This is a genomic window from Kitasatospora sp. NPDC043949, from assembly GCF_056435365.1.
Genome location: NZ_JBWKEQ010000015.1, coordinates 114668 through 159159, shown reverse-complemented (window position 1 = coordinate 159159; position 44492 = coordinate 114668). Strand labels below are relative to the sequence as shown.

Here is a 44492-nt window from a genome sequence, read left to right as displayed (position 1 = left end):
CATACCCACCCCCACCACCCCCCCCCCCACCCCCCCCCCCCCCCCCCCCCCCCCCCCCCCCCCCCCCCCCCCCCCCCCCCCCCTCGTCGTTGCGCCTGGTGAGGCGATCGAGGGAGGACACGTGGGGTTCGGCACCGGGATAGCGGGTCTGCTGCGGCGTCGGGGCGGGCTGCTGAAGGTCCGGTTTCGGCGGCGGTCCGTGCAGCGCAGGGCCTTCCAGACGGCGACGGTGCTCTGCTCGCTGGCGCTGGTGCCGAGCGCGTGGCTGTGGTGCTCGGCCGGGGACCGGGTCGGCACGGTGGCCGGCGTGCCGTCCGCGCCGGTCGCGGTGGTCTTCGGCGCCGGGCTGGACCAGGGCAAGCCGTCGCCGTACCTGGAGCACCGGCTGAGCGCGGCGCTGGACCTGTACCGGGCGGGGAAGGTGCAGGCGATCCTGGTGACCGGCGACAACGGCCGGGACAGCTACGACGAGCCGGACGCGATGCGGACGTACCTGATCGAGCACGGGGTGCCGGCGGTCCGGGTGGTGGGCGACTACGCGGGCTTCGACACCTGGAACTCCTGCACCCGGGCCCGGCGGGTCTTCGGGGTGGAGCGGGCGGTGCTGGTCAGCCAGGACTTCCACGTCCGCCGGGCGCTGGCCCTGTGCGAGGCGGCGGGCATCGACGCGTACGCGGTCGGGGTGCCGGAACCGCACGACGGCACTTGGCTGTACGGCGGGCTGCGGGAGATCCCCGGGGCGGGCAAGGCGGCGGTCAACGCCTGGCTGCGGCCGGACCCGCTGTTCCTCGGCCCCCGGGAGGACGGCATCCCGAAGGCGCTGGCGGACGCCGCGCAGCGCTAGGGCCTGCCCGGGTTCGTACGCATTGTCGGACCCCTGCGGGATGATCGGCGGGTGCGATCACTGCCGAGCATCATCCACCTCGACATGGACGCCTTCTTCGCGGCGGTGGAGCAGGCGGCCAAGCCGAGCCTGCGCGGCAAACCGGTGGTCGTCGGCGGGCTCGGCGGGCGCGGGGTGGTCTCCACCGCCTCGTACGAGGCGCGGAGGTTCGGGGTGCACTCGGCGATGCCGATGGCGCAGGCGCGCCGGCTCTGCCCCAACGCGGCCTTTCTGAGCGGCCGGTTCGAGGCCTACAGGCAGGTCAGCGAGCTCGTGATGGGTCTGCTGCGCGAGCTGTCGCCGCTGGTGCAGCCGCTCAGCCTGGACGAGGCCTTCGTCGACCTGGAGGCCGGCCCCTACGGTCCGGTGCTGGCGGAGTCCGACCACGAGACCGGGGAGCGGCTGGTGCTCGCCCTGGCGGAGGACCTGCGGGCGGACATCCAGCGGCGCACCGGGCTGACCGGGTCGGTTGGGGCGGCCGGATCCAAGCTGATGGCGAAGATCGCCTCCGAGCAGGCCAAACCGGACGGGCTGGTGCTGATCGAACCCGGGCAGGAACGGGCCGTGCTCGGCCCGATGCCGGTCCGGGCGCTGCCCGGGATCGGGCCGGCCACCGAACAGGTGCTGCGGCGGGCCGGACTGAACACCGTGGCGGACCTCGCCGAGGCGGGGGAGGGCGAACTGGTGCAGCTGCTCGGGCGGGCGCACGGCGCGGGTGTGCACCAGATGTCGATAGGGCTGGACGACCGGCCGGTGGTGGCCGACCAGGACGCCAAGTCGGTCTCGGTGGAGGACACCTTCGAGGTGGACCTCGCCGACCGGGAGCGGGTGCTGCGCGAGGTGGAGGTGCTGGCCGCCCGGTGCGTGCGGCGGCTGCGCGCGGCCGGGCGCTCGGGGCGGACGGTGGTGCTCAAGGTCCGGAGGTTCGACTTCTCGACGCTGACCCGTTCGGAGACGCTGCGCGGGCCCACCGACGACGAGGCGGTGGTCATCGAGACGGCGCGTCGGCTGGCCTCCCAGGTGGACATCACCGGCGGGGTGCGGCTGCTCGGGGTGGGGGTCGCCCAGCTGGCCGACTACACCCAGGAGGACTTGTTCGCGCAGGCCCTGCGGGAGGAGGCGGCCGAGCACGCGGAGGCGGAGGTCGAGACGGCCGAGGAGGAACCGGAGGCGGTCGCGCCGCGCCGCTGGATGCCCGGGCAGGACGTCCGCCATACCGAGCTGGGGCCCGGGTGGGTGCAGGGCAGCGGTGTCGGGCGGGTCACCGTGCGGTTCGAGACGCCGTGGAGCGGGCCGGGGCGCATCCGGACCTTCGCGGTGGACGATCCGGCGCTGGAACCGGCCCGTCCGCTGCCGCTGTGGGGGGCCGAGGGGCCGGAGGAGATGGGGGCGCCCGGGGAGAGGGAGGCGCCGGAGGAGACGGGGGCGCCCGGGGAGAGGGAGACGCCGGGGGAGACGGGGGCGCCGGGGGAGACGGGGGCGCCGGGGGTGTGAAACGCGAAGCGGCCCCGACCGGTGGGGGGGGGAGTACCGGTCGGGGCCGCATACCGTGCCGGACTTCGTGCGGTCGTGATGCCCTCGCGACCGTCCGAAGGCCGGGCCGCCGCGCCCTGTCCCGGAGCGCGGCGGCCGGACGCCTGGTCAGGCGTCGGTCTTGGCCAGCTCGGGGCTGGAGTTCCGCTCGGCCGTCCCGCCCGAGGCGACGACGGTGGCGGCCGGCTTGACGCCGCGGATCAGGAACGGGACGACGCCGGCGACGGCGCAGACGACGGCCGCGGCCCAGAACGCGTGCTTGTAGGCGTCCAGCGTGGGCAGCAGCAGCGGGATCTGCGGCGGCAGCTTCATGGTGTCGCCGGTCAGGATGGCGGCCATCACGGCGGTGCCGATCGCGCCACCGACGGTGCGCAGCACGGCGTTCATGCCGTTGGCGATGCCGCTCTGCTCCACCGGGACGGCGCCGTTGATGTAGGCCGGCATCGCGGAGAACGCCAGGCCGATGCCGAGGCCGAAGATCGCCGAGGAGGTGTAGATGTCGCCCTCGTGGCTGTGCCGCACGGCCAGGTAGGCCATCGCGACGGCACCCAGGACGCCACCGAGGACCAGCGGCAGGCGCGGGCCGCGGCGGGCGATCAGCATCGCGCCGACCGGAGCCGCCACCATCGAGCCGATCGCGGACGGCAGCAGCAGCAGACCGGCGTGCAGGACGGTCGCGGTGAAGCCGTAGTGGGTGAGCTTCTCCGGGGTCTGGGCGAAGTTGCTGATCACCATGAACGAGCCGTACATGCCGAAGCCGATCAGCAGGCCGGCCAGGTTGGTGAAGGCGACGGCCGGACGGGACATCATCTTCATGTCCACCAGGGGGTGCGCGACCTTGGTCTCGATGACCCCCCAGATCAGGGCGACGACGGCGGCCACGGCGAACAGGCCGAGGGTCTTGGTCGAGGTCCAGCCCCAGTGGTTGCCCTGGCTGACCGCGACGAGCAGCGCGGAGAGCCAGCCGGCCAGGGTGAGGGCGCCGAGCGGGTCGGCGCCGCCCTCCTTGTCGGTGACCGGGTCGGACGGGACGCGGAACGCGACCAGGGCGACCGCGATCAGGCCGAAGACCAGGCCCATCCAGAAGATCGACTTGTAGCTCCAGTGCTCCAGCAGGAGACCGGTCGCGACCAGGCCGAGGCCGGAGCCGACACCCATCGAGGCACTGATGGCGGCGACGCCGCCGGTCACCTTCTGCTTGGGCAGCTCGTCGCGGACGATGCTGATCGCCAGCGGGAGCACGCCACCGCCGGCGCCCTGAAGGACGCGGGCGACGACCAGCCAGGTGAAGGAGTGGGTGCTGACCGCCAGTGCCGAGCCGGCGACCAGACCGGCCAGCGAGATCAGCAGCATCGGCTTACGGCCCCGGAGGTCGCCGAAGCGGCCCAGCAGGGGAGTCAGCACGGCGGCGGAGAGCAGGTTGGCGGTCATGAGCCAGGTGACGCTGGACGCGGAGACGCTCAGTTCCTTGGCCAGCGAGGGCAGGATCGGGACGACCGCGGTCTGCACCACGCTGAACGACAGCATCGCCAGGATGAGGGCCGGCAGGACCCGGGCGCTGCTCTGCTTCTCGGCCGCGGTGGTGGGCTGTGGTGCCTCACTCACGGTTGCTTCCTCCCGTACATAGTGAATGAACTGAAGTAACCATGCCGGGAGATACTTCAGAGTGTCAAATATCCATTGGTGACGCTTTGGCAAAATCGAAGGATTCCGGCCGGGCGGCGACCGGGACGAGGCATGCCGAGGGCCCCGGACCGATGGGTCCGGGGCCCTGGGGCGAGGGGTCAGGCGAACGGGCGCAGCACGGCCGGGCGGGGGGCCTCGGCCGCCGGCGTGGCCACCGGGGTCGCCGGGGCGGCGGCGGTGTTGTCGTGGATCTCGACGTGCTCGCGGCGCAGCTCGTCCCGGATCACCTCCTCGGCGGTGTAGCGCTCCACCACCAGGCGGACCCGCTCGATCGGGGTGAGGTACTTGCGGACCACCGGGCGCTCCTCGCGCAGGGTGACCTCCTCCACCGCCTCGGCGATCTCCTTCTCGGTGAGCGAGGCGCGCTCGGCCTCGCTCACCGGCATCCGCTCCACCCGGACGCGCTCGCGGACCACCGGGACGCGGCGCTCGACCTGCTCGCTGGTCACGTACTTGCGCAGCTTCGCGGTGCCCACGATGTGCCAGTCCGTGGTGATGTCCAGGCGCTCCTCGCGGCAGGTGATCTCCACCGGGCCGTTGGGGGACGACGGGGCCGGACCGGTCGAGCGCTCCGAGGCCGGCGGGGCCACGGCCGAGTTCGTGGTCGCGGTGGTCGTCACGATCGGGGCGGGTTGCGGCTTGGGCTCGGTCGTCGTGGGGGCGGCCGCGGGTGCGGGGGTGTTGAGGGTCCGCACGCTGACCTCCGTCGCGGTGCCGGTGGGGTCGGCAGGGGTGGTGGTCGGGGCGGGGTCGAGGGAGTGGAAGGCGATGGGCTTCACGGGCTCGGGCGCCGAGGTGGTGCCGAAGTCGAGGTCGGGGCGCGCGGGTCGGTCGCCGTCCCGGCCGACCGGGCGGTCACTCTCGCGGCCGGCCGGCCGGTCACCCTCACGACTGACGGGCCGGTCACCGTCCCGACCGACCGGGCGGCCGTTCGCCGGGGTGTCCAGGCCGTAGTAGCGGTAGAGCTGGAGCTCCTGGGCGGGCGACAGGTGCTGGCCGACGCCGAAGTCCGGCGACTCCTTCACCAGCGACTTGTCGTACGGCACCCGGAGCTCGTCGCCGGAGAACTCGCTGGTGGTGAGCGGGACGAAGGCGTCCCGGCCGAAGATGCCGGTCCGGACGGCTGCCCACTCCGGCTGGCCGGTGGCGTCGTCCAGGTAGACCTCGTCGACCGTGCCGATCTTGTCTCCGTTGCGGTCGACCGCCTTGTGGCCGATGAGGTCCCGGGGATCGATATCGGTTTGCACTCTTTCCTCCAGTGCGCTGCGCCTGCGGAACTCCCGCAGGACCGTGGCCGGAGCACCCGTTCCGCCTGCCACTTCACACCAAAGGCCATGAATCGGACGGGCGCGACCGGGGTGCGCCGGACGGGCTCCGGGCTGGACCGTCCGGGGGACGCGCGTAGACCCCGAGCGACCCGACGCGACCGTGATCAGGGGGCCTGCCGCTGGTACCCTGGGCGGCGACCGCCGAGCCCGCTCGGGAGAGTCCCCGGCCACGGAAAGCGCTGGTCGGGGCGCCGAAGGAGCAACTCCTCCCCGGAATCTCTCAGGCATCCGTACCGTGTGGGGTAGGTCACTCTGGAAAGCAGGGCAGGACCGTCGGCAGGGAGCCGACGGGCACCACCCTCACCGACGGTGCAAGCCGGCGGCGTGCCCACAGCGCGCCGTGCGGGTGAAGCTCTCAGGTCCCGATGACAGAGGGGGAGGCCTGTCGGGTTCGCCCGCCCGGGTCGAGCCGCTGTCCGCAGCGGCTCCGGCCGGTCGGCGTGCGCACCCCCGCCGGTCCGTGACCAGGAGGCCTCGACCACCATGAACGCCCAGCCGAACGCGGGACGCCCCACCGGCGCCTCGACCCTCACCGAGCTTGAGCTGGCCAGCCCCTTCGAGAACCGCCACATCGGCCCCGACGACGCCGCGCAGCAGAAGATGCTGGCGTCCATCGGCTACGGCTCGCTGGACGAACTCGCCGCCACCGCCGTTCCCGAGGCGATCCGCTCCATCACCGGCCTGGACCTGCCCGGCGGCCGCAGCGAGGCGCAGGTGCTCGCCGAACTGCGCGAGCTGGCGAGCCGCAACCAGGTGCTCCAGCCGATGATCGGCCTGGGCTACTACGGCACCTTCACCCCGCCGGTGATCCTGCGCAACGTCATGGAGAACCCGGCCTGGTACACCGCCTACACGCCGTACCAGCCGGAGATCTCCCAGGGCCGCCTGGAGGCGCTGCTCAACTTCCAGACCCTGGTCTCCGACCTGACCGGCCTGCCGACCTCCGGCTCCTCGCTGCTCGACGAGGGCACGGCGGCCGCCGAGGCGATGGCGCTCGCCCGCCGCGTCACCAAGGTCAAGGGCGGCGTCTTCCTAGTCGACGCCGAGACCCTGCCGCAGACCACCGCGGTGATCAACACCCGCGCGGTGCCGACCGGTGTCGAGGTCGTCGTCGCCGACCTGTCCGAGGGCATCCCGGCCGAGATCGCCGAGCGCGGCGTCTTCGGCGTGCTGCTCCAGTACCCGGGCGCCACCGGTGTGGTCCGCGACCTCACCCCGGTCATCGAGCAGGCGCACGGCCTCGGAGCGATCGTCGCGGTCGCCGCAGACCTGCTGGCGCTGACCCTGCTCGCCTCGCCGGGCTCGCTCGGCGCCGACATCGCCTGCGGCACCTCGCAGCGCTTCGGCGTGCCGATGGGCTTCGGCGGCCCGCACGCCGGCTACCTGTCGGTGCGCGCCGAGTACGCCCGCTCGCTGCCCGGCCGCCTGGTCGGCGTCTCGGTCGACGCCGACGGCAACCGCGCCTACCGCCTGGCGCTGCAGACGCGCGAGCAGCACATCCGCCGCGAGAAGGCCACCAGCAACATCTGCACCGCCCAGGTGCTGCTCGCCGTCATGGCCTCGATGTACGCCGTCTACCACGGTCCGGACGGCCTGGCCGACATCGCCCGCCGCACCCACCGCTACGCGGCCGCCCTCGCCGAGGGCCTGCGGGCCGGCGGCGTCGAGCTGCTGCACGGCGAGTTCTTCGACACCGTCACCGCCGTCGTCCCGGGCCGTGCCGCCGAGATCGCGGCCGCCGCCCGCGCCAACGGCGTCAACGTCCACCAGGACGGCGCGGACCGGATCTCGGTCTCCACCGACGAGACCACCACCCGCGAGCACCTCGCCGCCGTCTGGGCCGCGTTCGGCGTCCCCGCGGTCGAGGTCGCCGAGGGCGCCGACGCGCTGCCGGCCGCGCTGCTGCGCCAGGACGAGTACCTGACCCACCCGGTCTTCCACAGCCACCGCTCGGAGACCGCCATGCTGCGCTACCTGCGCCGCCTGTCGGACCGGGACTACGCGCTGGACCGCGGCATGATCCCGCTGGGCTCCTGCACCATGAAGCTCAACGCGACCACCGAGATGGAGGCCGTCACCTGGCCGGAGTTCGGCCAGCTGCACCCCTTCGCGCCGATCGAGCAGGCCCAGGGCTACCTCAGCCTGATCCGCGAGCTGGAGCGCCAGCTGGTCGAGGTGACCGGCTACGACGCCGTCTCGATCCAGCCGAACGCGGGCTCGCAGGGCGAGCTGGCCGGCCTGCTGGCCGTCCGCGCCTACCACCACGCCAACGGCGACACCCAGCGCGACGTCTGCCTGATCCCGTCCTCCGCGCACGGCACCAACGCGGCCTCCGCGGTGATGGCCGGCATGCGCGTGGTCGTGGTGAAGACCCTGGTCGACGGTGACGTGGACGTCGAGGACCTGAAGGCCAAGATCGAGCAGCACCGGGACAGCCTCTCCGTGCTGATGGTCACCTACCCGTCCACCCATGGCGTGTACGAGACCCAGATCACCGACATCTGCGCCCTGGTGCACGAGGCCGGCGGCCAGGTGTACGTGGACGGCGCCAACCTGAACGCCCTGGTCGGCCTCGCCAAGCCGGGCAAGTTCGGCGCGGACGTCTCGCACCTGAACCTGCACAAGACCTTCTGCATCCCGCACGGCGGCGGCGGCCCGGGCGTCGGCCCGGTCGCGGTGCGCGCCCACCTGGCGCCGTACCTGCCGAACCACCCGCTGCAGCCGGAGGCCGGTCCGGCCACCGGGGTCGGCCCGATCTCGGCGGCGCCGTGGGGCTCGGCGGCCATCCTGCCGATCTCCTGGGCGTACGTCCGGCTGATGGGCGGCGAGGGCCTCAAGCGCGCGACCCAGGTCGCGGTGCTGAACGCCAACTACATCGCCAAGCGGCTGGCACCGCACTTCCCGGTGCTCTACACCGGCCCCGGCGGGCTGGTCGCGCACGAGTGCATCATCGACCTGCGCCCGCTGACCAAGGAGACGGGCGTGACGGTGGACGACATCGCCAAGCGCCTGATCGACTACGGCTTCCACGCGCCGACGATGTCCTTCCCGGTGGCCGGCACGCTGATGATCGAGCCGACCGAGTCCGAGGACCTGCACGAGATCGACCGGTTCTGCGACGCGATGATCGAGATCCGGGCCGAGATCGACAAGGTCGGCTCGGGCGAGTGGGCGGCCGCGGACAACCCGCTGCGCAACGCCCCGCACACCGCCGCCGAGCTGGCCGGCGACTGGGCGCACGGCTACTCGCGGCAGGAGGCGGTCTTCCCGGCGGGCGTGAACCCGGCGGACAAGTACTGGCCGCCGGTCAGCCGGATCGACGGCGCGTACGGCGACCGCAACCTGGTCTGCTCCTGCCCGCCGCTGGAGGAGTACGGCGTCTGATCCGGACCGGACGTACGGCAGGGCCCCGACGGCACGTACCGTCGGGCCCCTGCCCGTTGTCGTCGTTCGGCGGCTGCCCCGCCGGTGCGGTCAGGCCGCGCGGGCGACGGGGCGGCGCGGCGCGATCACCCGGCCGTCGGGCAGCAGCTCTCCGGTGTCCTCGAACAGCACGACGCCGTTGCAGAGCAGGCTCCAGCCCTGCTCCGGGTGGCAGGCCACCGTGACGGCCGCCTCGCGGTCCTCGGACTCGGCCGACGGGCACTCAGGACGGTGCTGGCACATACGTACCCTCGCTTCGCTCTGCGATCCTCCCCCGTGGTGCGGCCGCCGGCGGAGCCGTCGGGAGCCGCCGCGGTAGCCGGATCCTGTCCGCGCGCCGACCAGGTGTGGACCGGCGCTCAAGTGGGTAGGACAGGTGGTCCTTCCACGCTGGTTCCCAGTGTCGGCATCTACGGTCGCGCGCGCAGGGATTTCGTGACATGCGCCACAACTCCCGGGTAGAGATCACCCGTTCAGGCGGGTCCGGCGGGAAACGGCGCACCGATGGGTCAGCTGCGGCATGGCCCGAGGAGGTCAGGGCGGATGGCCCGTCCGGGTGGTTCGGGCGGGCGAGGGCGACGCGCACGCTGCCGGGCCGCCGGGTGGTGGCCCGGCGGCCCGGCGGCGTGGGGTCGGCTCAGGAGGAGCCGAGCAGCAGTGGCTTGGCGAGCGGTGCCCGGGCGAGCAGCGGCAGCAGCTCGCCGGCCGGGTAGGCGCGGTGCGCGGTGACGCCGAGCGGGGCCGGGGCCAGCGGGATCAGCTGGTCGGCGGCCGGGTCGGCGTCGGGGCCGTGCAGCCACAGTGCCGTCGCGTACTGCCCGGGGAAGGTCAGCAGCCGGGGCTGCTGGCGGGACCGGGAGCCCTGGGCGAGCTGCCAGGCCTGGCGCAGCGCCCGGACCGTCGAGTCGAGGTAGGGGCCGGCGGTGAAGTGCGAGAAGGTGTGGCCCTCGACGGCCTGGACGACCTCCGCGGCGGCGGCGACCTCGGCGCCGTCCTTGATCAGGAATCGCCAGCCCGTCCGGCGGGCGGCGCGCAGCTCCGGGCGCGGCCCGTCCAGGACGTGGACGGCGAGCGGGTGCGCGGGGAGCAGCGGGCCGACCGGATGGCGCAGTGCTGCGGCGGCGGGTTGGCGCAGCGCGGTCTCCGAGTCGAGTGCGGCCAGGACGGCGCGCAGGGCGCTCGGCGGGGGCTGGGGGGTCTGCAGAGTCATGGCGGGGTCCGCCTCTCCGTGCGAGATCGGCGTGCGAGTGCGGCATACCGGCGTGGCGCGGCGTGTCATCGGTGACGGGACCTGGCCGTGTCCGGTTGTGCATGATCGCGGTGCCGGCGCGGTCGCCGCCGTCGACGAGGGTTTCGAGGCGGAGCGGGCCGGCCGGAGCGCAGTGCGAATTCTATCGAACAGGTGCGCAGGGTGACCTGTTTATCACAGGCGGTGGCGCCGGGCAAGTCGGCAGATCTGCTGAATATCCGTCAGTTTCCTTGCATTGCAAGCCAGTACGAGCATTCGGGTATCGATCTTCGAGGTGGGCATGATGCTTGCACGGTCGGGTCGGCCGGTGTCTCAGGAGGAGGGGACCGTGGGCGAGAAGGTCGTGGCGACTCGGGCTGATCTGGCGGACCGGCAGCTGTACCGGCGCAAGCTCCAGGCCTGCCTCGACGCGCTGGGGCGGATGCTGCGCGAGGACCGGTTCGACCGGCCGCGGGCGGTCATGGGCCTGGAGATCGAGCTCAACCTGGCCGACGAGGACGGCCTGCCGGCACTGCGCAACGCGCAGGTGCTGAGCGCGATCGGCTCCAGCGACTTCCAGACCGAACTGGGCCAGTTCAACGTCGAGGTGAACATCGTGCCGCACCGGCTGTGCGGGCACGTCTTCGAGGATCTGCGCGAGGAGCTCGAAACCGGGCTGCGCTACGCCGACCGGCGGGCCGCCGAGGCCGGTGCCCGGATCGTCATGGTGGGGATCCTGCCGACCCTGGAGCACGGTCACACCGGCCTGGACGCGATCTCCCACAACCCGCGCTACAGCCTGCTCAGCGACCAGATCCTGGCCGCCCGCGGCGAGGACATCGCGCTGGACATCGAGGGCGTCGAACACCTCCAGCTGGAGACCATCACCATGGTGGCCGAGGCCGCCGCGACCTCCCTGCAACTGCACCTTCAGGTGACCCCGGAACGCTTCTCCTCGGTGTGGAACGCGGCCCAGGCGATCTGCGGGGCGCAGCTCGCGCTCGGCGCCAACTCGCCGTTCCTGTTCGGGCGGGAGCTGTGGCGGGAGACCCGTCCGGTGCTGTTCCAGCAGGCCTGTGACACCCGTACGGCGGAACTCAAGGCGCAGGGCGTCCGGCCGATCACCTGGTTCGGCGAGCGCTGGGTGGACTCGGCGTACGACCTGTTCGAGGAGAACCTGCGGTACTTCCCCGCCCTGCTGCCGATCTGCGACGACGAGGACCCGCTGAAGGTGCTCGCCTCCGGCGGCGCGCCCCGGCTCGCCGAGATGCGGCTCCACAACGGCACGATCTACCGCTGGAACCGGCCGGTGTACGACATCGCGGGCGGGACCGCGCACCTGCGGGTGGAGAACCGGGCGCTGCCGGCCGGGCCGACGGTGGCCGACACGCTCGCGAACGCCGCCTTCTACTACGGGCTGGTCCGGGTGCTCGCCGAGCAGCCCCGGCCGGTCTGGACCCGGCTGCCGTTCGAGCGGGCCGACGAGAACTTCCGGCAGGGCGCCCGCTACGGCATCGACGCGGTGTTCCAGTGGCCGAGGGCGGGCCGGGCGGGCCGCGGCGGCGGGCTGACCACGGTGTCCGCCGTCGACCTGGTGCTCAACGAACTGTTGCCGATGGCCCACCAGGGCCTGGACGAGTGGGGCGTGGAGCCCGCCGACCGGGACCGCTACCTGGGGATCATCGAGCAGCGCTGCCTGCGCCGCACCAACGGCGCGGCCTGGCAGAGCGCGACCTTCCACCGGCTGCGCGAGCAGTACGGGATGGACCGCCCGGCCGCGCTCGCCGCGATGACCAGGCGCTACATCGAGCACATGCGCACCGGCGAGCCGGTGCACACCTGGCCGGTCGGGTAGCCGGACCGCTGTGTCAGGATGATCGCTCCGGCGGTCGGCCGACGGCCGGAGCGACGCCCGCCACGCTGGAGCCCCCGTGACCACCCTCCCGACCGCACCGGAGACCGCGAAGCCCACGCGCCGGCTGCTCGGCGTGGAACTGCTGATCGTCCTCGGACTCTCCCTCGGGGCCAGTGGCGTCAGCGCGCTGATCAGCTTCGCGGCCTCGCTCACCGAACCGATCCAACTCGGCCAGCAGGTCGCCACGTTGAACGGCTCGCGGGCGCCCGGCCGGCCCTGGCTGGACCTGGTGTGGCAGCTGTACTACATCGGGCGCGGGCTGATGCCGGTGGTGCTGGTCGGGTACCTGCTGGTGCGCGAGGGCGCCGCGCTGCGGGTGCTCGGCTTCGACCTCGGGCAGAAGCTGCGCGACCTCGGCCGGGGCGCCGCCGTGGCGGCCGCGATCGGCGGCTCCGGGCTGGTGCTGTACCTGGCCTCGCAGGCGGCGGGCTACAACCTGACGGTGGCGCCGTCCGGGCTGCCGGACGTGTGGTGGCGGATCCCGGTGCTGGTGCTCTCCGCGTGGCAGAACGCCGCCCTGGAGGAGGTCGTCGTCCTCGGCTACCTGCTGCGCCGGCTCGGGCAGCTGGGCTGGTCGTGGCCGGCGGCGGTGGTGGCGAGTTCGGTGCTGCGCGGCTCGTACCACCTGTACCAGGGGGTCGGCGGGCTGGTCGGCAACATGGTGATGGGGGCGGTGTTCTGCCTGCTCTACCGGCGCTGGGGGCGGGTGATGCCGCTGGTCGCGGCGCACGCGTTGATCGACACGGTGGCCTTCGTCGGGTACGCGCTGCTCGCCGGGCACGTCAGCTGGCTGCCGACCCCCTGAGCGGGAGGCGGCCGGCCGGGGTGCGCGGCGGCCGGGCGAGCAGGCGGTCGACGTGCCGGCGCTCCAGGCCCGGGCCCGGGTCGATCGGCAGCAGCAGGCGGTCGCGGCGCCAGAGGGAGTTGCGGACCAGCCGCGGCGGGATGACGTCGTCCACCCAGGCGAACGGGCGGCCTGCGGCGTAGCGCAGCAGCGGGGCCCACTTGCGGGCCGAGAGCAGCTCCATCAGCGGGACGCGCGGGTCACCGGGCTGCGGGACGTCGCCGGTGAAGCGGACCAGCGGGAGGGCGGGCAGGCCGATCGCCGGGGCGATGTGCGCATTGGCGTGCTCCTCCCAGGTGGTGGCCCACACGAGTTCGTAGGTGCCGGCCAGCTCGCGCAGCCAGGCGCCGTGCCGGGCGGAGAGGAGCACCGAGTAGCCGAGCAGGGTGTGGGTGTCGAACCCGGCGTCCGGGTGCGGGCAGACCGGGTTGAGCACCCCGTCGACGTCCAGGAACAGCAGCGGCTTCGGCACCAGTGGCCCCCAGAGACGGTGGTGTGACTTACCTGGTCGGACGAACCTGGCGTACCAGTGGTTGCGTACGGCCGGGCGCACGCGGGGCGCACGGGGCGCTCACGGCGCGGCCACCGGCTCGGCGGCGGCCACCGGTGCGTCGACGGTGCTCCTGCGGGCCAGCCGGCGGACCTGAGGCTCCAGCAGCACGACCGCGCTGAGCACCAGGCAGACGACGGCGCAGGCCCACAGCGCGCCCGAGAGGCCGAGCACCGTGGCCGCCGGGCCGGCCAGCGCGATGCCGATCGGGGACAGCGAGAAGGAGCCGAGCTCGTCGTACGCGGCGACCCGGGAGAACATCTCCTCGGGGATCTCCTGCTGGAGCGCGACCATCCAGTTGACGCCGAAGACGGTGACGCCGACCCCGGACAGGAACATCGCGAGGGCGAGCAGCGGCAGCGGCGCCTCCGCCGCCAGCGCCAGGGCGGGCACGCCGAACAGGAACACCCCCCAGTTGCCGACCAACAGGATCCGGCGGGGCCGCCAGCGGGCCATCAGCACGCCGGTCACCACCAGCCCGACGCCGTAGGCGGCCATCGCCAGGCCCCAGTCGGACGCCCCGCCGAGGCGCTCCTTGGCGACCGTCGGCCCGTACACCGACTCGACCGCGCCGATGCAGGCGACCAGGACGGAGAACTGCGCCACGACCACCCAGAGCCAGCGGCGGGAGGCGAACTCCCGCCAGCCCTCCCGCAGATCGCGCAGCATGCTGTGGCCCTGCGGGGCGGGCGCCTGCTCGGCCTCCAGGAAGAACCGGAGCGAGGCGGCGACCAGGAAGCAGGCGCCGTCCAGGGCGAGCACCCAGCCGGGGCCGACGGCGGCGGTGAGCGCGCCGCCGAGCGCGGCGCCGCCGATCTGGGAGGCGTTCTGGCCCATCCGGAACACCGAGAAGGCCCGGGCGGCGTGCTCCGGGGCGACGGCCTGCAGCATCATGCCGCCGGAGGCGGGGGAGTAGAGCGCGTACCCGGCGCCGCCGGCGGCGGAGAGCAGCATCAGCTGCCAGAGCCGGATGTCCCCGGCCAGCACCAGTGCCGCCAGGACGACCTGGGACAGGCCGCTGAACAGGTTGGCGGCGACCATGAGGTGGTGCCGGGGCATCCGGTCGGCGAGGGCACCGCCGACCACCAGGAGCAGGACGGTGGGCAGCAGCCGGGCGGCGGTGACGTAGCCGACCTCGGACGTGGTGCCGCCGTGGCCGAGCACGGCGAAGGCCGTGGCGATGGGGGCACCGGCGTTGCCGAGGCCGCTGACCACGGTGGCGGCGGTCTGGATGCGGAAGTTGCGGCTCGCCCAGGCGAGGCGGCGGGGGCGCGGAGGTCGGGTCGGCACCTGGAGACTATGGCCGCGGCTCGTACGGCTGTCCAACGGGTTTTCACGGCTGGGACGGGCTCAGCCCAGGTGGCCCCAGAGGAAGGTGAGGGTGCGGCGCCAGGCGGTCGCGGCCTGGAGCGGGTCGTAGGTGCCGAGCGGGTTCTCGTCGTTCATGAAGGCGTGGCCGGCCGGGTAGAAGTGGATCTCGGGGCGGACGTCGGTGGCCTCGCCGATCCGGATCGCGGCCTCGTCGACGGCGGCCATCGGGATCGAGCCGTCCAGTTCGCCGTAGTGCCCCAGGACGTGGGCGGTCAGGCCCCGGTAGTCGAAGTCCGGGTCGGGCGGGAGGCCGTAGAAGGGCACCACCGCGGCGACCCGGTCGCCCTCCCGGGCGGCCAGCAGCAGGGCGAAGCCGCCGCCCATGCAGAAGCCGACCACGCCGACCGCGTCGCCGACCACGCCCTCCAGGGCGAGCAGGTGGTCGACGGCCCCGGAGAGGTCCTCGACGGCCCGCTCGACCGGGAGCTCGCGGGTGAGCCGGGCCGCCTCGGTGCGGTCGTGGGTGGTGGCGCCGCCGAACAGGTCGGGGGCCAGCACGGTGAAGCCCTCGGCGGCGAACCGGTCGGCCATCGTCGCGACGTGCGTGGTGAGGCCCCACCACTCCTGCACCACCACCAGGCCCGGCCCGACGCCCTGGGGCGGGCGGGCCAGGTACCCGTGCGCGGTGCGGCCGTTGCTCGGGAAGGCGACGTTCTGCCGGGAGCCGCCCTGGTCAGGCATGGGTTCCTCGCGGTGGGTCGGGCCGGATGCGGCGGGGACTCGACGGGGGCGGGCTCAGCCCATCTCCTCCAGGGCGCGGCCCTTGGTCTCCTTGATGCAGAAGGCCACGAACGGGATGGAGAGCAGCGCGAAGGCCGCGTAGATGACGTACGTCGCCGACAGGTTCCAGTCGGCGAGGTCGGGGAAGCTGACGGTGATCGCCCAGTTGGCGATCCACTGGGCCGAGGCGGCGACGGACAGCGCGAGCGCGCGGATCCGGTTGGGGAACATCTCGCCGAGCAGGACCCAGACCACCACGCCCCAGGAGAAGGCGAAGCAGAGCACGAAGACGTGCGCCGCGACCAGGGCGACGGTGGCGTGGGTGTTGTCGAGCGTGGCGGTGTCACCCGTGCCGTGCCGGTACGAGAACGCCCAGGCGGCGGTGCCCAGCGCGAGCGCCATGCCGATCGAGCCGGCCAGGGCGAGCGGCTTGCGGCCGATCCGGTCCACCAGCGCCATCGCGATCACCGTGCCGATCACGTTGATGATCGAGGTGGAGAGGCTGATCAGCAGCGAGTTGGACTCGTTGATGCCGACCGACTGCCAGAGGAACGAGGAGTAGTAGAAGATCACGTTGATGCCGACGAACTGCTGGAACACCGAGGCCCCGATGCCGACCCAGACGATCGGCAGCAGGCCGAACCGCCCGCCGAGCAGGTCCTTGAGCCGGGGCTTGTGCGAGGACTCCAGCACCGTGCGGATCTCCGCGACCCGGGCGTCCAGGTCGACGTCCTCGCCCTCCACCTCGCGCAGCACCTTGCGGGCCTGATCCTCCCGGTGGTCGGCGATCAGGTAGCGCGGCGACTCCGGGATGGCGAGCGCCATCAGCCCGTACACCAGGGCCGGGATGGTCTCCACGCCGAGCATCCACTGCCAGGCCTGGATGCCGCCCAGGTGGCCGGTGGACTCGCCGCCGGCGGCCTGGTTGATCGCCCAGTTGGCGAGCTGGGAGACGGTGATGCCGAGCACGATCGCCATCTGCTGGAAGGACGCGAGCCGGCCCCGGTAGGCGGTCGGCGCGACCTCGGCGATGTAGGTGGGCGCGATCACCGAGGCGATGCCGATCGCGATGCCGCCGACCACGCGCCAGGTGGCGAGCACCTGGATGCTCGGCGGGAACATCGAGCCGATGCCGCTGATCGCGAACAGGGTGGCGGCCAGCAGCATGGTGCGGACCCGGCCGAGGTGGTCGGCGAGCCGGCCGGCGGCCACCGCGCCGGCCGCCGAGCCGAGCAGCGCGATGGCCACCACGAAGGCCGTTTCGCCGTTGCCCACGGCGAAGTGCTTCTGGATGCCCGTCACCGCACCGTTGATCACCGCGCTGTCGTAGCCGAACAGGAACCCGCCCATCGCGGCGGCGGCGGAGATGAAGATGACGTGCCCGAGGTGGGCCTCGCCCGCCCGATGGCTGTTGAGTGTGGACAAGCGCGCTCCCCGAGGTGGACGGGCCCGCTCTGACGGCCGAGTGGGCAGGACTCGTCTCACATTCGAGCAGCGACGGGGCCGCCCTGCTCGAATTGGAGGCCGATCGGGTGATCCGGGGTCAGTCACCCGCGGTGTGATGGGCCGTTCGCGCCGGGAGCGTGAACGGTCGGACGCGCCCCACGGTCAGCCGGCGCGCCTGCCGGGCCAGTTGACGTGCCCCCCGGTCACTCGGTGCGTCCCGGTCAGCCGACGCGCCGCTGGTGCCGGCGCAGCAGTTGGGTGCGGGCGGCGGCGTCCTGGTCGCGCCGGGGGTGCGGGGCGTTCGCGCGGTCGGCCTCGCGCTCGGCCAGCCGGTCGGCGATCGCGTGCTGGGCGTCGGCCGGCTTCTTGTCGTCGTACTTGAACTTGGCCCGCACCTCGCGGACCGTCAGGCGGAGCCCGCGCAGGCCGGGGAGCAGCCGGGAGAACTCGCCCTCACCGGGCACCACCCGGGTGTCCGGCGTCTCCGGCTGGAAGTGCGCCAGCTGGCGGTTGAGGATCTCCGCCTTGCCCGCCGCGGACTCGACGAGCTCGGCGGTGCAGTGGAAGTGGACGGAGGCGTAGTAGCTGGTGGGCGTGCCCGGCTCGCCGCGCCAGTGGCCGGGCGCGAAGGCGTAGCCGTCGGTGACCGCGAGGGTGACCTGCGGGTCGGCCCGGACGGCGGCCAGCAGCGGGTTGGGCGCGGCGAGGTGGAGCAGGATCTCGCCGCGCCCGGCGTCCAGCAGGAAGTGCGTCGGGACTAGCACCGGGCCCTCGCCCGGTCCGCCGTTGGCGGCGAGCAGGCCGAAGTCGCGGCCCTCGGCCAGCCAGGCGCGCCACTCCTGTTCGTCGCCGCGGTCCCAGGATCTGATCAGCATCGGCGGGCCCTCCGTCAGCGGGGGTAGCCGCGCAGGTGCGCGGGCAGCGGGACGGTGGTGGAGGCGGCCGGCTCGGGGGTGCCGTGCACGGTGGTGACCGGGATCAGGCCGGACCAGTGGGGCAGGTCGAGGTCCTCCGGGTCGTCGTCGGCGCCGTCCGCGCGGGTCTTGGCCGAGACCTCGTCCAGGTCGAGCCGGAGGACGGCGGTGGCGGCGAGTTCCTTGGCGTTGGCCGGGCGGACGTCGGCGGAGCGGCCGGGGATCGCGTGGTCGACCAGCGCGGCCAGCGCGACGTCCAGCTCCTCGGGGTCGGTGACCTGGTGGGCGGTGCCGTGCGCGATGACCGAGCGGAAGTTGACCGAGTGGTTGAACGCGGACTTGGTCAGCACCAGCGCGTCGACCAGGGTGACGGTGAGGCAGACCGGCAGGCCCTGGTCGGTGGAGGCGTTGCGCAGCGGACGGCTGCCGGTCGAGCCGTGGACGTACAGCCGGCCGCCGACGCGGGCGTAGATGGTCGGCAGGACGACGGGGGCGCCGTCGGCGACGAAGCCGAGGTGGCAGATGTACGCGTGGTCGAGGATGTCGTGGATCGCCTCCTGCTCCCAGGTGGCGCGGTCCTTGTAGCGGGTGGGGGTGGTGCGGGGGGTACGGGAGTAGCTGGCGGAGCCTTCGGAAGGGGCCGACATGACAACCTCTATGTACTAGTGCATAATTTACTTTGTGCTAGGAGACTATCCGCTGAAAGGGCGACGCGCCAGCGAAATCGCGTCCCACATCGAACAGGGCGTGAGCACCGGGCGCCTCGCCCCCGGAACCGCGCTGCCCCCGCTGCGCGACCTCGCCGCCGAACTCGGCGTCAACCCCAACACCGTCGCCGCCGCCTACCGGCTGCTCCGCGACCGCGGGGTGATCGAGACCGCCGGCCGCAAGGGCAGCCGGATCCTCCCCAGGCCCGCGCTCACCCCGCGCGACCAGATCCGCGTCCCCGTCCCCCCGCACGCCCGCGACCTGTCCGGCGGCAACCCCGACCCGGCGCTGCTGCCCGACCTCGCCCCGGTCCTCGCGGCCGCCGCCGGGGCCGCCCGCGCCGAGCCCGTCCTGTACGGGCACCCGGCCGTCGACCCCGGGCTGCTCGCGCTCGCCCGCGCCTCCTTCGAGGCCGACGGCCTGCCCGGCGGCCCGATCGCCGTCGCCTCCGGCTCGCTCGACACCATCGAGCGCATCCTCGCCATCCGGCTGCGCCCCGGCGACGCCGTCGCCGTCGAGGACCCGGGCTGGGGCAGCCTGCTCGACCTGCTGCCCGCGCTCGGCCTGCGGCCCGCGCCCGTCCGGCTGGACGACGAGGGCCCCCTGCCCGACTCGCTCGCCGCCGCGCTGGCCGAGGGCGCCCGTGCGGTGGTGGTCACCAGCCGGGCGCAGAACCCGACCGGCGCCGCGCTCACCGCCCGCCGGGCCGAGGAACTGCGGGCCGTCCTGGCCGAGCACCCCGGCGTGCTGCTGATCGAGGACGACCACGGGCACGGCATGGTCGACCAGCCGTACCACTCGCTGGTGGGCGCCGGCGCGCGGCACTGGGCCGTGGTGCGCTCGGCGGCCAAGGCGTACGGCCCGGACCTGCGGCTCTCGGTGGCCGTCGGTGACCAGGACACCATCGGGCGGGTCACCGGGCGGCTGCGCCTGGGCGCCGGCTGGGTCAGCCACCTGCTCCAGCGGGCCGTCGCCGAACTGTGGCGCACCGACGCGGTGCCGGTCGCCCGGGTGGCCGGCGTCTACCGGGCCCGCCGGGACGCGCTGCTCGGCGAGCTCGCCGCGCGCGGCATCGAGGCGCACGGCGAGAGCGGGCTGAACGTCTGGGTGCCGGTGTCGGACGAGACCTCCGTGCTGGTGGCGCTGGTGCAGCGCGGCTGGGTCGCGGCGCCCGGCGCGCGCTACCGCGTCCAGTCCCCGCCCGGGCTGCGGCTCACCGTGGCCCAGTTGGAACCGGCGGACGCGCAGCGGCTGGCCGAGGACCTGGCGGCCGTGCTGGGGGCGGGCGGGGCCGGTTCGCGGCTGGTGTGAACCGGGCCGCGCCGGTCCGGTTCGACCCGTGCGCTCCGCCGGTCTGAACCCGGTGCTCCGCTGGTCTGAACCCGGCGGTAACAAAGCGGGAAACCTGGTGCAGATACCTAGCGGTAACCAGTGCGGGCATGTCATGTTCATCGCGCCACCGGCCGGCGGCCCACCCTCACCTAGGCGTCTCCCCGTCCCCACCGCACGGGGAGACCGAGCCGCAGGAGTTCCGCCGTGCCCGAAAACAGTTCGAGCATCACCCGCAGCGCCCCTCGACTCCGCCGACGGCTGCTCACCGCGGCCCTCGCCCTCCCGCTGGCCGCCGGCGGTCTGATGGCCGGCGGCCTCGCCACCGCCGCGTCGGCCGCCGCGGCCCCCTCCGTACCCCTCGCCGCACCGGGCGGCCCCACCGCCAGCGTCACGCTCGGCGACAGCTACATCTCCGGCGAGGCCGGCCGCTGGATGGGCAACGCCGCCGGCACCAGCGGCAGCCGGGCCGGTACCGACCGCGCCTGGAACGGCAGTTCCGCCGACGCCTCCCGGATCTACGGCCCCACGGCCGCGAGCGGCTGCGACCGCTCCGACGTCGCCGAGGTGCTCAGCGCCTCCACCGGCGCGCAGAACGAGATCAACCTGGCCTGCTCCGGCGCCGTCACCGCGAACATCTTCCGCGCCGCCAACGGCGGCCAGACGCTCAAGGGCGAGGCCCCGCAGGCCGACCAACTCGCCACCGTGGCACGGCAGAACAGCGTCAAGCTGATCACGCTGTCGATCGGCGGCAACGACCTCGGCTTCAGCGGCATCATCTCCAACTGCGTCCAGGACTACCTCATCTGGTACTCCTACTGCCACGACTCCGCGCAGTCCTCGATCGACTCGAAGATGCCCACGGCGATGGCCGGCGTCGGCAAGGCGATCGACGAGATCCGCGCGGTGATGGCCGGGGCCGGCTACGCGCAGGGGGACTACCGCCTCGTCCTGCAGTCCTACCCCTCGCCGATCCCGCGCAGTGCTGAGATGCGCTACCCGGAGAGCGGCTGGACCCGCTCGAACACCGGCGGCTGCCCGTTCTGGGACGGTGACGCCGACTGGGCGCGCGACTCGATGGTGCCGCAGATCTCCAAGTCGCTGGCCGGGGTCGCGGCGTCCAAGGGCGCCCAGTTCCTCGACCTCTCCGACATGCTGCAGGGCCGCGAGGTCTGCTCGACGGCCACCCGGCAGCCGACCGCCACCGCCGGACCGTCCGCGACCACCAGCGAATGGGCGCGCTTCCTGGACGGCGGCCTCAACTCCACGCAGGGCGTGCTGCAGGAGTCGATGCACCCCAACTACTACGGGCAGCAGGCGCTCGGGCGCTGCCTGACCCTGCTGTGGGGGCAGAGCAGCGGCGACTACGCGTGCCGCAACACGGCGGGGCAGGACGCGGGCGGGATGTACCTGGCGGCGCGGTGACGTCGTGACACCGGGACGTTGTGCTGGGCTGTTGTGACGCGATGCCCGGTGCCCGTTTCCGGATCGGTTCCGGAGGCGGGCGCCGGGCGGCTCAGCCCTTGGCGAGCAGGGCCTGGGCGTGCGCCCGGACCTGATCCTTCGTCAAGTAGGAGTCGGTGTACTCGAAATCGCGCATCCGGGCGGGCTGGCGGGCGAGGAAGCCGGTCCGGACGAAGTCGTCCCCGGCGGTCGCGTTGAGCAGCCAGTTGGCGCCCACCCGGAACTTGGCCGCGTTGGTGCGCATCGCCATCAGGTGGTAGCCGCGGGCCACCAGCTGGGCCGGCACTCCGTGCAGTTCCACGCCGAGCGGCTTGGACACCGCGTCCTTGCCACCCAGGTCGACCACCAGGCCCAAGTCCTTGTGGTAGTAGGGCTCCAGAGGCTGGTTGCGGAGCGCGGCGATCACGTTGCCGGCCACCACGCGGCCCTGCCGGGCGGAGTGCTGGGCGGTCGGCGGGCAGACCGCGCCGTCGCCCTTGGCGAGGTCCGGCACGGCGGCCGCGTCGCCCAGCGCGAACACGCTCTCGAACTGCGGCACCCGCATCTCCGCCGTCACCGCGAGCCGGCCGCGGACCGTCTCCGCGTCCAGCGTGCCGATCAGCGGGCTCGCGGCCACCCCGGCGGTCCAGATCAGCGTGCGGCAGGGCAGTACTCGGCCGTCGGTGAACTTGACCGACTCGGCGCCGACTTCGGCCACCGAGACGCCCAGCGACACCTCGATCCCGCGGCCGCGCAGCACCTCCAGAGCGGCCAGGCCCAGCGCGTCGCCCAGCTCCGGCATCAGCTTCGGGGCGATGTCGATCAGGTGCCACTTGATCTGCCGGGCGTCCAGGCGCGGGTAGCGGTGGGACGCGGCGGTGGTCAGGCGTTGCAGGCAGGCGGCCGTCTCGGTGCCCGCGTAGCCGCCGCCGACGACCACGAACTGGAGCCGGGACTCGCGCTCCCGCTGGTCCAGGGTGGCCGAGGCGAGGTCGAGTTGGGCGATCACGTGGTCGCGGACGTAGGCCGCCTCGGCGAGCGTCTTCATCCCGCGGGCGTAGTCGGTCAGGCCGGGGATGTCGAAGGTGCGGGTGACGCTGCCGGGGGCGAGGACCAGGTAGTCGTACTTCTGCGCCACCACCTCGTCGGTGATCTTGCGGACCACGCACACCTTGGAGGCCGGGTCCACGCCGATCGCGCCGCCCGGAACGATGTGGGTGCGGCGCAGCGTGCGGCGCAGGGAGACCGCGACCGACTGCGGGGTCAGCACGCCGGCCGCGACGTGCGGCAGCAGGGGCAGGTAGAGCTGGTAGCTGAACGGTGTGACCAGCGAGATCTCGGCCTCCGACGGCGCGAGCTTGCGTTCGAGTCGACGGGCGCACTCCAGGCCGGCGAAGCCGCCGCCCACGATCAGGATCCGAGGTCGTTCCATCGCTCATCCCTTTGCCGTGCAGGTCGTAACCGCGAAGGTCCCCATTGCTGTCCGCCACACTCGCACGGAGCAGCGGGGGCTGCCACCGGGGTGGGGCGGATGGTGGAGGGGTGGGACGGGGCGTACGGAGGGGAGGAGGTGACGGGTCGGCACCGATAGGCTGTCGGGCGTGCTCCCCGAGGTGACGGCGGTCCGTTATGTGACGCCACTGCGAGAAGGCGGCTCGATGCCGGGCCTGGTCGAGGCCGACGACCGGCGGCTGTACGCGCTGAAATGGGTCGGCGCGGCGCAGGGCCGGAAGGCGTTGGTGGCGGAGGTGCTGGCCGGGGAGTTGGGCCGGCGGCTCGGGCTGCCGGTGCCGGAGCTGGTGACGGTCGACCTGGATCCGGTGCTGGCCCGCAGCGAGCCGGACCAGCAGGTCCAGGACCAGATGCGGGCCAGTGGCGGGACCAACCTCGGGATGGCCTTCGTCAGCGGCGCGCTCAACTTCGACCCGCTCTGCTTCGAGGTGGATCCGGAGCTGGCCGGCCAGGTGCTCTGGTTCGACGCGCTGATCGGCAACGTCGACCGCTCCTGGCGCAACCCCAACCTGCTGGTGGCGACCGGCGGGCTGCGGCTGATCGACCACGGCGCGAGCCTGATCTTCCACCACCACTGGGCGGGCGCCGCCGCCTGGGTGCGCCGCCCGTACGACGCCTCCGACCACGCGCTGCTGCGGGCCCGGCCGGACCTGACGGCCGCCGATAAGGCGCTCGCACCGCTCGCGGAGGCCGCGATCGAGGGCGCGGTGGCGAGGATCCCGGAGGTCTGGCTGCTGGACGAGCCCGGCTTCGACTCGCCCGAGGCGGTGCGCGCCGCGTACCGCGCCCAGCTGACCGGCCGACTGGCCGGTCCGCGCGACTGGCTGCCGGAGGTGCCCGCATGACCGAGCCGAGGACGCCCGCGCTGCCGGCCGCCGTCGAGCTGCACGACTACGAGTACGCCGTGATCCGCGCGGTGCCGCGGGTGGAACGCGGCGAGTGCGTCAACGTCGGGGTGCTGCTGTACTGCCGCCAGAACGGGTACCTGGCCGCGCGCACGCACCTGGACCAGGCCCGGCTGCTGGCGCTCGACCCGGTGGCGGACGTGAACGGGGTGCGGCGGGCGCTGCACGGAATCGAGGCGGTGTGCGCCGGGGGCCCGCAGGCCGGTCCGGCGGCGGGGGACAGCCCGGGGCAGCGGTTCCGCTGGCTGACCGCTCCGCGCAGCGCGATCGTCCAGCCGGGGCCGGTGCACACCGGGCTGACCGCGGACCCGGAGCCGGAGCTGCGGCACCTGTTCGATCAGCTGGTGCTCTAGGCTCTGTCGACCGGCCGGTGCCGCAGTTCCGGTCAAGCCGTCGACGGTTGCCGTGGTCAAAGCTTGAGTTGCTGAAGCACTTGGCCGTACGCTGACCCCATGGGTTCGACAGCGACGACGACCGTACCGACCAACGCCGAGTTGATGGAAGCGTTGGCCGCCGTCGGCGCCGCGTATTTCCAGGACTTCGCGGCGGCCGCGGCCCGGCACGGGCTCTCCTCCTCGCAGGCCAAGGCGCTCGGCGCGGTGCAGGAGCCGGTGCCGATGCGGGCGCTGGCCGGACGGCTGGGCTGCGACGCGTCCAACGTCACCGGGATCGTGGACCGGCTGGAGTCGCTGCGCCTGGCCCACCGGGAGGCCGCCGCCGGCGACCGCCGGGTGAAGATCGTCGTGATCACGGACGAGGGCCGGGAGATCCTGAACCGCATCCGCGGCGAGATGGCCCGCACCCACCAGGCGTTCGAGGCGATGACCGACGAGCAGCGGATCGCGCTGCACTCGATCTGCGCGCAGGTCCTGCCAGTACTGGCCGGCCGGTCCGGCGCCGCCCAGTAGGCCGCCCGGCAGCGGGCCGCCCCGCGCCCGGCGGGAACCGTCGGGCGGGCCCGGTCGGAGCCGTCCGCTCCGGCCCGGGCCGGAGCCGCCCGATGCGCCGACGTTCCGGCTGACCTCGGCTGTTAGGCTTGCGAAGCGTGAGCGCGAAGCCCCAGATCCCCAATGTCCTGGCCTCCCGGTACGCCTCGGCGACCCTGGCCCAGCTGTGGTCCCCCGAGCACAAGGTGGTCCTTGAGCGCCACCTGTGGCTCGCCGTCCTGAAGGCCCAGCAGGACCTCGGTGTCGAGGTACCGGCGAACGCCGTCGCCGACTACGAGCGGGTGATCGACCAGGTCGACCTCGGCTCGATCGCCGCCCGTGAGCGGGTCACCCGCCACGACGTGAAGGCCCGGATCGAGGAGTTCAGCGAGCTCGCCGGCCACGAGCAGATCCACAAGGGCATGACCTCCCGGGATCTGACCGAGAACGTCGAGCAGCTGCAGATCCGCCAGTCGCTGGAGCACGTGCGCGACCGCACGGTGGCCGTGCTGGTCCGGCTGGCCCGCCTGGCCGCCCAGCACTCCGAGCTGGTCATGGCCGGCCGCTCGCACAACGTGGCCGCGCAGGCCACCACCCTGGGCAAGCGCTTCGCGTCGATCACCGACGAGCTGCTGGTCGCCTTCCGTCGCCTGGAGGAGCTGATCGCCCGCTACCCGCTGCGCGGGATCAAGGGCCCGGTCGGCACCGCCCAGGACATGCTGGACCTGCTCGGTGGCGACACCGACAAGCTCGCCGAGCTGGAGCGCCGGGTCGCCGGGCACCTCGGCTTCGAGAACGTGCTGATCAGCGTCGGCCAGGTTTACCCGCGCTCGCTGGACTTCGAGGTGCTCACCGCCCTCGTCCAGCTGGCCGCCGCGCCGTCCAGTCTGGCCAAGACCATCCGTCTGATGGCCGGCCACGAGCTGGTCACGGAGGGCTTCAAGGAGGGCCAGGTCGGCTCCTCGGCGATGCCGCACAAGATGAACACCCGCTCCTGCGAGCGCGTCAACGGCCTGGCCGTCATCCTGCGCGGCTACGCCTCGATGACCGGCGAGCTGGCCGGCGACCAGTGGAACGAGGGTGACGTCTCCTGCTCGGTGGTGCGCCGGGTCGCGCTGCCGGACGCCTTCTTCGCCTTCGACGGCCTGCTGGAGACCTTCCTGACCGTCCTCGACGAGTTCGGCGCCTTCCCCGCCGTGATCGAGGCCGAGCTGGACCGCTACCTGCCGTTCCTCGCCACCACCAAGGTGCTGATGGGCGCGGTGCGCGCGGGCGTCGGCCGGGAGGCCGGGCACGAGGTCATCAAGGAGCACGCCGTCGCCTCCGCGCTGGCGATGCGTGCGGGCGCCCGCGAGAACGAGCTGCTGGACCGGCTGGCCGCCGACGAGCGGATCCCGCTGGACCGGGCCGGGCTGGACGCGCTGCTGGCCGACCGGCTCTCCTTCACCGGTGCGGCCGGTGCCCAGGTCGCCGAGGTGGTCCGCCAGGTGGAGGCCGTCGCCGCCGCCTACCCGGAGGCCGCCAAGTACGCGCCCGGTGACATCCTCTGACGATTCGTCAGCTGGCTGAGGGCCCTGCTGCCGATCCGGTGGCGGGGCCCTCGTCCGTGTGGACGTGGCCCGGGTCGAGCGGCGGGGTGGTGCCGCAGGCCCACTCGCAGTCCGGCTCGGCCACCGGGCGGTCCACCGGCGCGAGCACGTTGCCGCGGACGGTGGCGAAGGCCGTCAGACCGCCGGTGACCAGCAGCCCGGCGCAGATCAGCATCGCGGTGCGGAAGGCCGAGTCCACCGCGGACGGCACCCGGTAGGCGTCGCCGCTCAGCCCGGCGAGCGAGGGCAGCGCGGCGACCGCGAGCAGCCCGGCCGCGCGGGCGGCGGCGTTGTTGACGCCGCTGGCGATGCCCGCGTGCCGGACCTCGACGGCGGCCAGCACCGTCGCCGTCAGCGGCGCGACCAACAGGGTCATCCCGCAGCCCAGCACCGTGACGGCGGGCAGCACGTCCGCCCAGTAGGAGGAGCCGGGGCCGGTGCGCAGCATCAGCAGCACCCCGGCGGCGCACAGCAGCGGACCGACGGTGAGCGGGATCCGGGGGCCGATCCGCTTGCCCAGCCGCCCGGCGCGCGCCGACAGGGTCAGCATCAGCACGGTGATCGGGACCAGGGCGAGGCCGGAGACCAGCGGGGAGAAGCCGGAGACGATCTGCAACTGCACCACCAGCAGGAAGAACACCCCGCTGAACGCCGCGTAGACGCAGAGGGTGACCAGGTTGACGGCGGTGAACAGCCGGGAGGAGAAGAGGCCGAGCGGCAGCATCGGCTCGGCGGCGCGGCGCTCGACCGCGATGAAGGCCGCGCCGAGCAGCAGGCCGATCGCGCCGGTGAGCCAGACCGCGGGGGACAGGCCCTCCCCGGCGGCGGTCAGCGCGTAGGTGATCGCGCCGAGGGCGAGCGCGGCGAGCAGCGCGCCGGGGACGTCGAAGCGGCCGACGGCGCTCTCGTTCCGGCTCTCGGGGACGAACCGGGAGGTGACCGCGACCACGGCGGCCGCGAGCGGAAGGTTCAGCAGGAAGATCCACCGCCAGCCGGGGCCGTCCACCAGCCAGCCGCCGAGGAAGGGGCCGACCGCGGCCGACACCCCGCCGAGGCCCGACCACAGGCCGACCGCCGCCGAGCGGTCGTCCGGGTGGAAGACGGCTTGCAGCATGGCGAGCGAACCGGGGGTGAGCAGCGCCCCGCCGATGCCCTGGACGGCGCGGGCGGCGATCAGCACGTGGATGGTGGGGGCGGCGGCGCAGGCCGCGGAGGCGGCGGCGAACCAGAGCACGCCGATCAGGAAGACCCGGCGCCGGCCGTACCGGTCGCCGAGCGCGCCGCCGAGCAGGATCAGTCCGGCCAGGGTGAGCAGGTAGGCGTTGAGCGTCCACTGCAGGGACGCGAGGGAGGCGCCGAGATCGGTGCCGATGCGGGGCAGCGCGACGTTCACCACGGTGCCGTCGAGCATCGCCATGCTGGAGCCGAGCACCGTCGCGAGGAGGACCCAGCGTCCCCGCGAGGTGCCCAGGCGCAGTGTTCCTGCTTCGGAGGTGGCCACGGGCCGATCCTGCGCCCGTGGGGCGTACGTGACAAGGGTCACCGGGGGGTGTGTCGGTGGGTGCGCGGTGCGTGAGCGGGCGGGTGCGCAGCGGTGGCGGAATCGGCGCAGCGTCGTGGATCAGTGGCGCCGGGTGAATGGATTGTGCACGTACGGTGCAGCCGATCATTCGGAGGGTCACCGCAGCTCGGGGGGTTGTTGCCGGTTCAAGTGATCGACATTGCTTCACCCGAACGGATGGGTTTTAGTTCAGCGACCGCCCGGCCAGTCCGGACGGATCCACCGGGTGGAACGCCGAATCCTGCCGCTGCCCGGTGGCTCGCACCGAACTCTGTACGGCAGGAGCGGGGGACCCACAGGTAAGTCGCCGGACCGGAAACGGCACGCTTTCGCGTACCCGGATCCAGGGCCGGCTAGGGGTGAAGCCGCATGTGCGGCCGGGCAACTCCAGCCCGAACCCGACAGCTCACCTCGCAGGCGTCGGAGAGGAAAATTCCATGCCTGCACAGGCTCGTCGTATCGCCCTGCCCCGCGCCGCCCGCATCGGGATCGCCACCGCCGTCACCGGTGTCTCCTTCGCCCTGCCGCTCGTCACCGCGATGAGCGCCCAGGCCCACCCCGCGCCGGCCGCCGCGGTCACCGCCGCCCCGGCCGCCGCTCCCGCCGACCAGGCCCAGGCCTCGTCGCAGGAGAGCTACCGCGTCGTCAGCGGCGACACCCTGTCCCGGATCGCCGACGCCCAGCACGTCGACGGCGGCTGGCAGGCGCTGTACGACCACAACCGTGAGGTCGTCGGCGGCAACCCGGACCTGATCTTCCCCGGTCAGCGGCTCGTGATCGCCGGCCAGGCCGCCCCGGCCAAGCCCGCTGCCCCGGCGAAGCCCGCCCAGCCGTCCGCCCAGGACGCCGCGCCGGCCACCACCGCCAAGCCGCAGGCCCAGCCGGAGGTCCGGACCGAGGCGGCCAAGCCGTCCGCCCAGCTCCAGGCCCAGCTGCAGACCGCCGCGCCGTCCGCCGTGGTCACCGCCGTGCCGGTCGCCGCCGCTTCGGCCTTCGTCGCCCCGCTGGCCGGCCCGAAGCTGGGCACCGCGTACGGCGTGGCAGGCTCGATGTGGGCCTCCGGCCACCACACCGGCCAGGACTTTGTCGCCTCCACCGGCACCCCGCTGCGCGCCGTCGGCAACGGTGTCGTGGTGAAGGCCGGCAACGGCGGCGCCTACGGCAACGAGGTCGAGATCAAGCTCGCCGACGGCCACTACGCCGAGTACGCGCACCTCTCCTCGATCGGTGTGAAGATCGGTCAGGCCGTCAAGGCCGGACAGCAGATCGGCCTCTCCGGCGCGACCGGCAACGTGACCGGCCCGCACCTGCACTTCGAGATCCGCAACGGCTCGGAGTACGGCTCGGACATCAACCCGGTCGCCTACCTGCGGGCCCACGGCGTCGCGCTCTGACCCGTACCGGATGTACCGGATGTGCCGGATGTGCCGGATGAGGAACCACCGCTGCTACGGGGCGAATCGACCGCCCGGGATGGTCATGTCGGGTGACCGCTCGACCGGGTGATCGCCGCAGCAGTGGACATGGGCGCGGGACACGCCCAGGCCGGCCCGGCTCGCGAGACTTCTCTCGCGAGCCGGGCCGGCCGCTGTCGTTTCCGGGCCTTGGTGGGTGCCCCCAAGGCGAATTGACGATGCGTCAGGCCGACGCTCTGGTGGGCCGGTTCAGAGCCGGTGGGCGGGCAGCCCGTGCTGGGCGGCGGTCAGCAGCTCGTGCATCCGCTGCCCGAAGTCCTCGGTGTCGGCGGCCGGTTCGGGGAAGACCAGGCGGACGTCGCGGTGGCCGTGCGGGTGGTCCAGGCGCAGGACCAGGCCGTGGCGGTCCAGGGCGAGCGGGCGGACCTCCGGGTGCTGGGCCAGCAGGTCCGGGTCGAGCAGCCGGGTGAGGACGGCGAGGGCGTCGGCGTGGTCGTCGGCGAGGTGGGTGAGCATGGCGGCCTCGTAGCGGGCCAGCGGGTCGGGCGTGGCGAGGGCGAGGTCGCCGGCGGTGAGCGCGCCGGTGCCGTACGGGGTGGCGAGGACGGCGTGGGCGACGTCCACGCGCAGGTGGACGCTGAGGCCGTCGTCGGCGAGGTGGGCCAGGTGCAGTCGGCCGGCCAGGGTGAGGCGGGCGCGGATCCGGTCGCGGACGGCGACGGGGGAGATGTCGGTGACGTCCAGGACGACGGCGAGTCCGTCGGTGGCGCGGGCGGCGGCGGTGGCGAGCGGGTCGCCCAGTGGGGCGCGCAGGCGCAGCCGGGAGCCGTGGACGGAGACCGGGGAGTCGAGGTCGTGGTGTTCGCCGAAGGCGCGGACGGTGAGCGAGGAGGTCGCGCTGAGCAGGCTCTGGACGCGCTCGGCGGTGGTGGGTTCGGGCACCTCGGCGTCGCCGGCGGGCAGGCTCATGACGGACCTCCAGTTAGTTAGGTGAGCCTAACCTAATCTCCGCTCGAGGGTGTGGCAAGTGGCGTGGCCGGGATTGCTGTCGTCGGGGATAGGTGGCGCTTGCAAGTACCCGCGGGTGTCTCGTATTGTCGACGCTGGTAGTTGCATGCGCAACGGTTCTCTCTGGAAAGCGGTCCCTCATGCCCCTCGCGCTCCTGGCGCTGGCGATCAGCGCCTTCGGTATCGGCACCACCGAGTTCGTGATCATGGGCCTGCTGCCCGAGGTCGCCGGCGACTTCTCGGTCTCCATCCCCACCGCCGGTCTGCTGATCTCCGGCTACGCGCTCGGCGTCGTGGTCGGCGGCCCGCTGCTCACCATCCTCGGCACCCGGGCCCCCCGCAAGGGCATGCTGCTGACGCTGATGGGCCTGTTCGTGGTGGGCAACCTGATCGCGGCCGTCGCCCCCGCCTTCGGGCTGCTGATGATCGGGCGGATCGTCAGCGCCTTCGCGCACGGCGCGTTCTTCGGCATCGGCTCGGTCGTCGCCGCCGACCTGGTCGCCCCGCACAAGCGGGCCGGCGCCATCGCCCTGATGTTCACCGGCCTCACCGCCGCCAACGTGCTGGGCGTCCCGATGGGCACCCTGCTCGGCCAGCACTTCGGCTGGCGCTCCACGTTCTACGTCGTCGCCGGGCTCGGCCTGCTCGGCCTCGCCGGGATCGCGGCGCTGGTGCCCGTCCAGCCGCGGGCGGGCGCCGCCCGGCTCGGCCCCGAACTGGCCGTCTTCCGGACCCTGCGGCTCTGGCTCGCGCTCGCCATGACCGTGCTCGGCTGGGGCGGCATCTTCGCGATGTTCACCTACATCACGCCGATGATGACCGAACTGGCCGGCTTCGCCCCGAGCAGCGTCACCTGGCTGCTCTTCCTGTTCGGCGTCGGCCTGTTCGTCGGCAACCTGCTGGGCGGCTGGTTCGCCGACCGCGCGCTGATGCGCAGCCTCACCGTGATCCTCGCGGTGCTCGCGGTGCTGCTGTTCGCCTTCACCTTCGCCGCGCACAGCAAGCCGGCCGCGATCGTCCTCATCCCGCTGATCGGGCTGTTCGGCTTCGCGACCGTCGCGCCGCTGCAGAAGCGGGTCATGGACCAGGCGGCGGGCGCGCCGACGCTGGCCTCGGCCGCCAACATCGCCGCGTTCAACCTGGGCAACGCGCTGGCCGCCTGGCTCGGCGGGCTGGTCATCTCCGGCGGCCTCGGCTACGACGCGCCGAACTGGGTGGGCGGGCTGCTCACCGCGGTCGCCCTCGGTGTGACGGTGTTCGCGGCGGCGCTCGACCGGCGCGGCGCGGCGGGCGAGGGGCGGGTCGTGGCGCGCTCGGGGGCCCCGGCCGAGCAGGGCGTGCCCGCGGGGCGGTGAGCGAGGGGGACGGCGGAGGGCCCGGACGCCTGGTGCGCGTCCGGGCCCTTGCGGTGGTCGGGCCGCTCGACGGTGTCTCAGGCGACGACGGCCTGGGCGTCGATCTCGACCAGCATCGGCTCCTGCGGCAGCTCGACGAAGATCGTGGTGCGGCAGGGCTTCACGCCGCCGGGCTTGATGTTCTCGTCGATGAACTCGGCGTACACCTCGTTCATCAGCGGGAAGTCCGCCCGCTTGGTGAGGTAGACCCGGAACATCACCACGTCCTCGATGGTGGCCCCGCCGGCCTCGACGATCGCCTTGACGTTCTCCAGCGTGCGCCGGGTCTGCGCCTTCACGTCGCCGTGGTACAGGTACTCGCCGGTCGCCGGGTCCTGCGGGCCCTGGCCGGAGACCTGGAGGATCGGGCCCTTGCGGACGCCCTGGGAGAACATCCAGGCGGGGGCGGGGGCGCCGTCGGTGCGGACCTCGGTCTTGCCGCTGGTCGGGTGCTGCTCGTTCATGGGGTTCCTTACGGTCTGACGGTTGATCAGTTGTGGTCCGGGCGGCCGCAGTCGGCCGAGATGGCGCGGGTGGTGGCGAGCAGCTGCGGGAGGAGGTCCAGCACCTGCTCGTAGGGGAGGACGACGTCCGGCACCGAGATGGACGCGGCGGCGACGACCCGGCCGCTGGCGTCCCGGATCGGTGCGGCCACGCAGTTGATGAACGCCTCGTGCTCGGCGTGGTCCTGCGCCCAGCCCTGGACGGCGACCTTCTCCAGCTCGGCGAGCAGCGCCTCGGGCGTGCTGAGGGTGCGGGGGGTGTGCGGGGTGAAGTCGATCCCGGCGGCCACCCGGCGGCGTTCGGGCAGCGGCAGGTCGGCCAGCAGCACCTTGGAGACGGCGGCGCTGTGCAGGGCGGCGCGCAGGCCGATCCGGGAGTACATCCTGACCGGGTGCCGGGAGTCGAACTTGTCGATGTAGACGACCTCGCCGCCCTCGTACGCGGCCAGATGCACGGTCTGGCCGGTGGTGGCGTTCAGCTCGGCCAGGTGCGGGGCGGCGATCCGGCGGACGCCGCGCTGTTCCAGGGCGAGGCCGGAGAGGGCGAACAGGCCGGCGCCCAGGTGGTAGCGGTAGGCGGCGTCACGGTAGACGAACCGTTCCTCCTCCAGGCTCTGGAGCAGTCGGAGCACGGTCGTCTTGTGGACGCCGAGCACCTCGGCCAGCTGGTCGAGGGAGCGCTCGCCCTCGCCGAGTTCGGCGAGCAGGCGCAGGGCGCGGGTGACGGTCTGGCTCATCGTGCTCCGCCGGGGTCGTTCGGGCTCGGGTTCGTGCTCATTGTGCCCGGGCCCGCCGGGTGTCGCGGGACCGGTCCGCGGGGACGGCCGGGCCGGTGATGCCCTCCACCGAGACCCGGGTGGCGGCCCAGTCGGCGGGCGAGGCGTCGAGCAGCGCGGCCACCACGGCGGCGGGCGGCAGTTCGGCCTGGTCGCCGTGGGCGGTCAGCGCGCAGGCGGCGCTCAGGTGGCCGAGCCGCAGCCGGCGGCGCTGGTCCAGGCCGCGGATGGTGCCGGCCAGGTAGCCGGCGGCGAAGGCGTCGCCCGCGCCGGTGGCCTCGACCACCTCGACGGCCAGGGCCGGTTCGCTCACCGCCGTGCCGTCCCGCTCCAGGGCGGTGACCAGCCGGGCGGCGTCCTTGACCACCACGGTGGCCGGGGAGGCGAAGCGGCGGCGCAGCGCGGCCGGTTCCCCGGTGCCGAACGCGGCCTCGGCCTCGTCGGCGCCGATCAGCAGCAGGTCGGCGGCGTCCAGCAGCGGCGGCAGGACGGCCGGGTCGCGGTCGTGCCAGAGCGCGGGGCGCCAGTTGAGGTCGAAGCTGACGGTCCGCTCCGGGCGGCGGTCGGCGAGCAGGGCGCGCAGCAGCGCCAGGCAGTCGTCGGAGAGCGCGGCGGTGATGCCGGACAGGTGCAGCAGGCGGGCGCCGGACAGCAGCCGGACGGCCGCCGGGTCGGCCAGCAGGGCGGGGGAGAGCGCGGCGGCCGCGGAGCCGCGCCGGTGGTAGTGCAGCCGACTGCGGCCGGGGCCGAGGTCGTGGTGGTGGCCGGTGGCGCCGCCGACCTCCTTGAGGTACAGGCCGGTGGGGCGGTGCGGGTCGACGGCGACCGCCGAGACGTCCACGCCGCGGGCGGCGACCTCGGCGAGCAGCCGGCGGCCGAAGCCGTCGTCGCCGACCCGGCTGATCCAGGCGGTCGGGACGCCGAGCGCGGCCAGCGCGCCGGCCACGTTGGACTCCGCGCCGCCGACCGACAACCGGAAGTTCTCCACCGCCTCCAGCGGGCCCGGCCGGTCCGGCAGCAGCACCGCCATGGACTCGCCCACGCACACGGCCGTCGGGGAAGGACCGGGGCGGGCCGGGCCCGGGGTGTCCTGTCGCGGCATCTGCTGGGCTCCTCCGTCTGCGGCGGCCGTTCCGTTGACCGTGATCCGGCGCCGATGCTAGAACCGTCATGCCAACATGTGCAACCCTCATTGCACATGTTGCAACACGGCAGATGGAGGAAGACGGTGGAGCAGACCTTCGCAAGCATCGGCACCGGGCCGGGCATCGACGACGGCGCGGTGGCGGCCCTCGCCGACGAGACGCTCGACTGGCGGTTCAAGGCCGCCCCTCCGGAGGCTTGGGGGCACTCCGTCCGCGACTGGCTGGCCACCGGACCCACCCTCACCGGGCTCGGCACCCCGCTGCTCACCCTGGACGGTGCCGCGCTCGACCACAACCTCCGCACCATGGCCGACTGGTGCGCCAAGGCCGGGGTCGCGCTCGTGCCGCACGGCAAGACCACCATGGCGCCCGCCCTGTGGCAGGCGCAGCTCGCCGCCGGCAGCCACGGCATCACCCTCGCCAACCTGCCGCAGGTGCGCGTCGCCCGGGCCTTCGGAGTCGAGCGGATCCTGCTCGCCAACACCCTGCTCGACCCGGCCGGACTGGCCTGGCTCGCCGCCGAACTGGCCGCCGACCCGGCGTTCGCCTTCGTCTCCTGGGTGGACTCCACCGAGAGCGTCCGGCTGATGGACGAGGCGCTGCGCGCCGCCGGGGCCCAGCGGCCCGTCGAGGTCCTGGTCGAACTCGGCGGCCCCGGCGGGCGCACCGGCGCCCGCGGCGTGGACGCGGCCGTCGAGATCGCCGCCGCCGTGCTGCGCGCCCCCACCCTGCGCCTCGCGGGCGTCGGCGGCTACGAGGGCGCGCTCGCCCACGACGCCACCGCCGACGGGCTGGCCACCGTCCGCGACTACCTCAAGGCGCTCGCCGACCTGCACGGCCGACTCGCCCGCGCCTACCCGGACGACGCCCGGCCGATCGTGACGGCCGGCGGCAGCGCCTACTTCGACCTGGTCGTCGAGGAACTGGCAGGCCTGCCGGACGCCCTCGTGGTCCTGCGCTCGGGCGCGTACATCGCCCACGACGACGGCTTCTACCGGGGCATCTCGCCGCTGGTCCGGGGTGCCGGCGCCACGCCGTTCCGCAGCGCGCTGCACGGCTGGGCCCGGGTGGTGTCCCGGCCCGAGCCGCAACTGGCCCTGCTGGACGCCGGCAAGCGCGACCTGCCCTTCGACGAGGGCCTGCCCGAGCCGCAACGCGTGCGCGGCGGCGCAGAGTTGACCGGCACCGCGGCCCGGATCACCGCACTCAACGACCAGCACGCCTTCCTGCGCGACGCGGGCGACCTCGCCCCGATCGGCGCGGTGCTGCGGCTCGGCGTCTCCCACCCGTGCACGGCCTTCGACAAGTGGACCGCGATCCCGGTGCTGGACTCCGCCGACGCGGCCGAGCCGAAGGTCACCGGGCTGGTCAGGACGTTCTTCTGATGGCGGGCGGCAGAGCGCCCGACACCGTCTTCCGGGGCGCCACCGTCGTCGACGGCACCGGCGCGGACCGCTACCGGGCGGACGTGCGGATCGCCGACGGGCTGATCACCGGGATCGGCCACGGCCTCGACGCGCCGACGGTGGTGGACGCCGACGGGCTGGTCCTCGCCCCCGGCTTCATCGACATGCACGCCCACTCCGACCTCGCCCTGCTGCTCGAACCCGAGCACCCGGCCAAGGTCACCCAGGGCGTCACCTGCGAGGTCCTCGGCCAGGACGGCCTGTCCTACGCCCCGGTGGACGACGCCACGCTGCCCGCGCTGCGTCGCCAACTGGCCGGCTGGAACGGCGATCCGGAGGGCTTCGACTGGGACTGGCGCGGCGTCGCGGGCTACCTGGACCGGATCGACCGCACCGGCGTCGCCGTCAACGCCTGCTACCTCGTCCCGCACGGCTCGTTGCGGATGCTCGCCATGGGCTGGGCCAACCGGCCGCCCACCCCGGCCGAACTCGACCGGATGCGCCAGGAGTTGGCGCAGGGCCTGCTGGACGGCGCGGTCGGCATGTCCAGCGGCCTCAGCTACACCCCCGGGATGTACGCGGACACCTCCGAGCTGGTCGAGCTGTGCACCGTGGTAGCGGCCTACGGCGGCTTCCACGCCCCGCACCAACGCTCGTACGGTGAGGGCGCGTTGGAGGGCTACGCGGAAATGGTGGAGATCGCCCGGCGGACCGGCTGCGCGCTGCACCTGACCCACGCCACGATGAACTTCGGCGTCAACCGGGGCCGGGCCGGCGAACTGCTGGAACTGGTCGACCAGGCGCTCGCCGACGGCGTCGACCTCACCCTGGACAGCTACCCCTACCTGCCGGGCTCCACCACCCTGGCCGCCCTGCTTCCCAGTTGGGCCACCGAGGGCGGTCCGGTGGCGACACTCACCCGGCTCGCCGACCCGGCCGCCCGCGAGCGGATCCGGTACGAGGTGGAGGAGAAGGGCAGCGACGGCTGCCACGGCGTCGTCACCGACTGGGCGACGATCCAGATCTCCGGCGTCCGGACGGCCGAGCTGGCGCGGGCGGTCGGCCGGACCGTCGCCGAACTCGCCGCCGAGCGGGGCCGCAGCGGCACGGAGGTCTTCCTCGACCTGCTGCGCCGCGACGAACTGGCCACCACGATCCTCCAGCACGTCGGGCACGAGGAGAACGTCCGGGCGATCATGCGCCACCCGGCGCACACCGTCGGCAGCGACGGACTGCTGGTCGGCGCCCGGCCGCACCCGCGCGCCTGGGGCACCTTCCCCCGCTACCTCGGCCACTACAGCCGGGAGTTGGGCGTGCTGACACTGGAGGAGGCGATCGCCCGGATGACCGGTCGGCCCGCCGCCCGGCTCGGGCTGCACCGGCGCGGCCTGATCGCCCCCGGCCACCACGCCGACCTGGTGCTCCTCGACCCCGAGAAGGTCCGGGACGCCGCCACCTTCGAGCACCCCCGGCTGCCCGCCGAGGGCGTCCAGCACGTGTACGTCAACGGCACCGCCGTCGTCCGGCAGGGCCGCACCACGGGCGCCCGGCCCGGGCGCGCCCTGCGCCGCACCGACCGAGGAACCAGATCCCTGTGAATCCCCCCTCCGTGAACCCCCTCGCCGATCTGCGGGACGACCCGGTGATCGCCGTGGTCCGCGCGCCCCGCATCCCGGACGCGGCCGCGCTGTGCGCCGCGCTCGCCGACGGCGGCATCAACTGGACCGAATTCACCTACACCACACCGGAGGTGACGACGCACCTGCGGCGTGCCGCGGACGCGGGCTGGCGGGTCGGCGTGGGCACCGTGCTGACCGCTGAGCAGGCCGAGCGCGGGGTCGCGAGCGGGGCGTCCTTCCTGGTCACCCCCGGCTGCCGGCCCGAGGTCGCGCAGGCCGCCCGGGCCGCCGGGGTGCCGGTGGTGCTCGGGGCGCTCACCCCGACCGAGGTGGCCCGGGCGGTGGACCTCGGGGCCGCCGCCGTGAAGATCTTCCCGGCCCGGGCGTTCGGCCCCGGCTATTTCAAGGACCTACGCGGCCCGTACCCGGACGTCCCGCTGGTGGCCTCCGGCGGGGTGAACGCGGGCAACGCCGCCGACTTCCTGGCGCACGGCGCGCTCGCGGTCTGCGCGGGCACGGACGTGGTGCCGCCGGACGCGGTCGCGGCGGGGGACTGGGCGGAGATCACCCGGCGGGCCCGGGCGTTCACCGCGGCGTGCGCGGTGGCGCGGGCCTGAGGGGCCGGTGGGCGGCGGGGTGCCGGGGCGGTCGGTCGGCGAGTTGTCGGGACGGCCTCGGCGGGCTGTCGGCGGGCTGTCGGCGCGGCCGGGGATGGGCGAGAATCGTGCTCCCCAGCCCCGGCCCCAGCCCTGGCCCCGGCCCCCGGATCCGGCAGGAGGACCCACCCCATGACCCCGCCCCGCCCCGGCCCCGACTGGCTGGCCGACGCCGTCCTGTACCAGATCTACCCGCAGAGCTTCGCGGACTCCGACGGCGACGGCATCGGCGACTTCGCCGGCATCGCCGCGCACCTCGACCACCTCGCCTGGCTCGGCGTCGACACCGTCTGGCTCAACCCCTGCTTCGCCTCCCCGTTCCGCGACGCCGGTTACGACGTCGCCGACTACCTCGCCCCGGCCCCGCGCTACGGTGCCACCGAGGACCTGGTCGCGCTGGTCGAGGCCGCCCGCCGCAAGGGCATCCGGATCCTGCTCGACCTGGTCGCCGGCCACACCTCCGACCGCCACCCCTGGTTCCTGGCCGCCGCCGAGGACCCGTCCGACCACCGGTACATCTGGTCCGACCAGCGGGTGGACGGCTTCGTCGCCTCGCCCGGTAGCCGCCCCGGCTGGTACCGGCCGAACTTCTTCGACTGCCAGCCCGCGCTCAACTTCGGCTACGCGCGCCCGAGTTCCGAGGAGCCCTGGCGCCAGCCGGTGGACGCCGAGGGCCCGCGCGCCAACCGGGCGGCCCTGCGCGACATCATGGCGCACTGGCTCGGCCTCGGCCTGGCCGGCTTCCGGGTCGACATGGCCTCCTCGCTGGTCAAGGACGACCCGGGCCTGGTGGAGACCGCCAAGTTGTGGACCGGGCTGAGGGACTGGCTGGACCGCGCCCACCCGCAGGCCGCGCTGTTCGCCGAGTGGGGCGATCCGGCGGCCGCCGTCGCGGCGGGCTTCCACGCGGACTTCTTCCTGCAGTTCGGCGGTGCCGACCACGGCCTGGCGTTGCGCTCGCTGTGGAACAACGGCGCCGGCACGGTCGAGGAGTTCTGGCAGCAGGGCCCGTGCTACTTCGAGGCCGAGGGGCGCGGCACCCCGCAGGTGTTCCTGGACGCCTGGCGCGCCGCCGCCGAAGCGACCGGGGGTGTCGGCCACATCGCCCTGCCCACCGCCAACCACGACTTCTCCCGGCTGGCCACCGGCCCGCGCGCCGACGGGCAACTGGCCGCCGCCTTCGCGTTCCTGCTCACCTGGCCCACCCTGCCGGCCGTCTACTACGGCGACGAGATCGGCATGCGCTACCTGCCCGGACTGCCCGACGTCGAGGGCAGCGTGCTCGGCCCGCGGTACAACCGGGCCGGCTCGCGGACCCCGATGCAGTGGGAGCCCGGGCCGACGGCGGGCTTCTCCAGCGCGTCGCCCGAGCGCCTCTACCTGCCCGTCGACCCGGACCCGCGGCGCCCGGACGTGCTCTCCCAGCGGGCCGATCCGACGTCGCTGCTGCACACCGTCCGGCGGCTGATCGCGCTGCGCCGGGCGCATCCGGGGCTGGGTGCCTCCGGCGGGGTGGAGGTCCGGCACGCCGGGTACCCGCTGGTGTACACCCGGGCCGGACGGTACCTGGTGGCGGTGAATCCGCGCCGGGAGCCGGGGGCGGTGCGGCTGGAGCACGGCGGGGTGCGCCCGCTGGAGGTGCGGGGCGTGCGGGTGGCGGACGGGGAACTGCGGGCGGACGGCTTCTCGTACGGCGTGTTCGAGCTGTCCTGAGCGCTCGGCCGTGTCCCCTGCTGGGGCGGCCGGCTTTCGAACGGCGTCAGATAGTTGTAAGCTACATCCAAGATAGTTGCATTTACCACCTGATGTAGGCGCATTCGACACCCCTCATGGTTGTATTTGCCACCTATCTTGACTCGATGCCACCGGAGGACGGTACGAACGCCATGAGCACATCCCAGACCCCTGCCGCAGCGCCCGCCCTGGGGCACTCGCTCAAGCACCTCGCCCTCCACCTGATCACCCCGCTGCTGATGTGCCTCGGCATGGCGCTCGCCTACCAGGGCGCCTTCCACCAGCCCGAGCCGCACCACCTGAAGGTCGCCGTGGTCGGCACCACCCCGCAGGCGCAGGGCCTGGCACAGGCGATCCAGGCCAAGGCCGGGGCGGCGGTCGACGTCCGCACCCTGCCAGACCGGGCGACCGCCGAGCAGCAGCTGCGCGACCGCGACCTGGTGGGGGCCTTCCTCCCGGATGCCAGGAGCCCCGAACTGCTCGTCGCCAAGGGGAACTCGGACACCTCGGCGGTGGCCGCCACGGCGGTGTTCAGCAACGTCACCGACCGGCAGGGCGTGCCGTTGCACGTCACCGATCTCACCACCCCGGCCGAGGGCGACCCGACCGGCCAGGGCCTGTTCTTCCTGCTGGTCGCGCTGAGCATCGGCTCCTACGCCAGCGTCGCCGTGATCGGCGCGGCCGGCGCCGGGCTGAGCATGCGGATCCGGGCGCTGGTCGGCGTGGCGGTGTCGCTGGTGGTGAGCGTGATCGGGATCGTCACCGCCGGACCGGTCTTCCATGTGGTCGACCACGACCTGGCCGCGGTGTGGGCGCTCGGGTGGCTCTACTCGGCGGGCGTCGTCCTGATCGGCATCGGCCTGCACAGCTTCCTGAAGAGGTGGACCACCCTGGCCCTGATGGTGCTGTTCGTGATGCTGAACTTCACCAGCTCCGGCGGCGTCTTCCGGCCCGAGCTGCAGAACGGCTTCTTCGGCGCGCTGCACGGCTTCTGGACCGGCGCCGGCTTCCTGGAGGGCGCGCGCAGCATCCTGTACTTCGACGGCGGCGCGGGCCTCGGCGGGCACGTCGTGACCCTGGCGGTCTGGCTGCTGCTGGGCGGGGCCGCGCTGGTGGCCGCCGCGCTCTACGAGGGGCGCGGGCGCCGGGCGGTGGAGAGCCCGGTGGAGGCCGAGGGGGAGATGGCGGAGGCGGTCGCGGTCTGACCGCACCGCACGCGAGTGCTTCACCCGCCGCCAAGGGCATCGGCACCGGGTGGGGACCGGCGGCCCGCGCCCGGCTCTGGACAAGCCGGACGCGGGCCGGTTTCGCGGCTCCGGTTCCGTGACTCAAGCTCTGTGACTCCGGGTTCCGTGACTCCGGGCTCATGGCTCCGGGCTCATGGCGCGCCTTCGGGGTGCCCGTCGTCCGGGAGGCGGTCGAGGGCGGCGACGGGGATTCCTCCAGGGGTGAGGGTCATCGGGCGTCCCCGGCGGGGGCCGTCGCGTCGCCGGACGGGGCGTCGCCGCGCAGGTGCGGGCGGGCCAGCAGCAGGTAGAGCCCGCCGGCCGCGAGCACCGCCACGGCCGAGAGCAGCACGAGGTAGTCGTCGTACCAGGCGGCGTCCGGGGTGCGGCCCCAGCAGATGTTGACGATCGCGGCGAGCCCGTACACCAGCGCGCCGATGTTCACCGCCAGGCCCCAGCGGCCGAGCCGGAAGTCCCCGCTCGGGCGCCAGCCACGCAGCCGGGCGCGCAGGGCGGCCAGCACCACCATCTGGAAGGCGAGGTAGATGCCGATGCTGGAGAAGGAGATGATCTTCGTCAGGGCGCCCTCGGAGAGCGCCGAGGCGCCGACGATGATCACGCCCGGCACTGCCGCAGCGAGCAGCAGCGCGTACGGCGGTACCCGCAGGCGGTCCGAGACGGTGGCGAGCAGCCGGCTGCCCACGATCATCCGGTCCCGGGCGAAGGAGTACGCGAGCCGGCTCGCCGCCGCCTGGAGGCTCAGCACGCAGGACAGGAAGGAGATCAGCACCACGCCGATCACCACCCGGGCGCCGGTGGCGCCGAACGCGTCGTGCAGCACCGAGGCCACCGGGTCCTTGTCGTCGCCGGAGACCACCGCGCCGATGTCCTGGATCGACATCACCAGCGCCAGGCTGACGCCGATCGCCGCCGCGCCGCCGACGTAGAGGGTGCGCCGCATCGACTTGGGGATCTGTCGACCGGGGTTCGGCACCTCCTCGGCGACGTCGCCGCACGCCTCGAAGCCGAAGAAGAGGAAGACCGCGATCAGCCCGGCGGCCAGGAAGGCGTCGGTGTACGAGCCGCCGTCGCCCGCGCCGAAGCGGTCGAAGACCACACCGAGCCCGTGGTAGCGGTGGGTCAGCAGCAGCCAGGCGCCGACCGCCAGGGCGCCCAGCAGCTCGGCGGCGAAGCCGAACACGGCCGCCGCCGACAGCACCTTGGTGCCGCCCAGGTTGATCACGGTGGCGAGCAGCAGCAGGCCGAGCGCGCACCAGACGGTCGTCGCGGTGCTCGGTTCGACGCCCAGCAGCGCGGCCACGTACGGGCCGGCGCCGTAGGAGACCGCGGCGATGGTGGACATCAGCGCCAGCAGGTACACCCAGCCGGTCAGCCAGCCCCAGGTGCGGCCCCAGAGCCGGCGCGACCACGGGTACACCCCGCCCGCCACCGGGAACTGGGCGACCACCTCGCTGAACACCAGTGCCACCAGCAACTGGCCGACCCCGGCGATCAGGAAGCTCCACACCATCGGCGGGCCGGCGGTCGCGAGGGAGGAGGCGAAGAGTGTGTACACGCCGACGACCGGGGAGAGGTAGGTGAAGCCGAGGGAGAAGTTCGCCCAGAGGCTCATGTCGCGTTTGAACTCGGAGGCGTAGCCGAGGGCGGCCAGCCGTGCGGCGTCGGCATCGGCGCCGATGTCGGGGCCCTGAGGGGGGAGGGGGCCGGTCGGGGAGGTGGCACGTGCGCTGGCATCGGTCATGACCTGCTCCTGCTCCTGGGAACGTGGCGTGACGCGTGAGGGCTTACCGGGGGGTGGTGCTCGGACCGGGATCGCGGGAAAACATACGAGATCGGGTTTCTAGCGGCAAGGGTGCGTGCCCGACCGGGAGGTACCCTGCCGGAAGCACCCAGTCCGACGGTGATCGAGGAGAGGGTCGGCGTGGCGACGATCGGGAGCGCGACCCCGCTGCTCAGCGCCGTCCTCGCGCCGCTGGCCGACCTCGGCCGCGCCGATGCCGTGGCCCGCCGGATCACCGAGGCGATCGCCCTCGGCCTGGTCGCCGACGGGGATCAACTGCCCAGCGAGAACGACCTCGCCGACCAGCTCGGCGTCGCCAACGGCACCGTCCGCGAGGCGCTCGCCCTGCTCCGCGAGGCCGACCTGATCGAGACCCGGCGCGGCCGCAACGGCGGCAGCTTCGTCCGCACGCCCGGCGAGGGCCCCGAACGCCTCCAACTCGCCCGGCTGCGCGACCTCGCCACCGTCGACCTGCGTGACCTCGGCGACGAGGAACTGGCCGTCTCCGGCACCGCCGCCCGGCTCGCCGCCGAACGCGCCCCCGTCGACCTCGCACCCCGGCTCACCCGGCTGGTGCACGACCTGCGCGACGCCGCCGGGCCCGCCGAACAGCGCCGCGCCGACGCCCGCTTCCACATCGAACTCGCCGTCGCCGCCCAGTCCGTGCGCCTCACCCGGCTCGCCGTCCGGCTCCAGGCCGAACTCGGGCCGCTGCTCTGGCTGCCCGCACCGCACGGCCCCGACCAGGAACGGTTCGCCGAGCAGCACCGGGAGATCCTGGTCGCCGTCCTGGCCGGCGACGCGGCCGGGGCCCGGGCCGCCGCCGAGGTGCACACCGTCGCCTGCGTGCACCACCTGGTGCGGGGGCACCTCCAGCTGGCGGACGAACGGGGGACGGGTGACGGGTGACAGGTGACCGGAGGCCCGGAGGCCCGGTGGTGGGGCGGGCGGCGGTGCCGTCGGCGGCGGCGAACCGGGAGGTGGTCCGGACATGACCTCCACTCCTGGATGTATCAGCCCCGTTTTGGTGCGGGCGGCTGGGTGAAGCAGCAGTCGCCGCAGACCCCGGCGCCCGGCCCCACCCGGTAGTACAGGCAGCAGCTGGTCCGCCGGAAGGCGGCGCCGCGCGGGCCGGTCCGCAGCGTCCCGGTACCGGCCAGTGGCGGGCGCGCGAGCAGCTCCGCCACCAACGCCCTTGCGGGGACCGGTGCGTGGGCGTCCAGGACCCGCAGCGTACCGGCCAGGGCGGAGGCGGCGTTGCCCGACAGCAGCCGGGCGGAGAGCGGGACGGCGGACCGCACCGCCGCCGCCAGCGGCTCCAACTGGCCCACCAGGACGGCCTCGTACAGCTGGTCGGCGAGCGGGAGCGAAGTGGGGAACGGAGCGGGGAGCGGGGGCTCCGGCGGCGTCCAGAGGTCGAGCGGCCCCTGATCCGGGATCCGTACCCAGGCGTGCTCCAGTGTCGGGACCGTACCCAGCAGGACGGCCGCCCCGAGGCCCACCGACCAGAAACGGGCGGCCAGTCCGAGGTGCAGGATCGACGCGGCGACCCGCGGCTCGGCGGTGCCGAGCCGCTGCGCCACCACCCGGATCCGCAGGGCCAGCGGCGCGTCCGGCCCGGCGCCGTACAGCTCGGGCAGCGGCCGGAAGCCCGGGGGCGGCCCCGCGCCGGGCGTGGCGGGGGTGTCGAGCGCGAAGTACGGGCCGACGGCGGCGAGTCGGCCGTAGTCGGGGCGGCCGGCGTTCCCGGTGCCGTCGGCGGGGCGGTCGACGGGCATCGGGCGGGCCTCCAGGGCGTTCGGGCGTTCAGGCGCTCGGTGCGCTCGGTGCGTTCGGGCGCGCGGAGGAACGGTACCGCGCCTGTCGGGGGGTGAGCGCGCTGCCGGGGGGGGGGGGGGGGGGGAGGGGGGTGGGACCGCCCCAGAGGAGCACGGGCCGGGTGCTCCTCCTCCCCTCTCATAGTCTTCCGCTGTGGGGGGGGGGGGTGCGGGTGAC

General features: G+C 73.8%; 36 protein-coding genes, 2 pseudogenes and 3 riboswitches. Of the genes and pseudogenes, 19 read left to right on the top strand and 19 right to left on the bottom strand.

Annotation, left to right across the window (positions count from 1 at the left end; all coding sequences use genetic code 11):
* The first annotated feature begins 121 nt into the window (after positions 1-121).
* Both AC07AL_RS15395 and AC07AL_RS15390 read left to right on the top strand, forming a co-directional pair.
* The gene (locus AC07AL_RS15395; RefSeq protein ID WP_478317632.1) at positions 122-844 is read left to right on the top strand and encodes a SanA/YdcF family protein; all 723 of its coding nucleotides are present in this window, start codon (positions 122-124) and stop codon (positions 842-844) included.
* Positions 845-895: 51 nt separating this feature from the next.
* Positions 896-2377, top strand: coding sequence for a DNA polymerase IV (locus AC07AL_RS15390; RefSeq protein WP_478317631.1), 1482 nt, complete (start codon positions 896-898; stop codon positions 2375-2377).
* Between the two features lie 147 nt (positions 2378-2524).
* Here AC07AL_RS15390 and AC07AL_RS15385 read toward each other — a convergent pair whose 3' ends face one another.
* The 3 genes and pseudogenes from AC07AL_RS15385 to AC07AL_RS15375 form a co-directional block, all read right to left on the bottom strand.
* The gene (locus tag AC07AL_RS15385) at positions 2525-4021 is read right to left on the bottom strand and encodes an MFS transporter (RefSeq protein WP_363585306.1); all 1497 of its coding nucleotides are present in this window, start codon (positions 4019-4021) and stop codon (positions 2525-2527) included.
* Positions 4022-4200: 179 nt separating this feature from the next.
* Positions 4201-4614, bottom strand: a pseudogene (locus AC07AL_RS15380) (DUF2382 domain-containing protein); the annotation flags it as partial.
* A gap of 372 nt (positions 4615-4986) precedes the next feature.
* Positions 4987-5349, bottom strand: a pseudogene (locus AC07AL_RS15375) (PRC-barrel domain-containing protein); the annotation flags it as partial.
* Between the two features lie 223 nt (positions 5350-5572).
* Positions 5573-5676, top strand: a riboswitch (glycine riboswitch).
* 1 nt (position 5677) lies between these two features.
* Positions 5678-5809, top strand: a riboswitch (glycine riboswitch).
* A 104-nt stretch (positions 5810-5913) separates the two neighbouring features.
* On the opposite strand from AC07AL_RS15375, the gene gcvP reads away from it, so the two are divergent.
* A complete protein-coding gene (gcvP, locus tag AC07AL_RS15370; protein WP_363585305.1) occupies positions 5914-8814 on the top strand; it encodes an aminomethyl-transferring glycine dehydrogenase in 2901 nt (966 codons plus the stop codon).
* Between the two features lie 90 nt (positions 8815-8904).
* Here gcvP and AC07AL_RS15365 read toward each other — a convergent pair whose 3' ends face one another.
* Positions 8905-9096 (bottom strand): DUF5999 family protein, encoded by a 192-nt coding sequence (locus AC07AL_RS15365; RefSeq protein ID WP_363585304.1) that lies wholly within the window; start codon positions 9094-9096, stop codon positions 8905-8907.
* A gap of 394 nt (positions 9097-9490) precedes the next feature.
* Positions 9491-10063 (bottom strand): hypothetical protein, encoded by a 573-nt coding sequence (locus AC07AL_RS15360; RefSeq protein ID WP_363585303.1) that lies wholly within the window; start codon positions 10061-10063, stop codon positions 9491-9493.
* 367 nt (positions 10064-10430) lie between these two features.
* Here AC07AL_RS15360 and AC07AL_RS15355 point away from each other — a divergent pair, with 367 nt between their 5' ends.
* Positions 10431-11936 (top strand): glutamate-cysteine ligase family protein, encoded by a 1506-nt coding sequence (locus tag AC07AL_RS15355; RefSeq protein ID WP_363585302.1) that lies wholly within the window; start codon positions 10431-10433, stop codon positions 11934-11936.
* 76 nt (positions 11937-12012) lie between these two features.
* On the top strand, positions 12013-12801 hold the full coding sequence (locus AC07AL_RS15350; RefSeq protein WP_363585301.1) for a CPBP family intramembrane glutamic endopeptidase: 789 nt from the start codon (positions 12013-12015) through the stop codon (positions 12799-12801).
* Here the strand turns inward: AC07AL_RS15350 and AC07AL_RS15345 are convergent.
* The 6 genes from AC07AL_RS15345 to AC07AL_RS15320 all read right to left on the bottom strand — a co-directional run bounded on the left by AC07AL_RS15345 (position 12779) and on the right by AC07AL_RS15320 (position 18488).
* The gene (locus AC07AL_RS15345) at positions 12779-13312 is read right to left on the bottom strand and encodes an HAD domain-containing protein (protein ID WP_063350210.1); all 534 of its coding nucleotides are present in this window, start codon (positions 13310-13312) and stop codon (positions 12779-12781) included. The two genes, AC07AL_RS15350 and AC07AL_RS15345, sit on opposite strands and share 23 nt — an antisense overlap.
* A gap of 99 nt (positions 13313-13411) precedes the next feature.
* The gene (locus AC07AL_RS15340) at positions 13412-14680 is read right to left on the bottom strand and encodes an MFS transporter (protein ID WP_363585300.1); all 1269 of its coding nucleotides are present in this window, start codon (positions 14678-14680) and stop codon (positions 13412-13414) included.
* A gap of 60 nt (positions 14681-14740) precedes the next feature.
* Positions 14741-15442, bottom strand: a complete 702-nt coding sequence (locus AC07AL_RS15335) for a dienelactone hydrolase family protein (RefSeq protein WP_363631920.1) — start codon at positions 15440-15442, stop codon at positions 14741-14743.
* 54 nt (positions 15443-15496) lie between these two features.
* On the bottom strand, positions 15497-16906 hold the full coding sequence (locus AC07AL_RS15330; RefSeq protein WP_363585298.1) for a sugar porter family MFS transporter: 1410 nt from the start codon (positions 16904-16906) through the stop codon (positions 15497-15499).
* A gap of 242 nt (positions 16907-17148) precedes the next feature.
* Positions 17149-17802: an FMN-binding negative transcriptional regulator gene (locus AC07AL_RS15325; RefSeq protein ID WP_363585297.1), complete on the bottom strand. Its 654-nt coding sequence runs from the start codon at positions 17800-17802 to the stop codon at positions 17149-17151.
* Positions 17803-17816: 14 nt separating this feature from the next.
* Positions 17817-18488 carry a pyridoxamine 5'-phosphate oxidase family protein gene (locus tag AC07AL_RS15320; RefSeq protein ID WP_400985843.1) on the bottom strand — a complete coding sequence of 224 codons (672 nt, stop codon included), beginning with the start codon at positions 18486-18488 and terminating at the stop codon, positions 17817-17819.
* Positions 18489-18522: 34 nt separating this feature from the next.
* On the opposite strand from AC07AL_RS15320, the gene AC07AL_RS15315 reads away from it, so the two are divergent.
* Positions 18523-19860, top strand: coding sequence for an aminotransferase class I/II-fold pyridoxal phosphate-dependent enzyme (locus AC07AL_RS15315; RefSeq protein WP_400811835.1), 1338 nt, complete (start codon positions 18523-18525; stop codon positions 19858-19860).
* Positions 19861-20085: 225 nt separating this feature from the next.
* Positions 20086-21303, top strand: a complete 1218-nt coding sequence (locus tag AC07AL_RS15310; protein WP_363585294.1) for a GDSL-type esterase/lipase family protein — start codon at positions 20086-20088, stop codon at positions 21301-21303.
* Between the two features lie 91 nt (positions 21304-21394).
* On the opposite strand, the gene AC07AL_RS15305 is transcribed toward AC07AL_RS15310, so the two are convergent.
* Positions 21395-22753 carry an NAD(P)/FAD-dependent oxidoreductase gene (locus AC07AL_RS15305; RefSeq protein ID WP_363585293.1) on the bottom strand — a complete coding sequence of 453 codons (1359 nt, stop codon included), beginning with the start codon at positions 22751-22753 and terminating at the stop codon, positions 21395-21397.
* A gap of 169 nt (positions 22754-22922) precedes the next feature.
* Between AC07AL_RS15305 and AC07AL_RS15300 the strand changes: the two genes are divergently transcribed.
* The 4 genes from AC07AL_RS15300 (at position 22923) to purB (ending at position 26214) form a co-directional block, all read left to right on the top strand.
* Positions 22923-23678, top strand: coding sequence for a HipA family kinase (locus tag AC07AL_RS15300; protein ID WP_079136059.1), 756 nt, complete (start codon positions 22923-22925; stop codon positions 23676-23678).
* Positions 23675-24091 (top strand): DUF3037 domain-containing protein, encoded by a 417-nt coding sequence (locus AC07AL_RS15295; protein ID WP_363377905.1) that lies wholly within the window; start codon positions 23675-23677, stop codon positions 24089-24091. Before AC07AL_RS15300 ends, AC07AL_RS15295 begins: the two co-directional genes overlap by 4 nt.
* Positions 24092-24190: 99 nt before the next feature.
* A complete protein-coding gene (locus AC07AL_RS15290) occupies positions 24191-24646 on the top strand; it encodes a MarR family winged helix-turn-helix transcriptional regulator (protein ID WP_363585291.1) in 456 nt (151 codons plus the stop codon).
* A 137-nt stretch (positions 24647-24783) separates the two neighbouring features.
* Positions 24784-26214 carry an adenylosuccinate lyase gene (purB, locus tag AC07AL_RS15285; protein WP_363631915.1) on the top strand — a complete coding sequence of 477 codons (1431 nt, stop codon included), beginning with the start codon at positions 24784-24786 and terminating at the stop codon, positions 26212-26214.
* A gap of 7 nt (positions 26215-26221) precedes the next feature.
* Here purB and AC07AL_RS15280 read toward each other — a convergent pair whose 3' ends face one another.
* Positions 26222-27754, bottom strand: a complete 1533-nt coding sequence (locus tag AC07AL_RS15280; protein WP_363585289.1) for an MFS transporter — start codon at positions 27752-27754, stop codon at positions 26222-26224.
* A gap of 312 nt (positions 27755-28066) precedes the next feature.
* Positions 28067-28249, top strand: a riboswitch (cyclic di-AMP (ydaO/yuaA leader).
* 2 nt (positions 28250-28251) lie between these two features.
* Between AC07AL_RS15280 and AC07AL_RS15275 the strand changes: the two genes are divergently transcribed.
* The gene (locus AC07AL_RS15275; protein WP_363631913.1) at positions 28252-29208 is read left to right on the top strand and encodes a M23 family metallopeptidase; all 957 of its coding nucleotides are present in this window, start codon (positions 28252-28254) and stop codon (positions 29206-29208) included.
* Positions 29209-29478: 270 nt separating this feature from the next.
* Here AC07AL_RS15275 and AC07AL_RS15270 read toward each other — a convergent pair whose 3' ends face one another.
* Positions 29479-30198 carry a DUF2470 domain-containing protein gene (locus AC07AL_RS15270; protein ID WP_363631911.1) on the bottom strand — a complete coding sequence of 240 codons (720 nt, stop codon included), beginning with the start codon at positions 30196-30198 and terminating at the stop codon, positions 29479-29481.
* Between the two features lie 179 nt (positions 30199-30377).
* Here AC07AL_RS15270 and AC07AL_RS15265 point away from each other — a divergent pair, with 179 nt between their 5' ends.
* Positions 30378-31592: an MFS transporter gene (locus AC07AL_RS15265; RefSeq protein WP_363585286.1), complete on the top strand. Its 1215-nt coding sequence runs from the start codon at positions 30378-30380 to the stop codon at positions 31590-31592.
* A 77-nt stretch (positions 31593-31669) separates the two neighbouring features.
* Here the strand turns inward: AC07AL_RS15265 and AC07AL_RS15260 are convergent, their stop codons facing one another.
* Genes AC07AL_RS15260 through AC07AL_RS15250 form a run of 3 tightly spaced genes read right to left on the bottom strand, consistent with a single transcriptional unit; the run spans position 31670 to position 34012 of the window.
* On the bottom strand, positions 31670-32095 hold the full coding sequence (locus AC07AL_RS15260) for a RidA family protein (RefSeq protein ID WP_363585285.1): 426 nt from the start codon (positions 32093-32095) through the stop codon (positions 31670-31672).
* 26 nt (positions 32096-32121) lie between these two features.
* A complete protein-coding gene (locus AC07AL_RS15255; protein ID WP_063350228.1) occupies positions 32122-32871 on the bottom strand; it encodes an IclR family transcriptional regulator in 750 nt (249 codons plus the stop codon).
* Positions 32872-32908: 37 nt separating this feature from the next.
* Positions 32909-34012: a sugar kinase gene (locus AC07AL_RS15250; RefSeq protein WP_363631908.1), complete on the bottom strand. Its 1104-nt coding sequence runs from the start codon at positions 34010-34012 to the stop codon at positions 32909-32911.
* Positions 34013-34138: 126 nt separating this feature from the next.
* Between AC07AL_RS15250 and AC07AL_RS15245 the strand changes: the two genes are divergently transcribed.
* From AC07AL_RS15245 to AC07AL_RS15225, 5 genes are all read left to right on the top strand, one after another.
* A complete protein-coding gene (locus tag AC07AL_RS15245; RefSeq protein ID WP_363585283.1) occupies positions 34139-35440 on the top strand; it encodes a type III PLP-dependent enzyme domain-containing protein in 1302 nt (433 codons plus the stop codon).
* Positions 35440-37059, top strand: a complete 1620-nt coding sequence (locus tag AC07AL_RS15240) for an N-acyl-D-amino-acid deacylase family protein (RefSeq protein ID WP_400811841.1) — start codon at positions 35440-35442, stop codon at positions 37057-37059. The genes AC07AL_RS15245 and AC07AL_RS15240 overlap by 1 nt, the downstream gene beginning before the upstream one ends.
* Positions 37056-37697 carry a bifunctional 4-hydroxy-2-oxoglutarate aldolase/2-dehydro-3-deoxy-phosphogluconate aldolase gene (locus AC07AL_RS15235; protein ID WP_208869124.1) on the top strand — a complete coding sequence of 214 codons (642 nt, stop codon included), beginning with the start codon at positions 37056-37058 and terminating at the stop codon, positions 37695-37697. Before AC07AL_RS15240 ends, AC07AL_RS15235 begins: the two co-directional genes overlap by 4 nt.
* A 171-nt stretch (positions 37698-37868) precedes the next feature.
* Positions 37869-39449, top strand: a complete 1581-nt coding sequence (locus AC07AL_RS15230) for an alpha-amylase family glycosyl hydrolase (RefSeq protein ID WP_400811844.1) — start codon at positions 37869-37871, stop codon at positions 39447-39449.
* Positions 39450-39622: 173 nt separating this feature from the next.
* The gene (locus AC07AL_RS15225) at positions 39623-40675 is read left to right on the top strand and encodes an ABC transporter permease (RefSeq protein WP_363631903.1); all 1053 of its coding nucleotides are present in this window, start codon (positions 39623-39625) and stop codon (positions 40673-40675) included.
* A gap of 250 nt (positions 40676-40925) precedes the next feature.
* Here AC07AL_RS15225 and AC07AL_RS15220 read toward each other — a convergent pair whose 3' ends face one another.
* Positions 40926-42458, bottom strand: coding sequence for an APC family permease (locus AC07AL_RS15220; protein WP_478317627.1), 1533 nt, complete (start codon positions 42456-42458; stop codon positions 40926-40928).
* Between the two features lie 180 nt (positions 42459-42638).
* Between AC07AL_RS15220 and AC07AL_RS15215 the strand changes: the two genes are divergently transcribed.
* A complete protein-coding gene (locus AC07AL_RS15215) occupies positions 42639-43406 on the top strand; it encodes a FadR/GntR family transcriptional regulator (protein WP_478317626.1) in 768 nt (255 codons plus the stop codon).
* A gap of 104 nt (positions 43407-43510) precedes the next feature.
* On the opposite strand, the gene AC07AL_RS15210 is transcribed toward AC07AL_RS15215, so the two are convergent.
* Positions 43511-44275: a (2Fe-2S)-binding protein gene (locus tag AC07AL_RS15210; protein ID WP_478317625.1), complete on the bottom strand. Its 765-nt coding sequence runs from the start codon at positions 44273-44275 to the stop codon at positions 43511-43513.
* Positions 44276-44492 lie beyond the last annotated feature (217 nt).

Coding starts and splice junctions, on each gene's coding strand:
- AC07AL_RS15225 (WP_363631903.1), top strand. CDS start 39,623: ATGAGCACATCCCAGACCCCTGCCGCAGCGCCCGCCCTGGGGCACTCG.
- AC07AL_RS15325 (WP_363585297.1), bottom strand. CDS start 17,802: ATGCTGATCAGATCCTGGGACCGCGGCGACGAACAGGAGTGGCGCGCC.
- AC07AL_RS15335 (WP_363631920.1), bottom strand. CDS start 15,442: ATGCCTGACCAGGGCGGCTCCCGGCAGAACGTCGCCTTCCCGAGCAAC.
- AC07AL_RS15250 (WP_363631908.1), bottom strand. CDS start 34,012: ATGCCGCGACAGGACACCCCGGGCCCGGCCCGCCCCGGTCCTTCCCCG.
- AC07AL_RS15305 (WP_363585293.1), bottom strand. CDS start 22,753: ATGGAACGACCTCGGATCCTGATCGTGGGCGGCGGCTTCGCCGGCCTG.
- AC07AL_RS15275 (WP_363631913.1), top strand. CDS start 28,252: ATGCCTGCACAGGCTCGTCGTATCGCCCTGCCCCGCGCCGCCCGCATC.
- AC07AL_RS15320 (WP_400985843.1), bottom strand. CDS start 18,488: ATGTCGGCCCCTTCCGAAGGCTCCGCCAGCTACTCCCGTACCCCCCGC.
- AC07AL_RS15210 (WP_478317625.1), bottom strand. CDS start 44,275: ATGCCCGTCGACCGCCCCGCCGACGGCACCGGGAACGCCGGCCGCCCC.
- AC07AL_RS15260 (WP_363585285.1), bottom strand. CDS start 32,095: ATGAACGAGCAGCACCCGACCAGCGGCAAGACCGAGGTCCGCACCGAC.
- AC07AL_RS15265 (WP_363585286.1), top strand. CDS start 30,378: ATGCCCCTCGCGCTCCTGGCGCTGGCGATCAGCGCCTTCGGTATCGGC.
- AC07AL_RS15270 (WP_363631911.1), bottom strand. CDS start 30,198: ATGAGCCTGCCCGCCGGCGACGCCGAGGTGCCCGAACCCACCACCGCC.
- gcvP (WP_363585305.1), top strand. CDS start 5,914: ATGAACGCCCAGCCGAACGCGGGACGCCCCACCGGCGCCTCGACCCTC.
- AC07AL_RS15230 (WP_400811844.1), top strand. CDS start 37,869: ATGACCCCGCCCCGCCCCGGCCCCGACTGGCTGGCCGACGCCGTCCTG.
- AC07AL_RS15220 (WP_478317627.1), bottom strand. CDS start 42,458: ATGACCGATGCCAGCGCACGTGCCACCTCCCCGACCGGCCCCCTCCCC.
- AC07AL_RS15295 (WP_363377905.1), top strand. CDS start 23,675: ATGACCGAGCCGAGGACGCCCGCGCTGCCGGCCGCCGTCGAGCTGCAC.
- AC07AL_RS15240 (WP_400811841.1), top strand. CDS start 35,440: ATGGCGGGCGGCAGAGCGCCCGACACCGTCTTCCGGGGCGCCACCGTC.
- AC07AL_RS15365 (WP_363585304.1), bottom strand. CDS start 9,096: ATGTGCCAGCACCGTCCTGAGTGCCCGTCGGCCGAGTCCGAGGACCGC.
- AC07AL_RS15290 (WP_363585291.1), top strand. CDS start 24,191: ATGGGTTCGACAGCGACGACGACCGTACCGACCAACGCCGAGTTGATG.
- AC07AL_RS15360 (WP_363585303.1), bottom strand. CDS start 10,063: ATGACTCTGCAGACCCCCCAGCCCCCGCCGAGCGCCCTGCGCGCCGTC.
- AC07AL_RS15255 (WP_063350228.1), bottom strand. CDS start 32,871: ATGAGCCAGACCGTCACCCGCGCCCTGCGCCTGCTCGCCGAACTCGGC.